Below are 57,671 nucleotides of genomic sequence, written 5' to 3' on the forward strand. Positions count from 1 at the left end.
AGATACAGCGTGGCGGTGCGCGTGCGCCCGTTGAGCAACAGGTACGCGTGCGCTGATTCGAGGCCACACAGGTAGTAGAAATCGTTCGACTGACGGAACACGCTGAAGCCGGGAACCCCGCTGGCCCCTTGCACGACGGCGATCCCCTGCGCGCCGATCGCGTCGTAGATCCGGGCGCGTCGGGCGGCGAACTCCGCGACGGTGAAGTCCGTCTGGTAGGCGTGCTTCTCCTGGGCCCGGCTCACCGATGGAACAGTGACCACGAGACAAGCGACCAGATACCACGAACGAGTAGAATGCATGAGGCGGCGGGTAGGCGTGGGTTACGAGAAGTGCGAACCAGGAGTCGAGGACTACTTCACCGACGCCACTTCCTCGCCTTTCGTGGCCTCGGTCCCAGTCGTCGGCACTGCGCTCGGCGTCGTTTCCGGCGTCATCGTACCGAGAAACGCCGGCAGCTCCACGCCGGCCACGGTGCGAAGCACATCCATCATCGGCGGCATGCTCTTCGCCATGTTCTGGATGAAGCCCGCGGTACCGCTCAAGCCGCCGTTCGCATTGTTGTTACCGCCTTCCCACACCACGACCTTGTCGAACTTGATGTTCGAGATGGCCTTGGCCGCCGACTCGGCGAGCAGTGGAATCTGATCGACCATGAGCAGCTGAAACGCCTCGCGCGCGCCTCCGGCTTTCTCCACGAGCTGGCCCAGTGCCTCGGCGCGCTTCGACAACACCTCATACTCACCGCGCGCCTGCGCATCGAGCTTCGCAAAAATCGCCGCCGCTTCTGCCGTGGCGTGAATGCGCTGCCGCTCGGCGTCGGCTTCCGCCTCGACGATCGTGCGCGCCTTCTCGGCCTTTGCCGGCGCTTCAAGCCGGGCGCGCTGCTCGGCTTCCACGCGCTCGGCATCAGCAAGCGCCGCACGCGTCTGCGCACGATTACCGGCTTCGACTACCGCCGCCTCTGCTTCGCGCTTCTTCGTCTCCACCATCTGATACGCTTCCGCCTGACGCACCGAGAGCTGCGCCTGCGTGGCGACGATCAGGGCCTGCGACTCCGCTTCACCGGCGATGGCGCGGGCGTCGGCATCGGCTACGGCGACACGCTTCTTCTGTTCGGCCTCCTTCACCATCGCATCGCGCTCGAAGATCGCCGTCTGCTCGCCGATTTTCTGTTCCTTGTCAAATTGCGCAATGCGGACGGCCTGCAGTCGCTGCGCGTCCTTCACCTGCGTGTCGCGCTCGAACACGGCCATCTGCTCGCCAACCTGGCGCTCCTTGTCCAGCTCCGCGAGCCGCACGGCGCGTTCGCGGTCGGCCAAGGCCAGTCCGATCTCCCGATCCTTTGATGCGTTGGCCACGAGCACCATCTTCTCGCGCTCGGCCTCGGCCACGCGCACTTCGCCCATGCGCTCCTGATCAGCCACGTCACCGCGTGCCTGCTGCACGGCGGTCGCGGCAGCCTTGCGGCCGATGGCTTCGATGTAGCCGCTCTCGTCGCGCAAGTCGTGAATGTTCACGTTGATGAGCACGAGACCGATCTTGCGCAACTCCGGCTCGAGGGAGAGCTGGATCTTGTGCAGAAATCCGTCACGATCGCGGTTGATCTGATCGATCGTCATCGACGCGATCACCTGACGCAACTGGCCGAAGATGATGTCCTGCGCGTCCTTCATGATCGCGTCTTGCAAGCGACCGAGCAGCCGCATCGCCGCGTTCTGTCGCACTTCGGCTTCCGAGCCGACGGCAACGGTAAACACACTGGGCACCGCGACGCGGATGTTCTCGAACGAGAGCGCATCCTTGAGCGGGATGTTGATCTGCATCGGCTCGAGCGACAGATACGCGAACTCCTGAATCACTGGCCACACGAACGCACCACCACCGGAGATGCATCGAGCGGCCTCATTGCCACCCACGCGGCCGGAGATCACCAGCACGCGATTCGCTGGACAGCGCTTGTAGCGCGTCACGAACAGCAGAACGAGGCTGACAAACAGGACGAGCGCGAAGGCTGCTCCCGCCAGCGCGATCGTCGTGCTGTTCAAGAGATCCACCGAGCTGGCCTGCAGCAGCGGGAGCGTGGCAAAGACGTGCATTTACGGAACTCCGTCGATTGAAGAGAGAAGAAGCACTTCGAGGGTGTCATCGTCACGGATTCCCACGACGATCACCGGAGCACCGGTGGGAAGCACGCTTCCCTCCAGTGTGACCGCCTGATACTCCACGGTGCGGCCCTGTACGGCAAGCGTCACCTTTCCGACTCCGCCCAGGGCACCAGGTACCGGCACATACACCGTGCCAACCTTGCCCATCGCGTTACGAATGTCGAGCGTCGCATCGCGCTGCAGACCGAGCATCGCCCGCATGCTGACGGCGACCCCAAACATCCCCATGGCGCCGAGTAACACCGCCGTGATGCACGTGAGCAGCGTTGCGGCGCCCAAGGAGCGCGCACCGAGTCCACCGATGCCGAAGAATGCGACGGCGGCGGTGAGCGCGCGTACGCTGAACAGCTGAAGTCCGTCGCCGATCGAACTCTCGTGCGTCGCCGTGTGGTGTTCGGCGCCGAGCGAACCGAAGACGAGCTGTGCGAGCAGCAGCACGCCGCCGACAAGCGCGCAGGTCAAGAAGAAGGTGGTCACTGAATTCGATACGAAGCATGGCGGAGGATGTTACACCACGGCTATCGTTCCCCGTCATGAGAATCCCATACGCTCTCTATCTCGCGTCGGTTACCGTGGGTATGCTACTGACGCGCCCGCTGCAGGCGCAAGACGCGCGCACCGTCGTGCTCCGCTTCCGGAAGGCCGGAGACACCGTGGCGATCCGCAACGCGCAGATCACCATCGATCACACCATCGACGCTGGTGTCACCGATTCGCTCGGCATCGTCCGTATCCCCGATCTCGAGGACGGCGGGCATATCGTCGAGGCCGTCGCGCGCGGCTACCAGGCGTTCTTCGACAAGTTCACGAGCGGTCCGGGCGTCGCCAGGCCCATCGATCTCGAAATTCTGGCCTTCGCACCTCCGACCAAGCCCAAGGGGCAGCCCACGGAGCTTCGCTCCTCCGGATTCGACCAGCGACGCACCGCAGGCCAGGGCAAGTTCTTCACCCTCGCGCAACTCAAGGCAGCCGACGGACGTCCGCTGGCGAATCTCCTGAAGGTCGATGCCGGTGCGTTCATCGCGACGGGACCGAACGGCGAGTCGTTCCTGGCGTCTAGGGCGAAGCCGGGCGCGACCGCCCCCTGTTATGCCGCCGTGGTCCGCGACGGGATCCGCATTTATCCGTTCGAGGGCAACAGTCCGCCAGATCTCGACAAGATCTTCACCGACGATCTGATGGGCGTCGAATTCTACGCGGCCACGGCGCCCGCCGAATTGCGCGACGCGGCCATGTGCGGTGCACTCGTGCTCTGGAACCGGTAACGCAGCGCATCACTTCCGCGTGGCCAGCTGGATGCCCGACAGCACCGCGATCAGCGCGAGCCATTGCCGCGTCGTGAACGGTTCGCCCAGTAACATCACGCCCAGCGCAATCGCGGTGATGGGATTGAGCGCCAGAAACACCGCCACGCGCGAGGGGGTGGAACGACGCAGGGCAAAGCCCCACAGCCCAAAGCCCACCGCCCCGCCCAGCGTGCCGAGAAACAGCACCGCCCCCCAGCCACTCGGGGTGATGGTGCGCGTGTGCATCAACAGACCCTGCGCCAGCGCCAGCGGTGCCAGCGCGAGTGTGCCCGCCATCATCGCGTGCCCCGTCACCACCGCCGACGGATACTTCAACAGCATCGGACGCGACCACACGTTGTAGACGGCACCACACAACACCGTCGTCGCCACCTCGGCGTAGCCGATCCACACGCCAGCATCTGCCGACGCACCAGAGCGCAGTCCGAGCGGAGGCAGCGCCAGCACGATGCCCGCCAAGGCCAGCAGCTGGCCCATGATCGCACGTGCCGACAACCGCTCCGTGCCGCGCAGCGCCGAGAGCGCCAGCGTGACCAATGGATTCGCGGCCACCACCAAGGCCACGGTGGCTGCCGGCAAATGCGTGAGCGAAGCACTGAAGCTCCATGGGAACACCCCGAAGAACAGCACACCAAGCAGCGCCACATGCCAGCGATCCCGCGTCTCCATGGGCAGGAACGCCGACCGGCGTAGCAGCACCAACATGCACACGGTGGCAATGACATAGCGCAGGAACGCCAGCACCACCGGCGTTGTTTGCGCCACCACGAACCGCGTGGCCACCACCGAGGCGCCGAAGCAGATGCAGGCTGCGGTGGCGGCAATGGCCGCACTGCGCGCATCGCGATGTGCCCGGCTGGATGTACCTAGCTCCATCGCTTCCTGCGGGCGGTGTATCATGCGGCAATAGTACGTGCAATGGACGTTGAGCGCCCATATGTGACTGCGCGTCGCCGAGGACTCCTCGACGACGCGCATGACACCGTGTTACATCCCGCTCACTTCGCGATTACTTCGACGCCGTCGCGAGGCGCCGGATCTCACCGGCCATCGTCTTCACCCGCGCGCCGTCCTTGGCGCCGGCCACGTCCTTGTCCACTTGCAATGCCAGCGCGTTGAGCGCCGTCGCGCGCGCCAACCCAGACTTCATCTCCGCCGCATCGAGCGCCGCGTAGATCGCCGCCGTACGATCGGACGCCAGTCCGTCGCCACGCACCAGCTGGTCGAGGTACGAGCGCACGACCACGAATGCCGGCGGCCACGTCATCTTCGGCTGGCTTTGCGGATTGTAATCCGTGAAGGTCACCAGCTTCGCCGCCGCGATCTCGTTCGCCGACAGCTGCGCACTTGGCGTCAGCTCGAGAATGTCCATGCCACGATCGAGTTCGGACGAGAAGATCAGGCCATTCCAGTAGTACGCGCCCCATGAGCCGCCGATCGTGTTGCTGCGCGGACGCGCACCAGGCGTCTGCGCCGCCGCGGCGGCGGCAGGTACGTCCACCGGCTGTGGCGGATCGATCGACCCGCGATCGAAGTAGCCGATTTCGAACGCTTTGTCGGGGTCGGTGAAGTCCATGATGTTGACGCCGCCCTGGTACCAGCCCTGCACGTACAGGTCGCGTCCCGGCACGGGGATGATGCCACCATTATGCGACACGCAATTCTCTTCAGCCGTCTGCGCTGACGGCAGCTTGAAGTAGGCGCGCTGATTCTGCTTCTTTTTCGCGTCGAGCGAGATCACCGTGTTGCCGCCGAGCTCGATCATGCTCGAGGCCTGACACATCGGGCCCGTGCCGCCGCCCCATTCGTCCGTCTGAATCAGCTTCTTGCCATCGTTGCTGAACGCCGCCGTGTGCCGACCCTGATAGTTGTTCGTGTCGGCGAGGGCACTGATTCGGAACGGCTTCTCGGGGTTCGAAATGTCCACGAGAATGGAGTGCGTCGAGCAGGACGCCGCGAGCAGATTCAACGCCGGATACGCCGTCACGTCATGGCAGTTGCGCGGTCCGGTGGGCATGGCCGGATCGGGCGCCGGTCGTGCCGGACGACCCGCCCCTGCTGCGGCACGACGTGCGTCCGCCGGTGCGCAGAAGCGCATGCACTCGCTCGCACCATCCAATCCGGTGAACACGCGCGCGCCGGGAATCACCTTGGCCTGCTCGGGGCGATCGAGCTGCACCTTGATGATGTCGAGCTGGAACAGCGAGTTCGTGGGGTCAGCCGGATCCGTGCCGTTCTTGCACCCGGCCAGCTCGGTCTCGGGCCGCGCCGCCTGTTGTCCTGACACGTAGATGTAAATCGTGCGAGGATCGGTCGGGCTGGGCACGATCGTGTGCGTGTGCGAGCCTTTGCAGGTCTGCACGTTCTTCACGAGCTTCGGTGCCTTCGGATTGGACACGTCGAAGATGCGCACGCCAGCCATGTGATCCTTCGGATCCTGCACGCCGCCGCTCCCGCAGTCGTTGCGATTCCCCGCGCCTTCAGCGGAGATAAACAGCAGGTTGCCGTAGATGGACGGGTCGCCCTGCGAAGTGATGCACTGGACGACCGCCGTCATCGTCGGCTTGGCGGGGTCCGTGATGTCCCAGATCGAGAAACCGGCGAAGTTCGCCTGGTAGACGTAGTGGGTGCCGAAGGCGAGGTCGGAGTTGACGAACGTCAGGCCGCGCACCGTGTCGAACTGCGCCGGCTTTGGCGTAAACGACAGGAGCTTCATGTTGCTCGCCGCGACGCCTGCGTCCAATCGACCCGGCTTCAGGTTGTTCCGGGGATCTGACTTGCTCGGGTACGTCTGTGCTGACGCGAGCGTCGGCACGACGGCAGTCGCGAACAGCAGGATCAAGCCACGCATGACGCGCATCGGTTCACACTCCGGTGGTGGGGATGGGTAGGACGGATCGCCAGCTGGCGCTGTCTGTCCGGGTTACTTCGGGGGGAGCTTGGCGAGCAGGCTGCGCATGATGCCGATCTCGGCGGTCTGCGCACTCACCACATCGTTGGCGAAGATGTTGGCGTCGACTTCCTGACCGGCGCCTTTCACCTTGAAGAGATCATCGACCATCTTGATCGCGCCCTCGTGGTGCTTGATCATGCCGATCAGGAAGGCCCGATCGAACGCGACACCCTTCGAGGTGTCGAGCTCCGCGATTTCCTCATCCGTCAGCATGCCGTCCATTCGCATGTTGTGCCAGGACGCGGTGTCCGGCGCGAGCTGCTCGTGTCGGCGGAGCCACTGCTGCATGATATCGATCTCGGGCACCTGCGACTGATCGATCTTCCGGGAAAGCTTGAGCACCTGCGGGTTGGCGCCGTTCTTTTCCGCCAGGCGCGACATCACGATCGCCTGCGCATGGTGGGCGATCATCCCCTGCATGAATTCCACGTCCGCCTTGGTGTAGATCGCACCCTTCGGGATAACGATCTCGGGGCCCATGCGGTGCATGCTGTGGTCCATGCCCGCCATACCGCTTTGCGCGGACGCAAGCGACGAGGCGCCGGTCAACAGGGCAATGACCGAAAGGGCGAGAATCGGACGGCGGGCCATCATGGCGTGTGTGCTCCGGAAAGGTGTCGACCCGGCGTGCGGGCTGGCGGACGGGAGAACCGTACGATGCGTACCCATTGGACGATACGGCGTGTGCTGCCCCCGCACTAGGCGCAACACGGGTGGATCGCGCACGCCGCTCCGTCAGGCGATCGCGCCCACCGCCGTGATGAGACTCGCCCGCAGCACGCTCGCGCGTACGCTCAGCTCCCGTTGACGGCGCTGATATTCGTCTCGCCCTGCCGATGTCTCGACTTGCACCGGATCGAAGCCGATAGCACGCAGATCATACGGTCCGGCCTGCATATCCAGTACCCTCAGCTCAACCGCGAGTTCGAAGCAGCGCCACAGCAGATCGCTGCCGATCCACGGCATCGCCGTGAAGGCCCAGCGGTACAGGTCCATGTTGGCGTGGATGCAGCCGGGCTGCTCCGCGTCATGACGCGTAGACCACTCCAGCCTGACGCGGTTCAGCGGCTTGGCGGTCGGCGCGAAAAAGCGGAAGGCGTCGAAATGGCTGCAGGCCACGGGACGGCTCTCCACAAACTCGTCCACTTGGGCCTGGGGAAGCCTGAGCGGTGCAATCTCGGCGTGCCGCACGTCGTGCCCGCCATACACCAGCGCCCACTCGTGCATGCCGTAGCATCCGAAGTTCGCCGGGCGATCCCGTGTTGAACGCAGCACGTGCAGCACCTGACTGAGCGTCGCACGCCCCGCAGAAGAGATGGCGCTCGCGTTCCGCCGGATCACGCCGTCGGCCGCCCCATACACCGGCCCGGTGAAGCGGTCGCGAGCCTCCGGGCTGTCGACCAGCGACTCGTCGGGACCGGGGTGCCAGGTTTCCAACCGCCCGGCGGGAAAGTGGTAGTACTGAAACAGGAAATCGTAGACTGGATGCACCTCTCCTCGCGAACGCCGCTCACGACGCGGTTGCGTCCACTGCTGCACGCGCTCCCGATGCGCCGCGGCGCGTGCCTGCCACAGTGCAGTGGTCAACGCGGGCGCCGAGGACGTCGAGGACGTCGAGGACGTCGAGGTTCGATACATGGGGGAGTCGAGCATGTCGAACGGTACCAGCACACGCCAGCGCTGTCATCCGACCGAATCGTCCGCCAGCTCAGCCGCCATTAGCTTTCCGGGAGCCCTATTCCACCTGACGCCACTATCGCCGCGTGACTCTTCTCTCCTGCTCCAATATCGGGATCTCCTTCGGAGCCACCGAACTCCTCAAAGACATCACCTTCACCGTCGCCGAGGGTGAGCGATGGGGGATCATCGGGCGCAATGGCGCCGGAAAGACATCGATCTTCGGCGTCATCACGGGTGACATCCAACCCACGGTCGGCGCCGTCGCCCGGAAGCCGGGGCTGCGTCATGCCCTGCTCGATCAGCATCGGGCCTTCGAAGGCGCCACCACGGTCTGGCAGGCCGGTGCCGCCGCCTGGCGCGAGGTCATTGCCCTCGAGCAGCGCATTGCCGACCAGGCGATGGCCCTCGGGGAGATGGGCGACAAGTGCACCGACGAGATGCTGGAGAAGTTCGGACACGATCAGGAGCGATTCGCCGACCTCGGCGGCTACATCTACCACGCGCGCGTGGACGCCGTGCTGCAAGGACTCGGCTTCGACGCTGAGGAGTCGAAGACGCGGCTCGTCTCGACGCTCTCAGGCGGCGAGCGGGGACGTGTAGGGCTGGCGGCGCAGCTTATCGCGCCGGCCGACCTGCTGATGCTCGACGAACCCACCAATCACCTCGACCTCGACACCACCACCTGGCTGCAGGAGTGGCTCAAGGAGTGCGACGAGACGGTACTTGTGGTATCGCACGATCGCGCGTTCATGGATGCCGTGTGCACGAACATCCTGCACATCGAGGCGAAGACGAGCGAAGCGTACAAGGGGAACTACAGCCAGTTTGTGCCACAGCGCGCCGAACGTCGGCTCACGCGCGAGCGTGAAGTCGAGAAGCAGCGCGCGTACGTGAAGAAGGAAGAGGAGTACATCCGGAGGAATCTCGCCGGCGTCAATTCGTTTCAGGCGAAGGGCAAGCGAAAGCGACTCGAACGCCTGCCGCGCCTCGCGCCGCCGGTGGGCGACCCGGCCGCGATGTCCCTCGAGTTCAAGATCGCCGAACGCGGTGGCGATCAGGTCGTCTCGATCTCGGAGCTGTGCGTGGCGGTGCCGGGCCGCGTGCTCGTGAACGACTTTACCGCCACGCTGCGACGCAACGACTTCATCGCGCTGGTTGGCCCCAACGGCGCGGGCAAGTCGACGTTCATTTCCACCATGCTGGGTGATCTCGAACCTGCGAGCGGCCAAGCGCGCGTAGGGAGTTCGATCACGCCAGCGTGGTTCCGCCAGGACTTGGCCGATCTGCCGCTGAAATTGTCGCTGTCGGACGCCATTCAGGCACAGCGGCCACTCTGGAGCCGCGGGAACATCCAGAATCATCTCGGCGCGTTCGGGTTCACTGGCGACGAAGTGTTCCGCGAAATCCGCACCCTCAGCGGTGGTGAGCGCGCCCGCATGGCGCTGGCGCTCATGACGCTCACCGGAGCGAACCTGCTGGTGCTCGACGAGCCCACCAACCACCTCGACGTCGAGAACATCGAAGTGCTCGAGGATGCGCTCGACGAATTCGACGGCACGGTGCTGCTGGTGAGCCACGACCGCGCCTTCCTGCGTCAGGTGGCCACGCGCGTGTGGTGGTTCAATGGTACGCGCCTGATGGACTTCGACGGACCGTTCGACGAGTGGGAGGCGGATCGCGCGCGTCGCGCGTGATGCGTTGCGACCTGATTCGAGGAAGCATATGATGAACCCGACGCGATTGACGAAGGATGTGGTGGTGATTGCGGCGACCGTGTGCGCTACCACGGTGCTCACCGCGAAGCCGAACACGCTCGACGCGCGCGCCCGGTGTACGCTCATGCCCGGCAGCACACGCGCGCTACTGCGCGTCGAGCAGGACACAACACTGCCATACGGGGGCACCGGCGCATCGGCCCTGTCCTACAGCGTGGCGCCGCGCAGTGTGGCTGACACCTTTCGCGCCGTCGCCGGAACTCCGATGCCGGCGGCGCGCGTGCGCTTGCTCGGGTTGGACTCGGCCACGCGCGCGTTGTTCGCCGCCAACGGCATCACCGACAGCCAGCCCACCGCCTTCATCCGCGCGGCGCCATACGGTGCCGACTGCGGAACCCTGCGGTGGACCGACACCATGCCCTTCGCGATTCGCGGTGAAGTGGGTACGTGCGCGCGACGCTTGCCTCGCGTGACCAGTGGATCGGAAACGCACCGGTGCTCATCATTCCCGATGTGTGGAGCTATCCGTATCCGCGCCGCGGTCGGCCGTATGGCGTCCCGACGTCAGAGCCGCTCGCGTCGGCCGAGGCGATGTTCGGATTTCAGAGTGTGTTCGACGAACCGTTGCGCAGCACACCAGGCACGCCGGATGCGCGCGACGCGTCGGACCGTGCACGGACCACGCGCGTGACGGCTTGGGCGCGCGCCCACATGGCCGACGCGGACTTGGAGCCACTGCGCTCCACGATCCGCAACGCCGTACTCAACACCGATTGGGAGCACGCACGGCGTTCGCCGAGCCGCCTGCGTGGTACCTACCGCGTGGACCTCGATGCGGATGGTGTGCCGCACAGCTGGTACTTCCGTACCCAGCCGCAGCTGGCGTATCGATGGCAAGCCGCCGAGCTGCGGCGCAGCACCGCGCAGATGCTCGAGTCGCCGCACATTACCGGCTATTCACTCGTGGGGAACGCCGCCGCGTCGTTAAGCAGGGTGAACGTGGACCGTGGTGATCGCATGGAGCAGCGCACGCTGGTCTGGCTCTACGCGGGCGATCGTCCAACCACCGCCGGCAACGATACGGTTCGCGTGCTGCACGGACAGCTCGAGTTCATCCTTGGAGGCACCCCCGAGGGCGCATGGTCCGCACTGGAACCGTTCGCAACGCCGCTCAGTGTGCCAGACAGCATGATGCTGGCGCGCCTGGGGCGCATTGGGCGCGGCGACAAACAGCCGAAACTGTCGCTGACGCTGCGTCTCGATGCACGCGGTGACATTCGCGCCGACACCACGTTCGTGCGCGATGGTCACCGGCTCCGGGTGCAGCTCGTGCGGGTCGATACCACCACGTCACGTCGCCTGTTCTGACCAGCGTTCCGGGCAGCCACCGCCGTCGCGCGTGATGCGTGCAGTCGCTCGCTACTTCAGCGTGGCCGCCCGCGCGTCGAACTGCTGGGCCAGCGCCGCCCGGTTCGTAGCCCGCAACATCACCGCGTAGTCGCGCAGCGTCTCAGCGAGGTCGGCCGACCCGTTGCCGATCTCGCGAATGGCCATCGCCCTCTTGTACAGGGCTTCTGCCTCGGCCTCGCGCTTGCCGTCGCGCAGCACACCAGCCAGGCCGTTCAGTGACACCGCGATCGACGCATGTTCGGGCGTATACAGCCGCTCCTTGGCTGCCAGCGCTTGCCGGAACAGCGGTTCGGCCTCCGCATAGCGCTTGAGCTTCCACAGTACCTCGGCCTGGTTGTTGATCACGCTCACGGTGAGCGGATGCTCTACCCCATACGCCCGTTCGAGGATGGGGCGGGCGCGGCCGTAGTACGCGTCTGCCTCGGCGTACTTGCCGTCGGAATACGCGATGGCGCCGATGTTGTTCAGCGTGCTGCCCACATCCGGATGCTCGCTTCCGAGCGACTGTTCCTGACGCTGCAGCGTGACCTTCCACAACGAGTCTGCCTGCGCATTTCGCTTCTGCGCACGATAGACCGCGGCCAGTCCGCGCATGTCGCGCAGCGTGCGTGCATCATCGGGCGCGCGCGCGACCGCGTCGATGGCCAACACCCGTTGATACAACGATTCCGCCTCCGCGAGACGCGTTTGCCGCATGCGCACGGCCGCCATCATCGAGAGCGTGGTGGCCAGATCCGCATGCAGCGGTCCAAGCGCGCGCTCGCGGATGCGCTGTGCGCGCGTGAGGTACGCGTCCGCGACCGCGAGCTCCCCCCGATCGCGAGTGAGTTCGCCGAGCGACGTGAGTGTTTCGCCGAGCAGCACATCGTCCGGGCCCAGCAGGCGCTCGCGCGTGCGTAACACGTCTTCGAGCAGCACGCGCGCCTCGACGTACTTGCCGAGCGATGTCTGTACGGTACCCATGGTTTGCATGAGCCGCGCCTGCAACAGGGGCTGCGACGCGAGGTCGGTGGAGACGCGACGGATGCCCTGTTCCAGCAGCGCCTGCGCCGTCATGTTCTGACGCCGCTGCACGTTGGGGTCGGACTGCCGGAACAGATTCACCATGAAGTCGGCCACTTCTTTCGCCGCTTCCGCTTCGCGCGCGGCCAGCTGTTCGGCGCGACGGGCGCGCACAAGGCCAACCGCCGCCATGACGCCGCTCGTGACCACCAACAGCGTGGCCACGCCCGCCGTGATGACGCCCACGCGATGCCGCCGCACGAATTTCCCCACGCGGTAGCGTGTGCTCGGCGGACGCGCGGTGACCGGCTCATTGGCCAGATGTCGACGGATATCGGCGGCCAATGCATTGGCCGTTTCGTAGCGCTGCGACCGGTCGGGCTGCATCGCCTTCATGACGATCCAATCAAGATCGCCGCGCAGCGCCCGCTTGAGATGCCGCGCGTCGGTACGACGCCGACCGGCGATACTCTCGCTGAGCGCCGCCGCCGTGGCAAGTCCAACACTCGGTGTCGGCGGGCTCGTGTCACCACTCACCAACCGCGCCAGGAACTGGTGCAATCCCACTTCCGCCGGGTCGATCGGCAGGTGCCCCACGAGCAACTCGTACAGCATGACGCCCAGCGAGTAGATGTCCGCTCGGGTGTCCACGTCCATCGATGCGTTGCTCGCCTGCTCCGGGCTCATGTAGGCCACGGTTCCCATGGCAAAACCCGCCATGGTCTTCGCCACCACCTCAGGGCCCTGTGGGCCGAGCGCTTTGGCGATCCCAAAGTCGATGATCTTCGGCTGCGGGTGACCTTCCTCGTCGGTGACAAGGATGTTGGACGGCTTGAGGTCGCGATGCACGACGCCCTTCTGGTGGGCATGCTGCACCGCTTCGCAGATCCCGATGAACAGTTGCAGCCGATCGCGCACATTCATCCGTCGCGCATCGCAGAACTCGGTGAGCGGCAAACCGCGCACGAGCTCCATGGCGAAGTACGGCTGCCCGGTCTCGCTGCTGCCCGCGTGGAGCACGCGCGCGATGCCGGGATGATTCATCACCGCAAGCGCACGCCGCTCCGCGTCGAAGCGCGCCAGGACATCGCGCGTGTCGTCGAGCATGGTGCGCACCAGCTTCTGCGCCACGCGGCGCCGAACTGGTTCGGTCTCTTCCGCTTCGTACACCACCCCCATGCCGCCTTCTCCGAGCAGCTGGATGATGTCGTACGGGCCGATGCGCGCGGGGTGCAGCGTCCTACTACCCATTAGGTACGCCTGAGCGACATCAGTTCACGATGATGTCGGGGTCGATGACGACCGTCTGCGGGTTCGTGCCACCGCACGTGATGCGTATGACGTAGCGGTACTTCTTGGCCGTGGCATTCCCTTTCACCTTGGACTTCGTACCGGCGCCGGAAGTCGGCGTGATGTTATTGGTGTTGTCGAATGGCCAGTCGTTCGGCTGGGCGATCTTCGGCTCGATCGTGACCGTCGCGTTGCCGCCGTTGTTGATCCAATCGATGTCCCCACCCTTATCGACGGACGCAACCCAGTTGTCGACATCGAGCGTGACCTGATTCGGTGCGACGCAGTCGGCTTTGATCTTGATCTTGTCGTTGGGTTTCAACGCGACCGCTTGTCTCGTGCCGCACGCGGCGACCAACGTCACTGAGGCGCCTCCCAGCGCCACCCACTTCATCGTGCTTCGCATCCAACCCTCCGTGGTCTCAATGATGGTTACATGCCTACGTCTTCGACTCACCACTCGCCTCAGTTGACAATCACGTCCGGATCAACCACGACTGAATCCGGCGGATTGTTCCCCGCCTGACAGACCAACTCGATGTCGTACTTGTAGCTGCCGCGTCCGTTGGGCCGCATACCGTTCGCGCGCGCCGGCTGTCCCTTGGTCGCATTGAACGGGCCACGCGACGCAAAGGGCCAGCCACTCGTCGCCTTCGGCCTGACCGTGATGTTGTCGCTGTTGGCGTTCGCCGCGATGATCCACTCAATTTCGTCGCCCTGCTGCACGCGCACGTTCCATGGACTGACGGTGATTTCCGTCGAGTTCGGGCCGGCGCATCGCGCGCTCACGGTCACCTGCACCGTGGCTCGTGACGGCCATGGCTTGGCCGCCAACACCAGAGCCGTTGCCAGCAGCAAAGCGCCTACTCCGGCCGTCCGTCGTGTCGTGCGCATAACGCTCCCAAGAGTTCAAAATGTGATGACCGGCAATTGCGAGGTAGCTTGCCCGACCACGTAGCGCGGCGCAAGTGTGACGCCGCCGGAGGTCGTTCTAACCTCCCGCGCGTTAGGCGCCGCCCCGCACGCCATCCGTCGCACGAGTCTGCCAGCCCGCCAGTTGCTTCCCCACCGGCAACTGCCGCACGCGTACACCCGTCGCCGCGAAGATCGCGTTCGCGATTGCCCCACCGGCCGGCGGCACACCCGGCTCCCCGATGCCACCAGGCAGCCCTTCGCTCGCCACCAGATGCACATCGACCACGTGCGGCGCCGCGCGCATGCGCGTCACGCCGTAGTCGCGGTAGTTCGACTGCACCACCTTGCCGCCCGCAAACGTGACTTCACTGGTGAGCAGGTTGCTCATCGCCATGATCAACGCGCCCTCCATTTGCGCGCGCGCACGATCGGGATTCGCGATGAAGCCCGCATCAACGGCTACCGTGGTCTTCGGCACCAGCACCGTCCCATCAGGCTGCACATCCACTTCCACCACCATCGCCACGTACGACAAGAAGCTGCGGTGGATCGCAATGCCGCGCCCCTTGCCGCGCGGTAACTTCGCGCCGCGCCACCCGCTCTTGTCGATAGCGAGTTCCACCACGCGACGGGCGCGAGCCGTATCGAGGGGGTGATCCGTCCAGGTCGCGCCGTAGTTGCTGGCCGGTGCCACCAGTCCTGCCTTCGACAGGTCGACCACGCGATCAGCGCCCAGCAGTCCGAGCAGGAAATCCGCCGGATCTTTCTTCGCCGCGTAGGCCAACTCGTCCACGAACGAGCCGATCGCAAATCCGTGGTGGATCGCGTTCACGCTGCGATACCAGCCGATGCGCGTGTGCGCGACCGCCGGACAGATCTCGACGCGCATGTTCGGAATGTCGAACGGAATATCACTGGCGCCGTTCGTCAGTTCATCCGGCTCGGCGCCCGGCACGTTCGGCGCAAACGTGGCGCCGATGGCGGGATAGGCCGAGCGATGCAACCACGCCGTCACCTTGCCGTTGGCGTCGATGCCTGCTTCCAAGCGATGCGCCGCCACCGAGTGCAGATACGAATTGCGGAGGTCATCCTCGCGCGTCCACTGCACGCGCACCGGCGCGCCGATGTCGCGCGACAGAAATGCCGCTTCACAGATGAAATCCGGCTTCGACTTCCGACCGAAGCCACCGCCCAACAGCGTCACGTGCACGGTCACGTTCGCGGCGTCGACCTTGAGGTACTGCGCCACGGTGTTGCGCGCATCTTGCGGTGACTGCGTGGGCGCCCAGATCTCGACCTTGCCGTTGGCCACGTGCGCCAAGGCCGCCACTGGCTCCATCTGCGCATGCGACAAGTGCGGCATGTAGTACTCCGCCGTCACGCGCTTCGTCGCCCCGGCCAGCGCCTTCGGCACGTCGCCGACGGCGCGCCCCGCCTTGCCCGGTGCGCGAACGGACGAGAGCAACGTCGCCTTGTACGACGTGCTGTCGTACGTCGCGTTGGCTCCGCTGTCCCACGTGATGCGCAGGGCCTCTCGACCGCGGATCGCCGCCCAAGTGTTCTTCGCGATCACCGCCACACCTCCCAGCGGGAAGAACGCGCTCGGCACCGGTGTTTCGGGAATACGCACCACCTTCTCCACGCCCGGCACCTTCAGCGCGAGACTGTCGTCGACACTCACCACCTTCCCCCCCCACACCGGTGGCCGACTGATCACCGCCACCTTCATTCCCGGCAGAGTTACGTCCGCACCGTACATCGCCGTGCCCGTCGTCATCGGAACCAGATCGACGGACGGCATCCGCTTGCCTTCCCAGCGTCGCTCACTCGGCGACTTGATACGCACGCGCTCCTTCGCCGGCATCGGGATCGAGCGCGCCGTAGTCACGAGCGACGCATACGACTTCGTGCGGCCACTCGCCGTGTGCACCACCGTGCCATTGCTCGCACGGACCTCGGTCGACGCGACGCCCCACTCCTTCGCGGCCGCGTCTTCGAGCAGCGCGCGCACCGTCGCCCCCGCCTCTCGATACGCGGGGAGAAAATCCCGGATGCTGGTGGAGCCGTCGGTGTTCTGGTTGCCGTACTTCTTGTCATCGCCAAGCGCCTGCTCCACACGGCACGTCGCCCAATCGGCCTCCATCTCATCGGCGATGATCATCGGCATCGTGGTGCGGATGCCCTGCCCCATCTCCGAGCGATGACACATGATCGTGATGATCCCGTCGTCACCGAGACGCACGTAGGCATGGGGCTCCCACGATTCTGCGTTCGGCGCGAAAAGTCCGTCTTCCGCCTCGAGCCGACGTACACCCAGCGTACTGGCCGCCACGAGCAATCCACCCATGCCGAGCAACTTCATGAAGTCGCGACGATGCGTGTCGAGCACGCCGGCCGAGGTCGTCTCCGCGTCCGTCGGTTCGGTCGGCGTTGTGTTCCACGGCAGTCTCTGCTTCGCATTCATCGCGTTGCCTCCGCCGCCGCCTTGATCGCCGCGCGAATGCGTGGATACGTCCCGCACCGGCAGATATGGCCGTTCATTGCCGCATCGATGTCGGCATCGGTCGGTTTCGCATTGCGTGAGAGCAGCGTGGCCGCCTGCATGATCTGACCGCTCTGACAGAACCCGCACTGTGGCACATCGATCTCGCGCCACGCCACTTGCAGCGGATGCGCGCCGGTCGGATGCAGCCCCTCGATCGTCGTCACCGTCGCATCCGCGAGCGACTGCATGCGTCGTTGACAGGCGCGTACCGGCGCCCCATTCACATGCACCGTGCAGGCACCGCATTGCGAGATGCCGCAGCCGTACTTGGTACCCGTGAGCGCGAGCGCATCGCGCAGATACCACAGCAATGGCATGGTCGGATCGCCGTCGAACGTGCGACGGGCGCCGTTGACGGTGAGAGAGATCGGGGCGGTGCTCACGTCGGCTCCACAGGAAAGGTCGGCAACACACGCGTACCGACAGATTCTGTCGACACATTGCCCGAAGCGTTAGGGGTCGTCGGGGATAGACCGAACTTCAGGCGGGACGTCGTGTATCCTGTGTCATGCGTATCTCGCCCCGCCGTCTTGCTATCGCCGCTGCCGTCGCCGCCCCGCTCGCGGCGGCCTGTCATGCCGGCCCGAGTGAAGCCGCGCCCATCGTGAACGGCGCATCACAGGCCGTTCGCTCAGGCCAGGAAGTGCACCCCACCGGCAGCGACGCGTTCGGCGTCGCACTCCTCTCGGTCGAGCAGGATTCCCGCTGTCCGCGCGCCGTGGTGTGCGTGTCGGCCGGAACGGCCGAGATCGTGATCGGCTATCGCTACGGCATGGGTCCCACGGTGCCGGTAACACTGCGCTGGGGCGCCGCGCCACGGGACACCCTGATCGGCACCGTGCGGGTCGTGTTCGATTCACTCACGCCATATCCCACGGTACCGGGCCCGCTGCTGGCGCAGGATCGCTATATCGCCTGGCTCTCCTTCAAGCGATAAGCCAGAATGACCCGCGCTCGTGGTGATGTCACCCGGCGCGGCGCCCGGCTTCGGCTATCCGGCCGATGCGGCCTGCTCAGTCCTTCACACCCACCGGAACCCCCTGTGCGCGAGCACGCTCCAGCCGCTCGAGGCGCCGCGAGGCCTGCGTCATGGCGTGCTCCACAAAGGGGGCGGGACTCAACCCAAACGGAACGGCGTGCGCCGGATACGCGGCAAACGCTTCCGTAATCACCGCGATGGCAGAATCCATCAGCTCGTTGATCGTCGCGGCGATCACATCCCATACGGGAGCGCCGTGCGCAATGCCGAGACGCGAGAGTAAATACAAGCCGTACGCGATGTGGCGGGACTCGTCAAGTTTGAGCAGGCCGGTCATCTGTTGCATGCCCGGTAGAATGCCACGTGTCGTGAGTATGTCGTGAAACACATGATATCCCGTTTCGGCCAGCACCCCTTCCACAATCATGTTGTAAGTGGCGGAGGCCCGTGCCTGTGCCATTGGCGACTGATCGTGGCGCAGCGCCTGCATGGCCCGCGGTAGCGCCTCGCTGAAGATCGCGTGATACGCCGGCGTGTGATACCGCGCGAGATTCGTATCGAGAGCGCCCACCGCGTGGAGAAACCGATGCATCCCTTCCACGTGCTTCGCTTCCTCCCACACGAATGAGGTGAGATACAGCTGTTCGTCGAGACGCCCCTCCTGCGACACCACATCGAGTAACGGCAGAATATCGATGACCACCGCCTCCTCACCGCCTTGGAAGAGCGTGGCGAGCCGTAACAGCAAGTCTCGCTCGTCGGCGGCCAAGGCACCCCAGTGCTCCCGGTCGATGCTGAAATTGATGTCCGCCGGATTCCAGATTCCATGGCGCTTCGCCTTTTCCCACAAACGGAGCGGCACCGAATGCTCGGCCCACGCGTCTGGATCGAGACTCCGGAACTCCAGCCGACGCGGAGCCACAGCCGCTGGAGCGTCGACGGATGGTTTCGGATGCGTCACACGTTCCGGCTCCGGTGGACTTATCGTGCGCACCACCTCAACCAGGGCGTTGGCGGCACCCACGTGCGGTAGCAACATTGGAAGCACTCCCTTGGCCAGTCGCAAATGTCCGCGCATCAGTGCGACCGTAGGAACCTCGTCGCCGCGTAATACCTTCAGCCACGCCGACAACGGGCCACTAATGACATAACGTGACTTTCGGCGGTCTGCCGCCGTCGCCAACCGGGCGGCGTGACAATGCCCGTGCGCCAGATCGAGAAAGACCGCGACCGACAGCGCGTCCTCACCAGGTTCGGCGGTGCGTTCGAGGCAAACCGCCCCTTCCCACCGGCGGGCCGCGTCGCGGTATGGCACACTCGCTTCGAGGGCGGCACCAAGCGCAGTTGCCCACTCGTCCGTAAAGAGATTGGTCATAGTTGTCGCGCCGGCCGCTCTGGCTCGGTCGCCGGCACCAGCGACACCGTCGCTCGCCGGATACGTACAATCCGCACCGGCGGCGAAAGCGCCTGCGCCGTCACGGGTGATCGCTGAATCGCCCGGACGACGTCCATGCCGCTGGTCACCACCCCGAAGGCGGCGAACCCCTGCCCGTCGAGATTGCGGTGACCGCCGAAATCCAGCGCGGGTTGATCGCCGATGCAGATGAAGAAGTCCGACGTGGCGCTCTCCGGACCGCCGCGGGCCATCGACAGCGTGCCGTCGCGATGCCGAAGTCCCGTATCACGCGTGCGCTCGAGGGGTATCGGCGCGAAGCGCGCGCCAAGCCGCGATGCGTTCGGCCCTCCCTGGATCACTTCGATCCGCACCGTGTCCGACGGTTGATTCTGCATCGTCACCGCGCGATGAAAGCGCCCGCCGTCGTACGCCAGCGAATCCACGTACCGGAGAAAGTTTGTCGCACTGATCGGCGCGCGGGCGCTATCGACCAGCGCCGTAATCGTTCCGCGCGTCGTCTCGATCACGACGGGAATACGTCCCGGCGCGCGAGGCCCCGACGCAGCCGCTCCCGAGCGCGGCGTTGTCACCCGTACGACCAACGCCCGCTTGGCATAGGCAGCGGGGGAAACCCGACGCACCGTCGTGGCCACGCGCGATCCGCGCACGAGTGCGGTGACCTCGACATCCACCGGCTTAATCGAGGTGAGACCGATGTGCACCGGCATGTCACTCTGCGCATCATAGCCGGAGCCCGCGTCGACCCATCGCGTGGCCAGCAACGCACGCGTGCCGGCCGCATACACACGCACTTCCGCACCGGCGAGTGTCGCCCGTCCGTTCGCATCGACCGCGCGTACCTGCAGCGATCGCCGCGCCACCGCCGCAGGCAACACTGTGCGGAGTACCGGATGCGACGCTTCGGGGCGCGAACCGGCCAGCGCCAGATCGAGCGCACCGTCGCCATCCACATCGGCCCACTGCACACCATGACTCGCCGTCAGCGCCAGCAGGTTGGCCGGCGTGATGTCCACATACGCGGTCGCCTTCGTCGTGGCCACGCGCACGAAGAGATAGTCGCGGAAGCTTTCCGTGGCCGACACCGTACCGTTCACGTACAGATCCAGCAGTCCGTCATGATCGACATCGGCGAACGCACAGGTATCGTATCGCCCGTCGATCGCCACGCCCCAGGTCGCGCTCACGTCGCGGAACGTCCCGTTGGCCGAGCCCAGAAAGAGTCCGTTGGGTCCGTAGTTGGCCGAGAAGATGTCCGCCACGCCATCGTTGTTCACATCGGCTACGCAGGGCCGCACCGTGCCTTGGGTGGCGACCTTTTCGCCGCGCCCTCCCCAGGCGAGGCCGACTGTCTCCGCGATATCGGTGAACGTGCCAGCGTCATTGCGGAAAAATCCGTTGGCGTCACCATCTTGATTGGCGACGTACAGATCGAGATCGCCATCCTGCTGATAGTCGAACCACACTGCGCCGACGCTCTTCCGGATATCGGCCAACCCGACGCTCGCCGCGACATCAGTGAACACGCCGCCGCTGTTGCGATACAACATGTTTGCGCGATCACGAAACGCGACGAACAGATCGAGATCCCCATCGCCGTCGACATCGATGAAGGCCGGTTGGCGCACTGCACCCGTCTCCACCGTGAGCCCGCTGGCGGCGGTGATGTCGGTGAAGTGCGCGCCATCGTTGCGGTACAGGCGCAGCACCGGCCCAGCGCCGGGCGTGAATCCGAGGAGCAGGTCGGGATCGCCGTCGGCATCGACGTCACTCCACGCCGCCGCACGCGTGGCTCGCGCGTCAGCCACGCCGGCCTCGGCCGCGATGTCGCGAAAGGTGCCACCGTTGTTCACGTAGAGACGGTTCGGCGTGCCGTTGAACCCCACGAAGAGATCGAGGTCGCCATCCTGATCGATGTCGGCGAAGGCGTTCGCGAGGGCCCCACCGGCCGCGAACAGCTCCGGTTGGATCGGCACGAATTGCGGCCTCGGTCCCTGTGCGCGCAGGCTGGCTGCGCCACTCGCGGCCAACGCCAACGCCAACGCCAAGGCGAGCCGCCGTCCTATCGTCGAGATACTCATTTCGCAGGGGAGAAAGGGGCCAGCGTCATGAAGATCCGCTCGGGTGCCTTCTCCAGAATCTTGCCGTCGGCTTCGCTCGCCTCGCGGACGGCGATCCAGGCCGGGTCCGCACTGAACGCTTTCCAACTGCGGTTGGCGGCCTCCTCGCTTTCGTGCGACAATAGGTAGATCATCGTCGTCTTCGCCTTCGTCGTGTCCGTCGGCGTGAAGTAGAGCTCGTTCCGCATGCCATGTTTTGCGAATAGTCCCAACGTATGCTCGGCGAAGCGTTTGTGCAGCGCTGGCAACCGACCGGGCAACGTGGTGTACGTGCGAAGCTCATAGACGCGAGTGTTTCGCTGTTGACCGACGGCCACACCCGCCACGAATCCCATTGAACCAACGGCCATCAGCACGACGGCCCCGATCGCGAGTACTGTTCGCTTCATCCTTTCGCGCTCCCGCTCACCAAGCTGCCATGCGCACCGAAGCGTGGGCGTGGCCGCTCAGACTACGGCAACAATAGGGCGACGGCCCCGTCGGGGCCAGAGAGCTTTCGGGCGGAACGCCTCTTACGTTTCATGAGCCGCATGCCATCGCACATCCTGCGCACCCTGATCGCCGCAGTCCTACTGACAGCCGGACCAGCCGCCGCACTCGCGCAGGCGGCTCCTCCGGTGGCGTCGGGTCTTCGCGTCTGCGATTCCGCACACACGGCCACCAACGCCAGGTTCCCGCTGCACCCGGTCAGCACACCGTGGTACCACGTGCGGGCGGTTGAACCATTCGTCTTCGCGATCATCGAGCCGTACCAGTTCCAAGAAGTGATCTCCTGGCTGATCGTCGGCTCGCAGCGCGCGCTGCTCTTTGACAGTGGGCTGGGCATGATGCCGATCAAACCGGTCGTGATGCAACTCACGTCGCTGCCGGTCACGGTGATCAACTCGCACACCCACTTCGATCATGTGGGTGGTAACGCCGACTTCGCCGACGTGCGCGCCATGTCCACACCGTTCACCACGGCGCGCATGGCCGGCGACGCACACGCCAGTGTGGCCAGTGAAGTGAGTCCCACCGCGCTCTGCGGCAACCGCCCGCCCGGACTCGACACTGCGACATTTCGCTCACGCCCGTGGAGCGCGGCTTCACGCATCGGCGACGGCACACGCTTCGACCTCGGCGGTCGCGTACTGGAGGTGCTCGCGACACCGGGACACACGCCCGATGCGATTGCGCTGCTGGATCGGACCAACGGCCTGCTCTGGACGGGGGACAGCTTTTACGCCGGGCCGATCTGGCTGTTCATGCCCGAGACGGACCTCGAAGCATATCAGCGCTCGATGGATCGACTGGCGGCGCTCGTACCGTCGCTGCGACGCGTGCTTCCCGCGCACAACGTCACCTCCGTGGCTCCCTCGGTGCTCGCGCGTGTTCCCAAGGCCATCCGTGACGTCCGCACCGGTCGCCTCCGTGGCAGCACCCCCGAACCAGGACAACGGCTCGTGCCGTTCAGGGGATTCTCGATTCTCGTGTCGGAGAAGGCCCTTCGCACCCCGCCTTCTGGCGCACGTGCCCGCCAGCGCGTACCCTAGGGGACTCCTGTCACCCCCACCTGGTACCGTGTCATGAAAGCTGTCGGCGAACTCCTCAAGAAGCACGACGGAACCCTCTGGCACGTGACGCCCCACGTCACCGTCTATGAAGCGGTCGAGAAGCTGGCGCACTATGGCGCTGGCGCGCTGCTCGTGATGGATGGTGACCGCCTGGTCGGAGTATTCTCGGAGCGCGACTACACGCGCAAGATCACGCTGCAGGGTCGCAACTCGAAAGAGACGCGTGTCGCCGAGATCATGACGGCTGACGTGTTCACCGTGTGCGCGACAACCCGCACGCGCGACTGCATGGCACTCATGAGCACCAAGAAGATCCGACACCTCCCTGTGCTTGACGGTGACAAGGTGCTCGGCATGATCTCCATTCGCGACCTCATGGACGACATTATCGCCGATCACGAGAGCACGATCGCCACACTGCATAGCTACATCCATTCGTAACCGCCGCCCGTCGTTGCGCATCATGACACTGACACGCGGCGCGTCCGCACGCGCGCTGGCCATCGCCTTCGCGCTATTGGTTGCCGCCCCGGCCAAGGCCCAGCGCGCCATTGAACTCGATGCGGCAACCATCATCGAGCTCAACGCCGCATTCGATGCGGGCACGCTGTCGTCGGTACAGTTGGTCACGCGCTATCTGGCCCGCATCGCGGCGTACGACCGACAGGGTCCGTCGATTCATGCCGTTCTCCGCTTGAACCCGAGAGCACTCGAGACCGCCCGCGCGCTCGATGCGGAACGCAAGGCCACGGGGAAGCGCTCACCGCTGCACGGCGTGCCGATCGTATTGAAGGACAACTTCGATACGCGGGAGCTTCCCACGACCGGCGGCTCGGTGCTGCTGGACGGGTACGTCCCATCGCGTGATGCGGTGCTCGTGCAGCGACTGCGCAATGCGGGCGCCATCGTGCTGGCGAAGGTGAACATGTCCGAGTTCGCGTCGTCGGGCGCGTACAGCTCACTTGGCGGCCAGTCGTTGAATCCGCATCACACCGACTTTTCGCCGGGCGGCTCATCGGGCGGCACCGGCGCCGCGATCGCCGCGGCATTCGCACAGTTCGGGCTTGGAACCGATACCGGCGGCAGCATTCGCGGGCCCGCCACCGTGAACGGCATCGTGGCGCTCAAACCCACGCACGGACTGCTCAGTCGGACCGGCATCATTCCCTTGGCGCTGTCGTTCGACACCGGTGGTCCCATGGCGCGTAGCGTGACCGACCTCGCGATCGCGCTCGGTGCCCTCACGGGCGTCGATGCCGCAGACACCGCCACCCGTCGCAGCGAGGGACACGCCGAGCGCGATTACACCAAGTACCTGCAGCCAAACGCGCTGAAGGGCGCACGCATCGGGATTGCCCGCGACTACATGGGGTTCGATACCGACGTTGACTGGGTGGTCGAGTCGTCACTCCACGCGATGCGCAACGCCGGCGCCACGATTGTCGACGTGCGCTTTCCGAAGTGGATGCTCGAGGCGAAGGATGCGTGGTACACGGCGATTCGTTTCCCGGAATTCGCACCGCAGATTGCCGAATATTTGCGGGATACGCCAGCCGGTTATCCGAAAACGCTGGCCGACATGCTCGAACGTACCCGCGAGATGTCCTCGATCAGCGCCAAAGGATCCGCTCCGAATGCCTCGCGCTGGGCGAAATTCGTGAATGAGCTCGCCAGCGGCAGCACAGACGACTACCGCTATCGTGCGGTACGCGATCATGCCCTACCGATGATGCGTGACGTGGTGAACGGGGTGATCGCGTCGCAACAGCTCGACGCGATCGTATACCCGACGCAATCGATGAAGCCCGAGCGCATCGAGCGGGAGGGGAGCAGTACCGCGCCCGATGCCATGAACATCGCCAACCTCACGGGGTTCCCCGACCTGATCGTACCCGCCGGTTTCAGCGACAACCGGATGCCGATCGGGATTTCCTTTCTCGGTGGCGCGTGGAGCGAGCCCAAACTCATTGCACTGGGTTTCAGCTTCGAACAGATCACCCGCGCTCGCCGGCGGCCGGTGACGACACCGGCACTACCGGGCGAGGCGGTCGTGCTCAAGTAGCGTGTGGTGCGCCACGCGCTCGTTACGCGTGGATGTACTTCTCGAAGATGGCGCTGAAGTCCTTGCGCGTATGATCGTCGCGCACCGCATCGTTCAAGGCCTCGAGCACGGCGCGGTAGTGGCTCACCACCGATGCGGGATCGGTGACGGTGTTGTTCAGCTTCATCATCGACCCCAGCACGGACGCGGCGGCCATGGCGTGGGCGCGCCCCACTTCGTCGCGCTTCTGCAGCTTCCCAATCGTATGCAGCGCTTTGTACATGTCCTTGAGCGCCTCAAGATGGCTCTTGCGCACATCGATGCTGAACAGCTTGTCACCGATGGTGAACTTGAGCTCGATATCGAGGTCCACCGTGCCGGCGGTCTCGATCGACACGTGGGCGATCGGATACTGCGCGTAGTCGTAGCGGCGGATCACTCGCTTGGCCGAGATGGCCGACTCACCGTCCACGTGAATGAGCGCCAGATTCGTGAAGCAGTACTCGTCCTTCCGCGACTTGATCAGGAAGTAGATCTTCTCGTGATCTTCGTGAAAGAGGTAATCGTCGGCATCGACCTTGTCGAAGTCCTTGGATTCGACGATGACACCGATGTCGCTGAGGCCGAGCGCCTCGGCGGCGAACTTCTTGAACATGTGAACTCCAGTTGGAAGGGGCCATCGACAGGCGTGACAAACCGAACACCCCGTACGCTACCGCACGCCCATCACGGCTGCCAGTCGCGCCACGAACTTCGCGCTGCGCAGCATTGATGGGACATCCGCGAACTCTCCAGGCTCGGCGCGCGCGCCGCCACGCTCGCCGCCCATGCCGATCGCCAGCGTTCCTCCGGCAATCGCCACGTTCAGGTTCGACGAGCCGGCATTGCCCAACTGCGGCGTTATGCCAAGCGCCTTCGCGATGGCGACTGAACTTGTCACGAGCTTTGAGGTGACCGCGCCCGCGATCTGACCACCGGCCGTCTGCTGCAACACGCGCAGGTCGAATCGCGTGCCCGTTTCGCGTGACACGCTGTCGAGCACCGCGCGCACGGCCGCTTCGTTGCGGGCAATCGCCGGCGCCTCGAGTGCGCGGATGTCCACCGAGAACCAGGCGCTATCCGGTTTGCGATTCACCACATCGCCCGAGCGGATCATCGAGATGTTGAGCACGGAACGCGTACTGGCCGGCGGCTGCGGAATCGCCAGGATGCGATCGACCGCTCGCGCGATTCCCTGGTTCACATTCGGCAGGCCGCCCGTGAGCGTGTGCCCGCCCTGGTGATAGGCCCACACCTTCCACCAATGAATGCCGATCGCTCCGTAGGTGAGCGAGCGTCCGTCGCCGAGCACATCCACGAACGCATCGGCGCGCGACTTCCATTCGCCATACAGCGCCTTCATGCCCAGCAGCCCGGTCTCCTCCTGAGCTACGGCCGCGAACACGAGATCATGCTCTGGTCGCACACCGGCCGCGATGAGCGCCCGCGCCGCGCCGAGGACCGCCGCCGTCGTGCTCGACGTGTTGCTGCCGGGGCCGATCACGCGGTCACCGTCCGCATACGGCGGGCGCGTGGCGTTCCGCTGATGCTGCGCCACCGGCGCGAGATCATCCAAGGTCGCCACGAACACGATCGCCCGCCGCGTCACGTCGGGAAGGGAGCCTCGAATACGTCCGGTCACGTTCGGCAGGCGATCCACCGTGACATCGGCCAGACCGATAGCCCGCATGCGTGCCGCGACGGCGTGCGCCCGCTCCGCTTCCTCGCCCGACGGCGAGCGAATCGCGGCGAGTCGCAGCAGATCGGCGGAGATGCTGTCGCGGTGGGCGTCCACCAGCTGATCGAGGCGCGCGGCGAGCGCAGCCGGCTGCGCCGAGAGCGGGGCGGCGTACGCCAGCGCGCAGGCACAGAGCGCACGAGCCGCAGTGGTCACAAACATCGGGAGTCCGGAGAGCGGGAGAATGGGCGGTCGACGACCGAACGTGACCAAACGCCGACCTCTCGGTCAAGTGGACACCGTGAGATCATAGCCGTACACGTGAGTGAGATCGGGCTCGATCGCTACGAATCCGGCTCCCGGTTGCTCGTCGGCGAACACCACGAGGGTCACGGAATCACCGACGCGTTGCGTCGACAATACGCAATGGCGATGCGTCATGTACGGAACCGCGTCGGGCGTGATGTGCGCCTCCCAGACCCGCCCCCGGAATTCATCGATGCAGCGATCGGCCGCGCCGTCGCGCAGGACGCGACCACGGGCTAGCAAGACGATCTGGGCGCATCGATCGCGAATCAGGTGAGCGTTTGAGGTCGCGAGAATGACGATACGGTGGTCGGCGGTGTGCTCCACGAGGTCCAGCAAGGCGAGAAACTCGGCGGCGTCGAGCTCGTGTGACGGCACGTCCAAGAGCAGAAGTTGCGGTGAATCCAGCAACGCGATGGCCACCATCAATCGCCATTGCATCGCGGGCGTGAGTTCACCAACTCGCAGCGAGCGCGCGTCCCACAAGTCGACAAGACGCAACTGCGCTTCGACGCGCGCCCGTCGGAGCCGTGGAATGAATGGCTCGTGCAAAGCGGCAAAGTGCTCGAGCGCAACCTGAACCGGCACCGGTGGAGGCACCCGTGAATCCGTCGGCACATAGGCGGCAAGCTTCCGCAGTAACGCGGGACTGACTGTCCCGTCGGTATCGCCGAAGCACACCGTACCCTGATCTGGACGCTCGCGCGCACCAATGATGTTCAGGAGCGTCGACTTCCCGGCGCCGGTCGGACCGAGTACGTAGGTCAGCCCGCGCACCAGCGACAGGGAAACGTCGTCCAGCGCGCGCGTCCCGTCGGCGTAGCCCTTCGTCACACGGTTCACGCACAACTGGTGTTTGCGCCGCTCATGGAATGCGTCGAGCGATATCGAGGCTCGCATTAACCGTTCGGTCGGAGCAGGCGTGCGCGTTCCGGTGCGCTGCCCGGAGTCGACAGCGACCGGTCTGCGCTCGCCCGGCGCAGCTCAGACACGATCGCGCTGGTGATATCGATCGCATCATCGGCGTCGATCTCAACGCCACCGGTCGCACGGTCGAGCGCTAGCTGGTAGCCCTGACGGACGCGCACCAAGCGGACCGCCTCGCGGATGCGACGCAGTAACGGGCCACGCAACGCCTCGAGACGCTGCTGAATGACGCCGTCAAGGTTTTCCAGCATCTGCTCCACCAGCAGTTCCCTGGCCCGCAGGTTCAGCTTGCCGGCTTCACGCTCACGCAGCGTGAGTCGCTCTTCGACCTTTACCAGTTCATCGAGCGCCAGTCGGAGCGAATCGGACGCTGCGGTAACCATCGTGCGCGCCTTCGCTTGCTCGAGGGCGAACTCCGATTCCACCGCACCCCGCTCCGGCATGGAATCGAAGACCACACGCGAGTCATAAACGGCGATGCGGGTGGCCGGCATACGTGGCGTGCGCGGAGCCTGCTGGGCAATCACCCAGTCCGGAATGCCCACGACGAGCACGGCAAGACAAAGCAGAGTGGCTCGCATCAGAACCTCGCTCCGATCACAAGTGGCATGAACGTGAGCCACTGCTCGCCGGTACGCGCCGGTGTGCGAACCGCATGCAGTCGGAGTTCAACGAAGAAGTCTCGACTGCCGAGCGCGATGATTTCACCGACGCCGACATTGATGCCCGGCGCCTGGCGCTCAGCAAAGGAATCCGTCGGCCCGTCGCGCCAGTACCAACCCGCCCCGGCCACGCCATACAGCTCGAGCTTGCGCTCGTGTCGGCGGGTGGTGACGTTGGCAATGACCGCACCGAGATGGGTACTCTCGGACGACATGTTGGGTCGCACGTCGCGAAACTGCGCGTACATGCCTTCGAGGGTCAACCCGACCGGCACGCGCGGCGCGCGCAGCCAGAGCGCCCCTTTGAGCGTCACGCTCTCCGCGACGTCACGGCCAAAGGCGCCCGCGGGGATCGCCGTACCAAGGGCGACCGACGGAGCAATGGACCACTGTCCCTGGGCCGGCCTGGCAACGAGGAGCGCTGACGAGAACAACAGCGGGTACACCAACAAACGGGTGAGACGCATACGACCGACTCCGGTGCAATGAGGATGGTACGTCGCGTGCGCAATCGTGGCACGCGACGGTGTCGCGAAGTTCGGGTGCCGCTACGGTGTGCCCGGCGGCAGCGGCGACAGCGGACGCTCAACGCGTCGCGCACCCGGCGTCGGGGCGGTCGGTGCGCTCAGCGACGCGGAACCACCAGATGGTGCCGCGCGCACCACGGACGCATCGTCGCCTGAGTCTGCGTTCAGCAGCATCGGCGTTTTCCCATCCGTCACGATCACCTTCGCGTTCGGACTCCGTGCCAGCTCGCGGAATGCCTCGATCGACTGATACGAAATGATGGACGGGGTCAGGCCCTGCGCGATGATTGCCCAGGCATCGCGAATGCCGGTGGCTTCGATCGTTCGACGCTCCGCTTCCTGTCGTTCGCGATCCAACACGAATCGCATCTGCTCCGAACGCTGCTCCGCTTCCAGCTTTTCCTCGATGGACCGCGCCAAATCGGCGGGTAGCCGAATGCTCTTGAGCAGCACGGTCTCCACTTCGAAGCCGCGAGCGTCGAGCACCGACATCATCTGGTCCTTGATGGCGCGTTCGATGCCGGAGCGCGTTCCGGAGTGCAGATCTTTTGCCATGTAGCGCGACGACACATCGGCGGCCGCCGAGCGGAAGACGGGAATGATGACGTCCTCTTCGTAGCGGAGACCACTCTTCTCCAGGATGCGTGCCACCTGTTCGGGGCGCGCGCGATACAGGATCGAAACCTCCGCCGACACATTCAGACCCTCACGCGTCGGCATTTCGAGGCGCACCTCGCGGTTGACGACGCGGGATGGCACACGCAGCACGGCATTGACGCCGGGAATCAGCAGCTGTGCGCCGGGCTGTAGCGGACCGCTGGCCACGCGCCCGAAGCGCGTCTTGACACCGATTTCGTCCTGGCGAATCGTGGCGCATGCTCCGAGCGGCAGGAGCAGCACGATCCCGAGGGCAGCGCGAAGGGACTGACGCGAGTGCACGCGTGGCGGGAGGGGTAGACGAATGGACATGAGCGACTCACGTCTGATGGTAGCGCGAAGCGCGAGCAGCTTCGCAATGCCACCGCACGAATGCGCGGTAGATGCGAAGGTCTCGCGCAGTCTGGTTGTCCGTACCGGACACCAGAGCCCAACCAATCCGTGCGCACTCGCGAGCGCAGTCTTGACGAATTGATCGCACGGGACACGGCCCGCGGTGCTACTCCCCTTCTCCCGAAAATCTATGTCGGTTCCGCGCCATGTCCAGCGCCCAACAGATCGTTTGTTCAAGTGATCGCCATTGAGCTACCCTACGCTCGCAACACGCATCGACAACGCAATATTTTCCACGATCTGGGCGAACCGCATACTCCGCGCTTCGGTCTCACCATGACCGACATGGGAGCGATTACCGCCTGGGCCTTTCAGCTTAGCTACGCGCTGTTCCAAGTGCCCGCCGGCATGTTCGGCGAGCGATTCGGTGCCCGCATCGCTCGCTTCGTCGCGCTGCTCGGCTGAGCCGTGTCGTCGCTGGCCACGGGCTTCATGCGTGAAGCAGCTGCCACCGCCACACTCATCGGCACGCGCATTCTCCTCGGCCTCGCACCGGCCGCGGTCTTCCCGGTCGCCGCGATGGCCGTCTCGCAGTACGTCGCGGCCGAGCACCGCGTGCGCGCCAATGCGTTCTACATCTCGGCCGCCTCGCTCGGTGCAGCGGTGGCTCCGCTCATGATGGCACCCGTCATGGAGCGATTCGGCTGGCGTGCCGTCTTTCTGCTCAGCGTAGCCGTCGGTGCCGCCACCGCCGCCATCTGGATGTCGCTCATGCCGCGCATACCAACCGCATCGGCCTCGAATCCCGCCCTGACGCTTGCGGCGCTTCGCCGCAGCACGCAGCGACTGGCTTCCGACCCCAGCCTGCAGCAACTCTCCATCGCGTATCTGCTGCACTCGGCCGTGTACTTCGTGTTCGTCTTCTGGTTTTTCCGCTACCTCACGGAGGGACGCGGTTTCACGGTACTCGACAGCGGCCTGTGGGGCAGTATCCCCAACATCGCCGGCTTCGTATTCGCCCCGATCATCGGTGCCATGGCCGACCGCCTCGGGCGCCGCATTGGAGATGGACGGGCGAGGCGGCGCGTCGCGATGGGATGACCGCTCAGCGCGGCCGCGCTGGCGCTCACGGGTGCCGTTGTCCCCGGCGCGCTGCTCACCATCGCTGCGCTCAGCCTGTCCTCGGCATGCCTCAATGGGGCGGAAGCGCCGTTCTTCACGACAGCGACCGTGATCGGCGCATCGAACCCCGGTGCCTCCGCCGGGCTGTTGAACCTGATGGGCAACCTCCGGCGGCGTACTCTCGATCTGGCTCGTGCCGATGATGTCCGACGCGTGGGGCTGGAATGGCACGACCCTATTCTGGGCGGCCGTGGCGGCCGTGGCGGCCCTGCCCTGGCTCAGCGTTGACGCCGAGGACGCCCCGCCGAGAGCGAGCCCGCACGGCGTGGAGACGGCGCGGACCGCATAGTGCCTCGCGTCGCACCGATCGCGGTGCCATACTAGCGCTTTACGGTTCCCTCATGAGGAGGCAGTGTGCGCGACCCGAACGTCCGACGATGGATCTCCCTCGTACCCATGCTGCTGGCGATCGCGCCACTAGGGTTCACGCCCACGACCGTCGCCCACGCCCAAGGCTCGTTGGCGCCGCCAAGCCCCAGCGGCCGGACCGTCACGCCGGTGTTCGAAGGGTGGTACCGTAACAAGGACGGCAGCTACAGCCTGTCCTTCGGCTACTACAATCGGAATACCGTTGAACAGATGGATGTGCCGATTGGCAGCGACAACTTTGTCGCGCCCGGTAGCCCGAATCAGGGACAGCCATCGACGTTTGCAGCGCGTCGGCATTGGGGCGTGTTCGCGGTCGTCGTGCCGGCCGACTTTGGTACGAAGCAGGTCGTGTGGACGGTGAAGGATCGCGGACAAGCTTTTGCCATTGCTGGCAGCCTGAAGCCCGATTGGGAGATCGACGCGATTGAGGGTGAGGCAAGCAGCAACAACACCCCGCCAGCGTTGCGCTTCGCTCCCACCGGCCCGGACGGTCGCGGGCCTCTCGGCGTCACGAGTCATGCACTGCGTACACGAGTCGGCATACCACTCGCCCTCAACGTGACGGTCACCGACGACGGGAACACCAAAGCACCCGTGGATCTGACCTGGTTCAAGCACCAGGGCCTTGGCGACGTGGCCTTCTCCGCACCAACCAACCGCCTCACGCCCACCGGCGGCACGGGCTCCACGACGGCGACGTTCGATCGACCCGGCGAGTATCTCATTCGCGTGCGCGCCAACGATCTCTCGGCGATGACGGCGGGCCACGCGCAGTGCTGCTGGACCAACGGATTTATTCCTGTGACGGTGACCCCATGAACACGCGCATCACGACGCTGGGCCTGCTCACCTTCGCGCTGTCCGGCGGAGCGCTCTCGGCACAAAACCCCTTTGCCGCGCGGCGCCCCCTCACCACGACAGCGGGTGCCTCCGTATCGAGAACGGGCACCCCGCGAGCGGTGACGTTCACGAAGGACGTGGCCCCCATTCTCCAGCAGAAATGTCAGTCGTGTCATCAGCCGGGATCGATCGCGCCGATGTCACTGCTGACCTACGCCGACGCCAAGAAATACTCGCGACGCATTCGCGACAAAGTCTCCGCGCGCCTGATGCCGCCGTGGCACATCGACCGCACGATCGGTGTGCAGCAGTTCAAGAACGACGGCGGTCTAAGCGACGAGCAGCTGGCGACCATCGTGGACTGGGTCGACACCGGCACGCCGATGGGCGATCCGAAAGACATGCCGCCGGCGATCAGCTTCCCCGATCCGAATCGTTGGCAGCTCGCCGAGCAGTTGGGTGTGAAGCCCGATCTGGTGATCCGCTCGAAGCCGTACACGTTGGCGCCGAAGACGCAGGACAAGTGGTTCCGCCCGGTGGTCGAGACCGGTCTCACCGAACCGCGCTGGGTGCGGGCCATCGAAGTCAAACCGGTACGCGCCAATGATCGGAAGATCGTGCATCATGTGCTCGCCTATCTCCTGCAACCCGAGCAGGGCGTCACGGGGCTCGCCAGTTCGGCGCACGATCACCAGATGAACGCCGGGCTGTTCATGGAGTGGGCCGTCGGCAAGACGGGGCAGATCTTTCCCGAGGATGCCGGCAAGTTGATGCTGCCCGGTTCGCAGATTCGTTGGGAAGTGCACATGCACGCCATCGGGGAAGAGATCAAAGACAGTCAGGTCGAGATGGCGGTGTACTTCTATCCCAAGGGTTTCGTGCCGGCCCATCGCACGGTACTCCGGATGTTCGATCTGTCGCGCGATCGTGATCTCGACATCCCCCCCAACGAGAAGACCGTCACACAGAATTTCTATGTAATGCCGGCGCCGGGGCGACTGGAGAACTTTCAGCCGCACATGCACATGCGCGGCAAGGCGATGTCACTCGAAGCGGTCTTCCCCGATGGCCGACGTGAAGTGATCAGCGCCGTCAACAACTTCCAGTGGAACTGGCACATCAACTACGTCTATGCCACCGAGGCCGCGCCGCTGTTGCCCAAGGGTACGACGCTGGTGTTCACCGCCTGGCACGACAATACGGCCGCCAACGTGAATAATCCCGACCCATCGCAGTGGGTGGGCTGGGGTGATCGCACGGTCGACGAGATGGCGCACAACTGGATCGATGTGACCTATCTCGAGCAGGGCGAGTTCGATTCACTCGTAGCGGCGCGCAAAGCGAAGGCCCTCAAGAAACCGGTACCGTAACCGCATGTTCTTTTCTCGATTCAGTACCGCCTGTCTCTGTCTGCTGGCGGCCGCACCGACGATGGCGTGTGCGCAGTCCGCGCGCACGGCGCCGTTCACGACCGCCAGCGGCGAGTGGCCCAGCCACACCGGTGATACGCGCGGCACGCGCTACTCACCGCTGGAGCAAATCACGGCGGCGAACTTCAGCACGCTCGAAGTCGCGTGGCGCTTCAAGACCGATCAGCTGGGTCCGCGACCTGAGTTCAAACTGGAAGGCACGCCGCTGATGGTCGGCAACGTGCTGTATACCACCGCAGGCACACGCCGCGCGGTCGTGGCCCTCGATGCCGTCACCGGTGAGCTGCTGTGGATGCACAGCGAGAACGAAGGCGCACGCGGTGCGGCCGCGCCGCGACCGCTCTCCGGGCGTGGCCTCGCCTATTGGACCGATGGCAAGAGCGCGCGCATCCTGTACGTCACGCCCGGTTACCGTCTTGTTGCGCTCGATGCGCGATCGGGCGCGCGTATCCGCAGCTTCGGCGACAGCGGGGCCGTCGATCTGAAACTGAACATGGATCAGCCGATTCTCCCCGATCTGGAGACGGGTGAGATCGGATACCAGGGCGCACCCACCGTGGCCCGCAATGTGGTCATCATCGGTGCCGCCTTTCGTGAAGGCGGCTCGCCCAAGTCGTATCGCAACAACAAGGGCGACATCCGCGGCTTCGATGTGCGCACCGGCAAGCGGCTGTGGACGTTTCACACCATTCCGCGAAAGGGAGAGTTCGGCTACGACACGTGGCTGTACGGCTCGGCGGAAAACGCCGGCAACACCGGGGTGTGGACGCAGATCACCGCTGACGAAGAACTCGGTCTCGTGTATCTGCCGATCGAATCGCCCACCGGCGATTACTACGGCGGTCATCGACCGGGCGACAACCTGTACGGCGAAAGCCTCGTGTGCGTCGATCTGCTTACCGGCGTGCGCAAGTGGCACTACCAGCTGGTGCGACATCCGATCTGGGATTTCGATCTTGCCGCCGCACCCATCCTCGCCGACATCACGGTGGGTGGGAAAGCGATCAAGAGCGTCGCGTTGCCCACCAAGCAAGGCATCCTGTACATGTTCGATCGGGTCACCGGCAAACCCATCTGGCCGTTCGAAGAGCGCGCGGTCGAGAAGGGCGAGGTGCCGGGCGAGTGGTACGCGCCCACACAGCCCATGCCCACCAAGCCCGCGGCGTACGCGCGCAACGGCGTGCTGACCAGCGATCTCATCGACTTCACGCCAGCGCTCAAGGAAGCGGGACTCGCCGCCGCGTCACGCTTCAAGCTCGGTCCGATTTTCACACCGCCCATTGTGAGCAAGACCGAAGGCCCGCTGGCCACGTTCTCCAATGGCCCCACGAACGGCGGTAGCAACTGGCCCGGTGGCTCGTACGATCCCGAGACACATATGCTCTATCTCTCGGCGACGAACGCGTCGCCGTCCGCCCTCGGACTCGTCGTGCCGGCCAAGGGCGTATCCGACATGGACTACATCCGCGGATTCGCTCCCGGCGCCAGTCGCGGCGGCTTCACCGTGCAGGGATTGCCGCTGCTGAAGCCGCCGTACGGTACGATCACCGCCATCGATCTCAACAAGGGCGACATCGTGTGGCAAGTGCCGCACGGCGAAACACCCGATGCCGTACGCAACCACGAGGCGCTCAAGGGCGTAACGATTCCGCGCACGGGCCAAGCAGGCTCGGTGGGCACGTTGGTCACCAAAACGCTGGTCATCGCCGGTGATCCCGAAGTCACCACGTTGGCGCCACGACCGCGCGGCGCGGTGCTCCGCGCCTACGACAAGGCCACCGGTAAGGAAGTCGGCGGCGTAAACCTGCCGGCCCCGCAGAGTGGATCGCCGATGACATACACCGTGGGCGGCAAGCAGTACATCGTCGTCGCCGTGAGCGGCGGTCCCTACTCCGGCGAGTACATCGCCTTCCGACTGCCTGCGGCAGGCGCACGGTAATGCAGTGGTCTGCGCGCGGTCGTCGTGCCGCTGGTCTGCTTGGCGCGCTCATCGTCATGCCGCTGTGGGCGGGCCTTGCGGCCACTCCCCTCGCCGGCACCGCGTCGCGTGCGCGGCGCACCGAACGGACCACGTGGGATAGTGTCTTCTCCGCCGCGCAGGCGGGCCGCGGCGAAACCACCTACAAACAACTGTGTGCGCGCTGCCATATGGAAACGCTCGCCGGCGGTGACGAGGCCGGCGAACTCACTGGCAGCGCGTTCATGAGCAGTTGGAACGGACAATCGCTCGCCGACCTGCACGAGCGCATTCGCACCACCATGCCCACCGACACCCCCGGCGTGTATACCAGTCAGCAGGTCACCGACGTGATTGCCTACATGCTGCGCTTCAACGGCTTTCCGCCGGGGTCGGTGGAGCTCACGCATACGAACGACGCCCTCAAGAACATTCGCTTCGTCACCGCGAAGCCCTGACATCCGCTATTTCGGTCGCTTCGCTTCCACGATCACCGTGAGCGGGATGTACCACCCCGGCTCGACCGACTTCACCTCGAGACGCCACACACCGGGCTGTGATGGCGTGAACTCGAAATCCGCCGTTTGCCCAGGGCCCATCTCGACATGCGCCGGTCGAACGGTCGCGGCGGCAACCGGCAGGTCAGCGCCGTCCTTCGCCATCGCCCGCCACTGCGCCACCGTGCTGTCGGTCTTGAGGGTGAACGCGATACGCCAATCGGGATGAATGCTCACAATGCGCAGCCGGTGACTCTCTCCGACCGTGAGGCGCAACGGAGCGGGGGACGTACGCCCGTTCACCAGCGCGAACGGGCTTTCGATATGCTTCTCGAGATCCGGCCCACCCCCACCGGCAACGATGAGATGATCGTGCGCGAGATCGCGCGGCCCATCACCCACGATGACCGCGCCGTACATGCCACGGCTGATCTGATGCCGATCGTTGAAATGTGAATGATACGGGTACGTGCCGGAGCGCGGCGGGGTAAACGCCGCGACGAACGTGTCGTTCGGCGCAATCTGCGTGTACACGCGTTGCCCCAAGCCACTCCAATTCGGGACGCCATCCGGAAAGCTTTCGATCTCCAAGCCGTGCCAATGAATCGAGGTGGGCTCGCTGAGGTTGTTCCGCACCACGATGCGCACCGGCTCACCCTTCTGTAGCTCCAAAACGGGACCGGGTAATACCACGGAGTCCTTGGCCGGCGCCACGGTGCCCGACTGCAGCGCAAATCCAAAGGCAGTCGCACCCGTCACCAGCCGCCGCGCCCGTTGTTGCACGAAGAGCCGCAACTCGCGCGCGTTCGCCGGTGACGGCTCCACATAGCCCGGCGCCGGCGTGACTTTGATGCCGACCACGAGCCCGCGCATCGAGTGCCCGGCGGCACTGCCCATCGCACTCCCGGCCCCGTGGCCATCATGCGATGCCGCGGCCGCAACACCCGCTCCGCCCGAATCAATCGGCGATCCAACGACCGACGCGTTCTCGTCGGCGTGAAACGCAAAGTGGCAGTGGAACAGCCAGTTCCCGGGCGTACTCGGCAAGAAGCTGAAGGTGACGGTACCCAACGGCTTGATCAGATCCGTATTGGAGAGATGCTGCGCCGCGCGCGGCACCGGCGTGTCGGTGCGTCCCGTCCCGTTCGCCTCGATTTGATAGAAGAAGCCGTGCAGGTGCAGGGGATGATGCAGCGCAGTCGCATTGATGACGCGAAAGCGTGTCGAGTCACCTTGGCGCAGCGTCATCGTCTCACTGTGAGGCCAGCCTTGTCCGTTGATCACCGACACGACCTCGAACGGTCTCCCATTGTCGTAGTCGAGAAACCATTCGCTGATCACCAGAATGTGATCAGGCATGGCGGCTCCGGGCTCGTCGACGACGATGGCACCGCTAAGCTGGCTATCCTTCCAGTACCGATCGGCCGCTGTGGTGCCGGCAAAGGCCCCCCAATACGCGTAGGTGCCGGCCACGTTGAGGGAATAGCGCACCTCACGCGTGGCACCCGGCGCGAGCTGCAGCGTATCGTCGCCGCCCACACCCGCGCGGAGATCACCGATCACCAGCGCCGAATCGGTGCGATTGCGCAGGGTGAGCAGCACGGTTGTACCGCGTGGCACGCGTACGAGCGGTCCCGGCACAAGCGGCGGCTTGCCACGCTCGGCAAAGGCGAGGATCGAGAGCGCCGGCGCCTCGGTACCCTCCGGAGCCCACGCGCTTTCCACGATCTCGAGATCGAGGCGTAGCGTCGTTCCCGTCATTCGTCCCGCCGACGCACGATTCTGATGGACGACGGCACGCATCGCTCCCGCGCTGGGCTTTGGGAGGGGCACCCGCGGCAGCGCGGCGAGCAGCTGGGCATTAAGCACAACGCCAACAACGGCGGAGATCACGAAGGTCATACGCGTACCTCGGTAAAGTGAGGACAGCGGGACGACACACACCGGACACAACCTATTCCGGTCGATACGGGGCCTTCAGCTTCATCGCGATGCCAACCGAGCCAGGCTTCGTCGCCTCGTCCGGAGAATCTACGTGATTCCCTGCGAACGTGGCGCTCGCCATCTTTCCAGCATGACGCCTTCGCCCTCGCTTCGCGTGTTCATGCTCGGCGCCACCGGCACGATCGGTCGGGCCACCGTGCGTGCGCTGGTGCGTCAGGGGCATGAGGTCGTCTGTTTCGGCCGGGCCAGTCGCGTCGGTCGTGCCTCCATCGCACCGTCCGCGCCCGAACCTGGCGTGACCGTGCGGGTGGGTGATGTCAGCGACGCCGCGTCGATCACACGCGATGGCTTCAAGGGCGAGCCGTTCGACGTCGTCGTCTCCTGCATGGCGTCCAGAACGGGAACGCCCCGGGATGCGTGGGCGATCGATCATCAGGCACACCTCAACGTGCTGCAGGCTGCCCAGACCGCCGGCGTGCCGCACATGGTGTTGCTCTCCGCCATCTGCGTACAGAAGCCGCTGCTGGCCTTCCAGGAGGCCAAGTTGGCCTTCGAACGGACCCTCATCGATTCAGGGCTCACCTGGTCGATCGTGCGTCCCACGGCGTTTTTCAAGTCACTGTCCGGCCAGGTGGAGCGCGTACAAAAGGGCAAGCCGTTCCTCGTTTTCGGCGACGGCACGCTCACGTCATGCAAGCCAATCAGCGACGACGATCTCGCCGAGTTTCTCGCCAGCTGTGTGACCGACACGACGCGACACAATCGCGTGCTGCCGATTGGTGGTCCCGGCAATGCCCAGACGCCGCGTCAGCAGGGCGAACAGCTGTTCGCGCTTCTCGGGCGCGAGCCCCGATTCAAGCAGATCCCCGTGGCGCTGCTCGATGTGATCATCGCGGTGCTCGGCGCGCTCGGGCGGGTGGTTCCGCCGCTCGCCGATAAGGCACAACTGGCGCGTATCGGCCGCTACTACGCCACCGAGTCGATGCTCGTCTGGGACGACGCGGCCCAGCGGTACGACGCGTCCGCGACGCCGTCGACGGGACAAGACACGCTGGTGGACTTCTTCGCCAAGCGACTGCGCGGCGACGCGACCGACGATCGTGGCGAGCACGCGGTGTTCCAGTGAGGGGCGCACCGACCACCACGCGCGTGAATACCGCCGAGTGGCGGATGTCGTTGCTCGACGTGATCATGCGCACGGGGCTGATCCTCGGTGTGGTGGTCTGCGTGCCGAGCGTGATCATGGCGATGCGCGCCGGGCTGACCGGCGTGATTGTGATCGACGTGCTCGCGATCGTCGTACTCGCCGCGTTGATCGTCTTGAAGCGACTGCCGTTCACCGTGCGCGCCGCGGTGTTTTGCCTGATTCTGTATGCGCTCGGCACCGGATTGCTCGTCTGGGTCGGACTGCGGAGTCAGATCTTCCTCCTCGGTTTTTCGATTCTCACGGCGCTGCTGCTGGGCACGAGGGCGGGGTTGGCCGCCGCCGTGCTCAGCACGGCTACGCTGTTCCTGGTCGGGCTCTGGGGATGGGCGGGGCCGGCGATGCTCATGCCCCCGCAGTCCACGGGCGTCGGCTTTTGGATCACGATCACCTTGAACTTCGCGCTGATCGCCACGCTGCTTATTCTGGCCATCGGCGTGGTGATCTCCGCCATGGAAGCTGCGCTGCGGCAGGAGATTCTCGCGCGTTCGTCGTTCGAACACCAACGCGCGGTGCTGCGCACGCTGATCGACGCAATGCCCGATGTCGTATTCACCAAAGATCTCAACGGTCGCTTTGTCCTCGCGAATCGCGCCGCCTGCGAGCAGTTCGGCAAAGAGCGTGAGGAGCAACTCGTCGGTCTTTCCGCCCGCGATATTTATCCTGCGGAGTTTGCCGCCCAGCGCGACGCAGAGGACGCGCGCGTCTTCGCCGGCGACCCGCACCTCAACATCGAGGCATTCCGCATTCGACCCGATGGTACCGTGCGTTGGTTCTTGGTGATCAAGGCGCCCTTGCGCAACGCGCAGGGGGAGCTCACGGGGCTAGTCGGCATCAGCCGCGACGTGACCGACCGTAAACTGGCCGAGGTACAGCGCGATCAGCTGCAGCAGGAATTGCTGCAGTCGCAGAAGATGGAGGCCGTCGGCCAGCTTGCCGGCGGCATCGCGCACGACTTCAATAATCTGCTCACGATCATCACCGGACACAGCGGACTGCTGCTGTCACTGCCGGAGATTTCGCCGGATGTGCAGGAGTCGGTCAAAGAGATCGCCGATGCCGCCGATCGCGCCGCTGCCCTCACGCGACAGCTGCTGGCGTTCAGCCGTCAGGCGATGACGCAGCCGGAAGTGCTCGACGTGAATGCGGTGGTCGTCGACACCTCGAAGCTGTTGCGGCGCCTCATCGGCGAAGACATATCGCTCAACACGACGCTGGATTCGCAGGTACACGCGGTTCGCGCCGATCCCAGCCAGCTGAATCAGATCCTCATGAACCTGGCGCTGAACGCGCGCGACGCCATGCCGACTGGGGGTACACTCAGCATAGAAACGGGCAACGTCGAGATCGACCACACCGTCACGTCGATGCATCTGAGCGTGGCGCCAGGGCCGTATGTCATGCTGCGCATGAGTGACAGTGGAACCGGGATGAATCCGGACGTATTGTCACGCATCTTCGAGCCGTTCTATACGACCAAGGGCGTGGGGAAAGGCACGGGCCTCGGCTTGTCGATGGTGTTCGGCATCGTCCAGCAGAGCGGCGGTGGCATTCATGTGCACAGCGCGCCGGGACAGGGATCCACGTTCCGGATCTACCTGCCAGCCGTGCCCATGCCGAAGTCCACGGTGATCGAAGATACGGGAAGCCGAACGCGCGGAGGCACCGAAACGATTCTGTTGGTGGAAGACGACCGCGGCGTTCGCGCGCTCGCCCTGCGCGCCTTGCAGGGGCTGGGATACGATGTGCTCACCGCGAATGACGGGCTCGACGCACTGCAGGTCGCGTCGTCCACCGACAAACGCATCGCGCTGCTCGTCACGGACGTCGTCATGCCGAATCTGAGCGGCCCCGCGTTGGCCGAACAGTTGCGCGAGCGTTTACCGCAGGTCGCGGTGTTGTACGTCAGCGGATACACCGACGACGCGGTCCTTCGGCACGGTCTGCTGCAGGCCGAGGTCGACTTCCTGCAGAAGCCCTTCACCGCGTCCGCGCTCGCGCGTAAGGTGCGCAGCGTACTCGACGAGCACGCATCGGACGGCATCGCGCGGTGAGCAACCGTTCAGCGCAGCCCGCGCACGAACTGTAGATACGCTGTCTTCTGCGCGGCGACGGCGGCGGCCGGTCCGAAGCACTGGACGAACAACGTGCCACGGGGGGTTTCGACGACGACGGCGATCAGCGTGTGCCCAGGGCGCGCCGCCTCGGCCGACGAGCCCGCACCCATACCGCGCGCATACGTGCCACTGTACTCAGCGATCGTCAGCGGGAACGCGCCGGTTGTTTCGTGTCGCACCGTTTCCGCCACTGGACCGCCCGCTGGATTGCTGAACTGGCTCTTCCAACGGTCCAGATTCGCCTGCGGCGGTCCCCCCTGCCCCGGGCCGAAGAAATACACGACGACCTCCACCGGAATCGCACCGCCGCTCGCCGGCACGCGATACTCAGCCAGCCGCATACTCGACGAGGGCGTCGCAGCAACCCAACCGGTTGGCACCGTCGTGCGGTAGTCGAGGAACGTGGCCTGCGCCTGACTCGACACGACAGGCGTGACCAGCATCAGCAGGCTGGCAGCGAAAGGGATAAGGCGCAATCCGTTCATCGGCGAGGGGGCGAGAGAGAAGGGCGACCGGTACAACGTACGCCGCGCTGTGGGGTGAAGCAAAAACGCGGCGGCCACGTAGTGTCCTGTATCGCCGCGCGCGACGCCCTCTCATTCCGAGCCATACCGTGACCCTGCTCCTCAACATCCTGTGGTTCATTTTTGGCGGCGGCCTCGTGGCCGGCATCGCCTGGATGCTCCTCGGACTGCTGCTGGCCATCACCGTAGTCGGCATTCCGTTCGCCATCGCGGCATTCCGCATCGCCGGCTTCGCCGCATGGCCCTTCGGGCGCACGCTCGTCGACGCGCGGACCGTGGGTGAGGAGCCGATCGTCGGCGCGGGCCTGGCGAATCTCCTGTGGATCGTTTTCGCCGGCATCTGGCTCTGGATCTCACACGTGCTGGCCGGCATCGCGTACTGCGTCACCATCATCGGCATTCCGTTCGGATTCGCGCACTTCCGGCTCGCCGCCATATCGTTCGCACCGCTCGGCAAGCGCGCGATCGACCTGCCGTAAGTCAGTTGCAGTCCGCCATGATCGTCGGGTAGCGGCTACCGGCGGGGACTTGCATCTTCCGCCGGTCCGACGCACCTGCCGGCCAGGAATCCCCGCGACCCACGCCATGTCGACCACGCGCCGCGAAGCCCTCGCGCAACTCAGCGCCATGCTGGCCATGCCGCTGGTTGGCTGGCCCGTGCGCGCCGATGATCCGCTCGCCGGCACCATCGCCCAGTATCAGGCCGGCCGCCTTCGCGGTGACTTCTCCGCCGTCGAGGTCACGACCGAAGCGCTGACACGGTGTCGCGCCTGGAACGGTGCGCTGCGCGCGATCGATCAACTCGCCACCACCGCACGCGATGAAGCCCGGGCCTCGGATGCGCGCGCAAAGCGCGGCGCCCTTATCGGGCCACTCGATGGTGTCCCCCTGTTCGCGAAATCGATCTACGACATGCAAGGCATGCCCACCACCGCGTCGAGCGCCGAGTGGGTGCGGCTGTTTCCAGAGGCGGTCACGCGCGACGCCCTCGAAGTGAAGCGATTGCGCGCGGCCGGTGCCGTCCTGCTCGGGAAGACCGCCGCCGACGACTTCGCCTATCGTGGCAACGGGACCAGCTCACTCACCGGACAGGTGCGCAATCCTCACGATCGCGGCGGCCTGCGTACGCCCGGTGGCTCGAGCGCCGGATCGGCCGTCGTCGTGGCCTGCGGGATGGCATTCGCCGCGCTCGGCACCGACGACGGTGGCTCCAATCGCATTCCGGCGCAGTTCACCGGCGTCGTCGGTATGAAGCCCTCGTTCGGTCTGGTACCGCGCACGGGCGTCATTCCCACCTGGCCGTATCTCGACACGCACGGGCCCCTCGCGCGATCGGTGCAGGACGCCGCACTCATGCTCGATGCGATCGCCGGCCCCGATACGTCGGATGGCCTCGTCGATCGCACCCTCTATGCGCGCGGACTGCTTGGCGCGCTCCGTGACGATGCACTGGTGGGCGCGCGATTGGGGCTCGTGGAGTTTCACGTACCGCGCGCGCAGATGACCGCCGAAGCGCTGGCCGTCTTCGACCGCGCCGTAGCCGACTGCGCAAGCGCGGGGGCGATCATCGAACCGTTCGTGCCGTCGGTGCACCGTGCCGATGTGCGCGAACAATTCGCCGCCGCTGCGAAGGCACGTGGTGACGTGGCGCCAAACCACAACGCGCCCGCGCCAACCGCCAACGCGCTGTGGCGCTACTTCGCCGGGCAAGGCGGGAACGCCACGCGAAACGCAGAGCTCTACGTGAAGCGCGGTCTCGCCGCCTTTCGCGCCTTCTACGATGTCCTCCCCGCGGAGTGGGACGCCATGCACGTGCTGATTACCCAGCCGTACGAGGCAGACGCCGCGAGTCAGTCGTTCGCCCGGTCGCGCGAAACGATCGTGACCGGGTTGGCCGCGTCGTTCCGTGCGAAGGGCATCGATGCCATGGTCTATCCCACGATGCCGTTCGGCGCGCCTGCCGCCACCGATCCGTGGCCGGATGTGCGCACCACCCTCGGCTACGGCAATTGGCTCGGACTGCCCGAGGTCTCCGTGCCAGCGGGATACGGCGCGAACGGCATGCCAGCGGGCAACCTGTCCTTCGTGGGCCTTCCCGGCAGCGATGCAAAACTGTTGGCGATGGCGCACGCCTACGAACAGCGTTCCCGTCGGTTCGTCGCACCGCCAATACCGCGTCGCGGTGGATAATCCACGGGCATTGTCCCATCGCCGCGTACCCAGCGTGCGCGCCACGCGCTCTCAATCTCACGCTCACTCCTCGACCCATGCCCGCACGTCTCACCCAGCTGTTTCTCGTACTTGCGCTTGGCGGATGCGCGACGGCCACGGCGAGATCGCCTGGCCCATCGACCGCCACGAGCGCGGCCGTCATGGCGGTGGTCGACTCGGCACTCCGGCACATCAACAGCGGCGACCTGATCGCCCTTTCCGACCTCATGATCCCCGAAGCGCAGGTCTTCCCCGCGCAGGATCGGGCCGGTCGCGGCGGCACCTACACCGTCCGTACCGTGGCAGCCCAGCGCGCCACCGGCAAACGGGCCCCCATTATCGAGCGCGGCTACGACCCCATCGTGCACGTCGCCGGCACCATCGCGTCGGTGTGGATGCCCTATGACTTGTGGGCCGAAGGCAAGTGGTCGCACTGCGGCATCGACCTGCTCACGCTGGTGCAGGTCAGTGCCACGTGGCGCATCGCGAATTTCACGTACACCATTGAGCAGCCGCCAGCCTGCCAGATGCATCCGGACGGACCGCCACCGGGCTACGCGCCACCGCCTCGTCGGTAATCGCCTCTGTGGTGCGCCCGTCGTCCCGCTTACTTCTCCATCCACCGCACCTTGAGCGCCGCGTACGCCGCCAGCCGCGTACGCGCCGCCTGTACCATCACCGCCGTCGCCGGCGCGTCGCTGTCCTGCAACGCGTCGATCACCGGTTGGTGCGACGTGGCCACGCCACCGAACGCATCCTGACCCGCAAGCGCCGTACGCCCGCCTGTGCGGGCCTCGGCGGCCAGCGTCTGCGCCTCGAGCATGGCGTCGTACAACGCCACTGACAGATCGTGCTGCTGCTTGAGCGCCGCCACGGGCGTCTTCACGCGAGGATCCATGCGCACCGTGAAGGTCTGTGACTGCACCGCGCCATCCACCGTGAGCCGCGCCGTATACACACCCGGCAGCACCCACGGCCCCTCGGGCTCACACTTCGTGTTATACGGTGTGCCCGAGATCGGCAGCGAGCACTCGGTGCTCGGCCGCGCGTAGTGCAGATCCCACGTGAAGCGCTGCAGTCCCTGTTTGACACTCGGCGCCACCGCAGGGCGGAACCAGTACCGCGGCCAGTTGCCGGCGTCGGCCGGCGCGGGCGTGGCGTCCGTGCTCGCTAACGTGCGCAACACGCGACCGGTCGCATTGAGAATCTCGAGCCTCACCGACTGCGCATCACGCGACAAGTAGTAGTCGATCATCGCACCATCAGGCGGATTCTCCGCCCGCGGTTCATCCGGCGGCACCGGCGTATCGGTATACATCGAGTAACGCACACGCGTAGCGACCGCCGGCTTGAACAACGTGGCTGGCGCACTCGCCACGGCGTCGCGCCACTGCCGCAGCGCCGTGGTGTTATCCAGAATCCAGAAGCCACGGCCGTGCGTGGCCACCGCGATATCGTCGTCCTTGATGACCAGATCGCGAATGGAAATCGCCGGCATGTTGCCGCGCAACGAATGCCAGTGATCGCCGTCGTCGAGCGAGAACCACACCTGCGTTTCGCTGCCCGCGTACAGCAGCCCGCGCCGCTTCGGATCTTCGCGCACCACATTGATCGGCGCGTCGGTCGCAATGCCGCTCACGATCTCCGTCCACGTGGCGCCCCCGTCGCGCGTGCGATAGATGTGCGGTCGTAAATCGTCAAGGCGCAGCGTGTTCACCGCGGCGTACGCGGTGGTCGCGCTGAAGTGCGAGGCGTCCATGATCGACACCTTCCACCAGGCCCCGATCTGCGGCGGCGTCACGTTGCGCCACGTCGTACCACCGTTGCGCGTCACGTGAATGAGGCCGTCGTCGGTTCCCGCCCACACGGTGTTCGAATCCACGTAGCTGGGTGCAATCGTGTACACCACGCCGCGTCGCGTCGGCTTGGCGGCCGGCGTGTTGACATACACGCCCACGCTGGCCGGCACCTCCCACGTTTCGCGGGACAGGTCCTCGCTGAGCCGCTTCCACGTAGTGCCACCGTTCACCGTGCTCCACACCACGTTTGTGCCGTAGTACAGCTTGCGCGGATTAATCGGCGAAAACAGAATCGGCATCGTGCGGATACCGCGGAAATAGTCAGGCCCGCTACCCGCCGCGCCTCGCGTGCGGCCGATGCTGGGACTCACGTTCTGCGTCTGTCCCGTGCGACGATCAAAGCGCGACACCGTGCCGCCATACACGATATCCGGGTTGAGCGGATCGGGTGCCACGTAGCTGTACTCGCTCGCCCCCACCGGACGCCAGTCGCGATACGTGATGCTGCCGTCGTCGCCGCGACTGCTCACGCAGGCCGAGCCGGATTCCTGCTGGCCACCACACACGCGGTACGGCCACGCATTGTCGGCCGTCACGTGATAGAACTGCGCCGTGCCCTGATTGTACCACGAGCTCCACGTCTCGCCGTCGTTCACCGTAATCACCGCGCCTTGGTCGGCGACCAACAACATCGTGCTTGGCACGAGCGGGTTGATCCACAGCCGCTGGTAGTCGTCACCGCCCGGTGCGCCGCGAAACGCGGTCCACGTGACGCCGGCGTCGGTGCTCTTCCATGCCACCACGTTCATCGAGTACAGCGTATTCGGATCACGCGGGTCGACCGTGACCGCCGCGAAGTCGTCGCCACGTCCGAAAATGCGGTTGTCGGTGGTGGTCCGCGTCCACGTCGCGCCGGCATCATCACTGCGAAAGAGCCCGCTCTTCGCGCCGGCTGTGGCCGTCACATAAATGCGCTGCGGGTCGCTGGGACTGATGCCGATACCCAATCGACCGAGTCCATCCGCGGTGGTGGGCAGTCCGCCGGCGAGTTGCGTCCACGTGGCGCCGCCGTCGGTGCTCTTGAACAGTCCCGAGTTCGGTCCACTCCACGCCGCGTTCTCCCACGGTCCCTGCCTCGCCTCCCAGAGCACCGCGTACACCGTGTTCGGATCGTTCGGCGACAGCACCACATCGGCCCCGCCCGTATTCTCGTCCTTGTACAGCACGCGCTCGAACGACTGCCCGCCGTTCACCGAGCGATAGATGCCGCGTTCGTCGTTCGGACCGTACGGATGCCCCAGCACTGCCACGAACAACCGCTCAGGGTTGGTCGGGTCGATCGCGATACGCGGAATCTGCTGCCCGTCACGGAGCCCCAGATGCGCCCAGGAGCGACCGGCATCGTTTGACCGATACATCCCATTGCCGGTGCTCAGATCGGGGCGCTGGAGGCCTTCGCCGCTCCCTACGTACACGATGCTGGGATTCGACGGCGCCACTTCAACCGCACCCACCGAGCCGGTGTTCTGCGCATCGAAGATCGGGTTCCACGTGCGACCGGCGTCGTTGGTCTTCCATACGCCGCCGTTGGTGGCCGCCATGTAGAACACATTCGGCTGCGATGGCACCCCCACGGCGCTCTTCGTGCGGCCGGCGCGGAAGGGGCCGATGTGGCGCCAGCGCGGCCCCTGCACCGCCCCGCTCGGGAATGTGCTCTGGGCGTCAACGCCGCGCGCGACGACCAGCATCGGGAGGGCGGAGGCGACCAAGGTCGCCGAAAGAATCAACCGACGGGAGCAACGCACGGGCATCTCGGGAAGGGAGCGGTGAGGGAACGTCGCAGCTGTTCTGCTACCGGACGCGCTGCGGCCGCGACGAATTGCGCATCATGAATCTGTGGGCCGGCATGGACGCCCCCACGGCGGCCTGATCGCCCTATTTGGCCGGGTGCGCGCGAAAAAACTCCTGCATTTTTGCGTGCACCAACGCCGATTGCTCCATGTGCGGCAGGTGGCCCGCGGAGTCCACGGGAAAGAACTCGAGCTGTGGCATGTTCGACCGCGCCACGTCCGACAGCGCGATCGGTACGGTCTGATCCTGCTTCCCCCACACCAGCAGCACGGGGACGCCGGTCTTCGCGGCACGGGCGAACAGCGCACCGAAATCGGTGCGGCTCATCGTCACGGCACTGCGCAGCAGCGCGCGTCCGAACCCGTCATAACGCATCTGCGGCCGGTACTGATCGGCCCACCCCGGAAATTGCTCCGGGTGCAGAAAATCCGACGCCTGCCCATCGGCCATGCCCGGCACCTGCGTGGTTTGCCACACCCACGGGCCAACGACCGGCCACGATAGCACCCCCGGAACCGCGGGCGACGAACTCGCCGGATCGATCATCGTGAAGGTGCGCACGCGTGCGGCGTGTTCCGCCACATAGTGCGACGTCACGAACCCGCCAAACGACAGTCCAACGAGGTCGATCGGCTGTGTGATGCGCAGCGAATCCAGCAACTCATCGAGCTGCGCGTCGTACATCGCCCCGTCGTAGGCCGCGTCGGGGCGGTCTGACCATCCGCGTCCGAACAGGTCGTAACGAATCACGCGATAGCCGGCCGCACTGAGCGCGGTGCTGGTGGAATCCCAGATGTACGACGGCACCGAGAAGCCGTGCACCAGCACGACCACCCGTCCGGTATCGGGGCCGGTGATGTCGTAGTGCGTCACCCCGCCAGAAAGCGCCACGAACTGGCCGGGCACGCCCGTCCGCGCCGCCGCATTCAGCGGTCCCTTCTCTGGGTTCTTCCAAGCGCCGTAGCCGGCCAGCGCCACCATCAACAGCACGAGCGCAAGCAGAGTGGAGCGAGCGAGACGACGCATGGCGGACAGGACTGAGAGGAGACGACGAGCGGATGCGGGAATATCGCGCCCGCTGGCGGCACGGTCCACTACGATGACAAGTTGGCAGATGCCGCAAACCCTCAAGTTGCGCGAGCGTCAGGTCTTGACGATGATGGCCGAAGGTCTGTCTGCCCCGGCCATCGCACAGCGCCTGTCGCTCTCGGCAGAGACGGTGCGCTGGTATATCAAGCAGCTCTATGCCGCCCTCGAGGTGTCATCGCGTGCCGAAGCCATTCGGGTGGCCATGACCCGAGGTCTGCTCGATGCGCCGGTTCAGCCGGCCGCGACGGCACCCGTGGCGCGATCAGAGATTCGCTACGCCAACAATGCCGGCGTTCATATTGCGTATCAAATCGTCGGCAGCGGTCCGGTCACGCTGCTGTTCATGCATGGCTTTGTGTCGCACCTCGATCTCGCTTGGGAGCAGCCGGAATACGCCGCCTTCTTCGAGCAGCTCGGGCGCGTAGCGCGCGTGATCCTGTTCGACAAGCGCGGGGTCGGTGTGTCCGATCGCCAAGACGGTCCAGCCACGATCGAACAAACCGTGGCCGATGCGCGATGCGTGCTCGATGCCGCCGGTGCATCGCATGCGTTCATCATGGGCACCTCGGAAGGCGGCGCCGCCGCCGTACTCCTCGCGTCGATGTATCCGGAGCGCGTGCACGGACTCATCTTGTTCGGTGTCTCGCCGTTCATTGGTGGTCACGGCACCGAGTTTCCATGGACCTCGAACGGCGACACGCAGTACCCGCTGCTCGCGCCGGTGCCGCAGCGCTGGGGCGAGACGTGGTCGCTCGACCGCTTCGCGCCGTCGCGCGCCGATCAGCTCGACTTCCGTGACTGGTGGTCTCGTCTGCTACGTGCCGCCACCAGTCCGTCCGTGATCGAAAAGGTATTGGCCAACGCCCGCGCGGTGGACATCCGCGCACTGCTGCCATCGATGACCACGCGCACACTCATCATCCATCGGATAGGTGATCGCCTCGTACCTCTGGCGGCGGGACGCTACTTCGCCGCACGGATGCCGCACGCGCGCATGGTCGAACTGCCGGGTGACGACCACGTGTACTTCATCGACAGTGACGCGCTCGCGCGCACGGTGACCGCCTACCTGCAGCAACCCGATGCCGCCACGGATGTGCGTACGTGGATCGCCATCATCCTGTGCATGACCGGCAGCGGCTCACGACTCGACGAGACCAAGCGCACGATGCTGTCGGCCCATGGGGCGCGCTTTGTGCGGCACTCGGACAGCACGTGGACGGCACTGTTTGACAGCCCCAGCACCGCGCTCCGCTGCGCGCGTGCGCTGCGCGCCCTTGGCGCTGGAAACGTCGGCGCGATGTCGCTGCACGTCGGCGCGTGCTCGGTCGCCGAGGGCGTGCCCGTGGGGGCCGCCTACAGCCGGGCGGTCGAGGCCGCGCTCGCGACAGGCCCCGGTCACATCGTCCTCACCGGCATGCTGCGCGACATCCTCGCCGGGGCGGATGTATCCGTGGCCGTGCACGCCCTGGCGTCCGGCGACCGTGACGCCCCGCCCTCTGCTATCTGGGCGCTGGTGGACTGACGGGGCACCCGCACCACCCGAAAGTCACCACCCATTCAGGTGGTGCGGACCACCCGGTCGGGTCGCGACGTTCTGGCGCACACGGCTCACCCGCGAGCCCTCACCGCGAGAACCCTATGCGATTCCCCACCTCAGTCCGAGCGTTCCTCATGATCAGTGCCACCAGCGCCGCCGTCGCCTGCAGCGACGACGCCACCGCCCCGGACCCGAGCGGCCCCGTCACCATTGCCATCGCGCAATCCCTTACGGGCCAAACCACGTCGGCCGGCGCGTTCACGATGACCGGTTCCCGCGCCGACAGCGGCAGCACCACCGAAGTCCTGACCTTCGGCGGGCCGCTCACCCAGTCGCCCGTGCCCCTGACGTACGTGCGCACCCTCACGGGCAAGCAAGGCTCACTCACCGTACGCGGCAGTGCGACGCTCACCTTCAGCAGCCAGACCGCCGCCACGCTCGCCGGCACCTGGACGGTCGAGAAGGGCACCGGCACCTACGCAAATACGACGGGAACGGGGACGATCACCGGCTCCGCCAACTTCGGTGCAACGCCGCCGACCGGCACGCTCACCTACACCGGACGACTCGACCGCTGAGTGACGCGACTTCCGCGCGAGCTACTTGCCGAGCTTCGCGCGGAAGAACGCAATCGTCTTGGGCCACGCAGCCACAGCGGCCGCGGCGTTCGGTGCATTCCCATCCTGTCCGCGCAGGAATCCGTGTCCGGCACCGTCGAAGATGTGCGACTCGTACGACTTACCGAGCGCCTTCATCGTGGAATCGGTGGCCGGGATCGTCGCGTTGATCCGCGCATCGTTGCCACCGTACAGGCCGAGTACCGGCGCCTTGATCGCGACCATCTGATCGGCCGGCGGCGGCGAGCCGTAGTACACCACCGACGCGCCGAGTCCCGGCGCGGTCGTGGCATGCAGGAACGACCGTCCGCCGCCCCAGCAGAAGCCCACGATCCCGTACTTCGGCAACGCCGCCGGCAACGACATGCCGTACTTCGCCACGGCATCCAGAATGCGCGTGCCGACTTCCGGCGTCACCTGCCCGATCGCCGCGCGCCCCTGATCGGGAGCCGGGTCGGCCTTCAAATCGCCCGTGCGGAACATCGTGGTGAGATCCGGTGCGATACCGATGAATCCGTCGGCAGCCAACTGGTCGGCCACCGAACGCGTCCACGTGTTGATGCCGGTGTTCTCGTGCAGCGCAATCACCACCGGCGCCTTGTCCTTGCGCTCGGGATACACGACCCACGCCATCACACTGTCGGTGGCGTTGACCTTGATCGCCACCCACTCGGCGTGACGCGGCGACGCCGCGAGGCGCGCGCCCGCCGTGCCGGCCGACGCGGGAATACCCCCGGCCTGCTGCGGCAATAGGCGCGACGTCGCCCTACCGTCGCGCACGGACGACAGATCGTGACTGGCGTGCTCGTCCGCAGCTCCCGTCGGCGCCGCGGACGTTGCCGCCGTGGCAGGGCGGGCCCGTCCGGCCACGAAGCCGGATCCGGCGAGAACGATAGCGGCCGTGAGGCCAAGAATCATGCGCATAGTGGCTCGAAGGGAAAGTGAGTCTGACCGCTTCGATCCCGGGCAGGATGCCGAAGCAAGGGCTGCGCCAAGCTACGAGACCGGACGTTGGCCGACCAGACCGATCGAGAGTAGGTTGCAGCCATGGTGCGAGAATCCGCACAACCAGTGAGCGTTGCGGCACCACGTTGGCGCTCACTCCCATGACCCTGAGGTGCACGATGCGCGCGCTCTCTCGCTCTGCACTGCTGCTGGTTGCCCTGACCGTGCCTGCCGTGGCGCGGGCCCAGGGCGTAACCGTGCAGAGTGTTGCCGACGTTCGCCTTTCGGGGGCGCTCGGCGTCGCGGCCAACATTGCCGCAAAGCTCGGTGGCGGCAGCATGCACGACATTGCCACCACCACCTACGTGTCGGGCCATCGCCTACGCACGGAGTCGGCGGCGAGCGCGTCGATCATCGATGCCGATGCCGGCCGGATCACGACGATCGACCACAAACAGAAGTCGTACACGTCGATGACCTTCGCCGAGATGTCGGCCGCCATGAAGGAAGCCGCGCAATCGGCCAAGGAGTCGTCGTCCAAGGAGAAGGCCAAGGGAAAGGCGAAGGATTCACCGTCGGACGATTCGGTCACATTCAAGTACAAGGTGGCGGTCGACCGCCCCGGTCAGCGGGAGAAGGTGTCCGGCTACGACGCGGAACGCGTGTTCATCACGGTGACCGTCGAAGCGCAGGTGGCATCGGAGGGTAAGCAGGATCAGTCGGTCGGCAACCTGGTGTTTTTACTCGACCAGTGGATCTCGAAGGACGCCCCGCAGATCGCCGCACTCCGCGAATTCCAGCGCGCCTATGCTCAGAAGATGGGGCAGGAATTCCGCGCTCAGGTGCAGGGACTGCAGAGTGTCTTTGCCAATGATCCGCGTATGAAGAACGGATTCGAGGCCGCGGCGAAAGAGTTGGCGAAGGTTCCCGGTATCGCCCTGAAGAGTGCGACATACGTGTCCCTGTTGCCGGTCGACATGGAGTACGATCGTTCGCTCACGCTCGGCGACGGCGCCACGGCGGCCAAGGAAAGTGCGGCGAAGAAAGACGAGAAGCCGTCGGGCGGCGGTTTCCGCGGCATGATGGGCGCGATGAAGGCCGCGGCCGAGAACGCCGCCAAGCAATCGGACAAGCAGAAGTCGGCACCGCCCAAGCAGTCGCTGCTCATGACGGTGACCGACGAGGTGAAGAGCATTACGCGCGGCGCGGTATCCGCCGAGATGTTTTCGCCGCCGGCCGATTACAAGGAAGTCAAGCGGCAGTAGGATGCTCCCCTAAGGCGCCCGCTTCTCCACGTCAGACAGGAACGCGCGCACGGCGGCGATGTATTCCACCGGTTTCTCACGCATCGCCGCGTGCGCAGCGCCCGGAATCACGACCAGCCGTGCGTCGCGCATGGTCTTCCTGAACTCTTCGAGCGTCGTCGGACGCGCTTCGTCGAATTCGCCGGCAATGAATAGCGACGGCGTGGTGATCTCATCCATGTCGGCGGCACGCGTCCACGCTCTGAGTGAGCCGGTCGAGAGAAACTCCGTCGGGCCCCACATCTGACGGTAGATCGTGTCGTTCGATGCCACCCCTTCGCAGCGGGCAATCGTTGGCGTCGGTAACCGGCGCACGTGACGCGCGTAGAACGAATCCGTCGCCGCCTTGTAGGCGGGCGAATCGAGCGTGCCGGCCTGCTCGTTGTCGTCGAGCACTTTTTGAATGGATGCCGGCAGCTGCTCACGCAAACTGTCGGCATCGGCGATCCACCGTGGCGTGGAGATGAGTGGGCTGCTGAAGATCACCGATTGCACGCCCGAGGGCTTCGCCACGATCATGTACTCGGCCGCCAGTGCGCCGCCCCACGAGTGTCCCAGCAGATGCACCGTGTCGAGCTTGAGCGCGCGGCGCACCGCTTCCACTTCCTGCACAAAGCGCGGGAAATTCCAGAGCGACGTATCGGTGGGATGCTCCGAGCGTCCCGAGCCCAGCTGATCGTAGAAGATCACGGGCCGTTCGTTGGCGAGCGGCGCGAGCACCTCGAAGCGGCACGACGTGCCTCCCGGGCCACCGTGCATCGCCAGCAGCGGCACGCCGGGGCCGTTACCGATCTTGCGATACCACACCTTGCCGCCGGGCACATCGATCATGCCTTCCTGCGAGGGGAAGGTATCTGTCGCCGCCGCGATGGTGCTGTCGGCGACGGTATCAGCGTTCGGTGAACAGGCGGCGACGGTGCACGTCGCGGCGATCGCAACGGCAGCGCTGACACGTGGCACGATTCGGGAGAGGATCATGCGTCAATCATGCGACGATGGCCGCCGCTTGTCGAGCAAGCGGCGGCCATCGTTGGCCATCGTTGTCCATCGGTGATGTCAGTTACATCGCCAGCGCACGCAGATCCTGCAGCGCCTTCTTCAGCAGGTCCACCTTGGGCTGATCACAGCTGCGGCTTCCTTCGACATCCGTGACGAGCTTGGCGAGCGCGCTGTTGCGCGCCGCTCCATTCGACTTCTCGGCGTTCGCGATCTGCGCGCGGATGTCGCCGATCTTCGCCGGCGCCACGCATCCCTTGCGCTCGAGCTGATCGGTGTACGCCTTCGCCAGCGCGAAGCTGGGCGGCCACGAGATCTTCGGCTGGCCCTGCGCGTTCAGATAATCCCACTTCACCGTGTTGGCCGCATCGATCTCGTTCTGCGAGATGAACTCGCTCGGCACCAGCTGCGCCACGTCCATGCCGCGCGCAATCTCCGAGCTCACGATGTTGCCGTTGTACCAGTATACCGACCACGAACCGCCCATTTCCATGCGCGTGCTGTCTACCGGACCACGGTCGAAGCTGGCGATTTCCTTCGGATGCGCCGCATCGGTCCAGTCGAACACCGAGATACCGCCCTGATACCACGACTGCACCATCACGTCGCGACCCGGAATCGGAATCAGCGAGCCGTTGTGCGCCACGCAGTTTTCGTTCTTGGTCTGGTACGTGGGGATCTTGTAGTAGCTCTGGAACACCAGCTTCTTGTTCACGATGTTGAAGATCGCGTTCGCACCCCATTCCGGCTTGTCGAGCGGACGGCACTTGGGCGAACCACCACCGCCCCACTCGTCGCTGAACAGCATCTTCGTGCCATCGTTGTTGAACGTAGCCGAGTGCCAGTAGGCGAAGTTCGAGTCGGCCACCGCATCGAGGCGCACCGGCGACACTGGGTTGCTGATGTCAAGCAGGATGCCGTGTCCTTCGCAGGCGCCGCCGGCCAGACCGAGCGCCGGATACACCGTGATGTCGTGGCACTGTGAGCCTTCGCTCACCGCCGTGGCCGCCGCGGGCGGCTTGTCCATGCCCTGCGCCGACAGAATGCGCATCACGTTCGTGTTCACGATCGGCCGCGCGGCCGCCGTATCGGCCGCCGTCGCGACCGTCGCACCGCGCGCCTTTACGATGCTGTCGATCACCGGCTTGATGAACTGATTCGGCAGAATCACTTCCTCGTTCATCGCCGGAATCATGATCGTGAACGCGCCCTTGGCCTTGGCGGCATCCATCTCGGCCTTGTCGGCCGCCGAGGCGCCATGGCTCTTGGCGGCGCCGAGGCCGGCGAAGATGTTCGCGCGTCCGACCACCGCTGCAGCCGCGGGGTTCGCGAGGGGCACCTTGATGATCTCGATGCGCAACCGCGAGGAGTTCGCTTCACCGCTCGGCGCCGCGACGCACTCAGCCAGCTCACCCGCCGGGCGGATGCCCGACGAACCCGACACGTAGATGTACACGTTGTTTTTGTCCTTCGGATCCTCGAGCACCGTGTGCGTGTGCGAACCACGGCACGTCTGCACGTTCGCGACCAGCTTCGGCTCACGGATGTTCGTGATGTCGAAGATGCGCACGCCGCGCACGCGTTCCTTGCTCACCACGTCCTTCACGCCGCCGGGCTTGCAGTCCACGCGGCCATTCATCGCTTCGGCCGACATGAACATCAGGTTCTTGTACACGCTGACGTCGTTCTGCGAGGCGGGGCACTCGTAGGCCACCACGAGCTTCGGGGCCGACGGATTGCTGATGTCCCAGATCACCGGGCCATTGTAGTTGCCCTGAATGACGTAGTTGCCCGTGAACGCCAAGTCGGAGTTGGTCTCGCCGAGGAAGCCCTTCGGCGACACGGCCTTGGCTACGACCTTCAGGTTGGACGTGTACTCGGCGGCGTCGAAGAGACCGGCCTTGAGGTTGTTGCGGGGGTCACTGGCGGGGGACGGCGCAGTGACCGGCTTTCGAGGGGCGCAGGCGGCGAAGGCGGTCGCGGCGGCAACGGCCAGCAGAGCGCGTATGGGAAGAGCGGACATTCGGATTTGCGGGTGACGGGAGGAAAGAGCATACGGCGCGGCGATAGAGGGAGTCTATCGCCCGTCGCTGGGTTCGGCAGGGCTATAAGGACCGTACGGCGTGGTGGGGCGGATCGTTTCGAGACGCTTCGGTCAGGGACGGCACCACCCGCCGGTCATTCCAGCCGATCCCGCGTCGCTACCAGCTGCTCGATCGCATCGGCCACATGCCCTGCGTCGATGTGATGATCGCCCCGGGCGATGCGCAATCGATACGCCGCCATCAGCACGTCGGCGTCTCGAAATCCAGTGGGTGTCTCGAACTTGTAGCAGGCGAGCTCGACCTTCAGTCCGTTCGGATCGCGCACATAGATCGAATCCATGAAACCGCGATCGCGCTGAATGAACGAGATGCCACGCGCCTCGAGTCGCGCCGGCGCCTGCTGAAACGTGGCCCGCGACACATTGAATGCGATGTGCTCCACGCACCCGACCTCGCGCGGCGCCGCACGACCGGCATCGGCATGCGCTTCGTTGGTGAATACCGTGAGAAGACGTCCGTCACCCGGATCGAAGTACAGGTGATTCTCCGCCTCGAGCCCCAGGTTGGGCTGCTCGAAAATGAACGGCATTCCGAGCACGCCCTGCCAGAAGTCGATGGCCGACTGTCGTGTGGAGCCCACGAGGGTGATGTGGTGGACACCCTGCACTTGTATGCGCTGCATGCTCACTCCATCGGAAAGACAACATCGCGCCGTGATTCAGCAGGCGTTGAAAACATGAAGCGGCGGAGCGTGTCGTGCAACAATGCCTACCCCTCACCCCACCGACGTGAACAGGGGAGCACCTCCCGTGAGACGCGCTCACCATGAATCTGGACGACACCCAGTAGCGGAATCGACATGACACCCTCGATGCGAAGGGGACCCGTCGCGGCTTGCACGACGCGCAGCGGGCGAGCCACCGAGAAAAGCAGCGAATCATTCGCCGCCTTCGCCGCTAGACGTCGACGCTCGCCCAAACGATCGCGCT

General features: G+C 65.4%; 53 protein-coding genes (2 of these 53 running past the window's edge). 22 read left to right on the forward strand and 31 right to left on the reverse strand.

The genetic code is table 11. The features are described 5' to 3' along the window. From RMP10_RS13170 to RMP10_RS13180, 3 genes are all read right to left on the reverse strand, one after another. A protein-coding gene (locus tag RMP10_RS13170) for a Xaa-Pro peptidase family protein (RefSeq protein ID WP_310570694.1) crosses the window boundary here: on the reverse strand, positions 1 to 263 show its 5' end (the start). The gene continues 1,129 nt to the left of window position 1, outside the view; only the first 263 of its 1,392 coding nucleotides appear in the window; the start codon lies at positions 261 to 263; its stop codon lies off the left edge, out of view. A gap of 90 nt (positions 264 to 353) precedes the next feature. Beyond that, on the reverse strand, positions 354 to 2,099 hold the full coding sequence (locus RMP10_RS13175) for an SPFH domain-containing protein (protein WP_310570695.1): 1,746 nt from the start codon (positions 2,097 to 2,099) through the stop codon (positions 354 to 356). Beyond that, complete coding sequence (locus RMP10_RS13180; protein ID WP_310570696.1) at positions 2,100 to 2,645, reverse strand: hypothetical protein; 546 nt, start codon at positions 2,643 to 2,645, stop codon at positions 2,100 to 2,102. 56 nt (positions 2,646 to 2,701) lie between these two features. Here RMP10_RS13180 and RMP10_RS13185 point away from each other — a divergent pair, with 56 nt between their 5' ends. Continuing rightward, positions 2,702 to 3,433, forward strand: coding sequence for a hypothetical protein (locus RMP10_RS13185; protein WP_310570697.1), 732 nt, complete (start codon positions 2,702 to 2,704; stop codon positions 3,431 to 3,433). Between the two features lie 9 nt (positions 3,434 to 3,442). Here the strand turns inward: RMP10_RS13185 and RMP10_RS13190 are convergent, their stop codons facing one another. The 4 genes from RMP10_RS13190 to RMP10_RS13205 all read right to left on the reverse strand — a co-directional run bounded on the left by RMP10_RS13190 (position 3,443) and on the right by RMP10_RS13205 (position 8,015). Beyond that, complete coding sequence (locus RMP10_RS13190; RefSeq protein WP_310570698.1) at positions 3,443 to 4,375, reverse strand: EamA family transporter; 933 nt, start codon at positions 4,373 to 4,375, stop codon at positions 3,443 to 3,445. Between the two features lie 109 nt (positions 4,376 to 4,484). Continuing rightward, complete coding sequence (locus RMP10_RS13195; RefSeq protein ID WP_310570699.1) at positions 4,485 to 6,335, reverse strand: hypothetical protein; 1,851 nt, start codon at positions 6,333 to 6,335, stop codon at positions 4,485 to 4,487. Between the two features lie 63 nt (positions 6,336 to 6,398). Next, on the reverse strand, positions 6,399 to 7,022 hold the full coding sequence (locus RMP10_RS13200) for a DUF305 domain-containing protein (protein ID WP_310570700.1): 624 nt from the start codon (positions 7,020 to 7,022) through the stop codon (positions 6,399 to 6,401). Between the two features lie 141 nt (positions 7,023 to 7,163). After that, positions 7,164 to 8,015, reverse strand: a complete 852-nt coding sequence (locus RMP10_RS13205) for a hypothetical protein (RefSeq protein WP_310570701.1) — start codon at positions 8,013 to 8,015, stop codon at positions 7,164 to 7,166. A 176-nt stretch (positions 8,016 to 8,191) separates the two neighbouring features. Between RMP10_RS13205 and RMP10_RS13210 the strand changes: the two genes are divergently transcribed. Further along, positions 8,192 to 9,802: an ABC-F family ATP-binding cassette domain-containing protein gene (locus RMP10_RS13210; RefSeq protein ID WP_310570702.1), complete on the forward strand. Its 1,611-nt coding sequence runs from the start codon at positions 8,192 to 8,194 to the stop codon at positions 9,800 to 9,802. Positions 9,803 to 10,030: 228 nt separating this feature from the next. Here RMP10_RS13210 and RMP10_RS13215 read toward each other — a convergent pair whose 3' ends face one another. Further along, positions 10,031 to 10,240 carry a hypothetical protein gene (locus tag RMP10_RS13215; RefSeq protein ID WP_310570703.1) on the reverse strand — a complete coding sequence of 70 codons (210 nt, stop codon included), beginning with the start codon at positions 10,238 to 10,240 and terminating at the stop codon, positions 10,031 to 10,033. A gap of 30 nt (positions 10,241 to 10,270) precedes the next feature. On the opposite strand from RMP10_RS13215, the gene RMP10_RS13220 reads away from it, so the two are divergent. After that, on the forward strand, positions 10,271 to 11,191 hold the full coding sequence (locus RMP10_RS13220; RefSeq protein ID WP_310570704.1) for a hypothetical protein: 921 nt from the start codon (positions 10,271 to 10,273) through the stop codon (positions 11,189 to 11,191). A gap of 51 nt (positions 11,192 to 11,242) precedes the next feature. Here RMP10_RS13220 and RMP10_RS13225 read toward each other — a convergent pair whose 3' ends face one another. The 5 genes from RMP10_RS13225 to RMP10_RS13245 all read right to left on the reverse strand — a co-directional run bounded on the left by RMP10_RS13225 (position 11,243) and on the right by RMP10_RS13245 (position 17,368). Beyond that, complete coding sequence (locus RMP10_RS13225; RefSeq protein WP_310570705.1) at positions 11,243 to 13,486, reverse strand: serine/threonine-protein kinase; 2,244 nt, start codon at positions 13,484 to 13,486, stop codon at positions 11,243 to 11,245. Positions 13,487 to 13,505: 19 nt separating this feature from the next. Further along, on the reverse strand, positions 13,506 to 13,931 hold the full coding sequence (locus tag RMP10_RS13230; protein ID WP_310570706.1) for a hypothetical protein: 426 nt from the start codon (positions 13,929 to 13,931) through the stop codon (positions 13,506 to 13,508). 59 nt (positions 13,932 to 13,990) lie between these two features. Further along, positions 13,991 to 14,383, reverse strand: coding sequence for a hypothetical protein (locus RMP10_RS13235; protein ID WP_310570707.1), 393 nt, complete (start codon positions 14,381 to 14,383; stop codon positions 13,991 to 13,993). 148 nt (positions 14,384 to 14,531) lie between these two features. Further along, on the reverse strand, positions 14,532 to 16,904 hold the full coding sequence (locus RMP10_RS13240) for a molybdopterin cofactor-binding domain-containing protein (protein WP_310570708.1): 2,373 nt from the start codon (positions 16,902 to 16,904) through the stop codon (positions 14,532 to 14,534). Next, positions 16,901 to 17,368: a 2Fe-2S iron-sulfur cluster-binding protein gene (locus RMP10_RS13245; RefSeq protein ID WP_310570709.1), complete on the reverse strand. Its 468-nt coding sequence runs from the start codon at positions 17,366 to 17,368 to the stop codon at positions 16,901 to 16,903. The genes RMP10_RS13240 and RMP10_RS13245 overlap by 4 nt, the downstream gene beginning before the upstream one ends. Before the next feature lie 125 nt (positions 17,369 to 17,493). Between RMP10_RS13245 and RMP10_RS13250 the strand changes: the two genes are divergently transcribed. Beyond that, positions 17,494 to 17,922, forward strand: a complete 429-nt coding sequence (locus RMP10_RS13250) for a hypothetical protein (protein WP_310570710.1) — start codon at positions 17,494 to 17,496, stop codon at positions 17,920 to 17,922. Between the two features lie 76 nt (positions 17,923 to 17,998). Here the strand turns inward: RMP10_RS13250 and RMP10_RS13255 are convergent, their stop codons facing one another. The 3 genes from RMP10_RS13255 to RMP10_RS13265 are packed head-to-tail and all read right to left on the reverse strand — an operon-like array spanning position 17,999 to position 21,887. Continuing rightward, the gene (locus RMP10_RS13255; protein WP_310570711.1) at positions 17,999 to 19,339 is read right to left on the reverse strand and encodes a R2-like ligand-binding oxidase; all 1,341 of its coding nucleotides are present in this window, start codon (positions 19,337 to 19,339) and stop codon (positions 17,999 to 18,001) included. Then, positions 19,336 to 21,459 carry an FG-GAP-like repeat-containing protein gene (locus RMP10_RS13260; RefSeq protein WP_310570712.1) on the reverse strand — a complete coding sequence of 708 codons (2,124 nt, stop codon included), beginning with the start codon at positions 21,457 to 21,459 and terminating at the stop codon, positions 19,336 to 19,338. The genes RMP10_RS13255 and RMP10_RS13260 overlap by 4 nt, the downstream gene beginning before the upstream one ends. Further along, the gene (locus RMP10_RS13265; RefSeq protein WP_309670246.1) at positions 21,456 to 21,887 is read right to left on the reverse strand and encodes an NIPSNAP family protein; all 432 of its coding nucleotides are present in this window, start codon (positions 21,885 to 21,887) and stop codon (positions 21,456 to 21,458) included. The genes RMP10_RS13260 and RMP10_RS13265 overlap by 4 nt, the downstream gene beginning before the upstream one ends. Before the next feature lie 132 nt (positions 21,888 to 22,019). Between RMP10_RS13265 and RMP10_RS13270 the strand changes: the two genes are divergently transcribed. From RMP10_RS13270 to RMP10_RS13280, 3 genes are read left to right on the forward strand one after another with little or no spacing between them, the layout of a single operon-like run. Then, positions 22,020 to 23,030: an MBL fold metallo-hydrolase gene (locus tag RMP10_RS13270; protein ID WP_309670245.1), complete on the forward strand. Its 1,011-nt coding sequence runs from the start codon at positions 22,020 to 22,022 to the stop codon at positions 23,028 to 23,030. A gap of 33 nt (positions 23,031 to 23,063) precedes the next feature. Continuing rightward, positions 23,064 to 23,492 (forward strand): CBS domain-containing protein, encoded by a 429-nt coding sequence (locus RMP10_RS13275; RefSeq protein ID WP_310570713.1) that lies wholly within the window; start codon positions 23,064 to 23,066, stop codon positions 23,490 to 23,492. Between the two features lie 22 nt (positions 23,493 to 23,514). Next, positions 23,515 to 25,113, forward strand: coding sequence for an amidase family protein (locus RMP10_RS13280; RefSeq protein ID WP_310570714.1), 1,599 nt, complete (start codon positions 23,515 to 23,517; stop codon positions 25,111 to 25,113). Positions 25,114 to 25,135: 22 nt separating this feature from the next. Here RMP10_RS13280 and RMP10_RS13285 read toward each other — a convergent pair whose 3' ends face one another. The 6 genes from RMP10_RS13285 to RMP10_RS13310 form a co-directional block, all read right to left on the reverse strand. After that, a complete protein-coding gene (locus RMP10_RS13285) occupies positions 25,136 to 25,747 on the reverse strand; it encodes a PH domain-containing protein (protein WP_309670242.1) in 612 nt (203 codons plus the stop codon). Between the two features lie 57 nt (positions 25,748 to 25,804). Beyond that, positions 25,805 to 27,031 (reverse strand): M20/M25/M40 family metallo-hydrolase, encoded by a 1,227-nt coding sequence (locus RMP10_RS13290; RefSeq protein WP_310570715.1) that lies wholly within the window; start codon positions 27,029 to 27,031, stop codon positions 25,805 to 25,807. A 66-nt stretch (positions 27,032 to 27,097) separates the two neighbouring features. Further along, entirely contained in the window at positions 27,098 to 27,958 is an 861-nt protein-coding gene (locus RMP10_RS13295; protein WP_310570716.1) for an ATP-binding cassette domain-containing protein, read from the reverse strand. A gap of 56 nt (positions 27,959 to 28,014) precedes the next feature. Next, positions 28,015 to 28,623: an OmpH family outer membrane protein gene (locus RMP10_RS13300; RefSeq protein ID WP_310570717.1), complete on the reverse strand. Its 609-nt coding sequence runs from the start codon at positions 28,621 to 28,623 to the stop codon at positions 28,015 to 28,017. Then, positions 28,623 to 29,171, reverse strand: a complete 549-nt coding sequence (locus tag RMP10_RS13305; RefSeq protein ID WP_310570718.1) for a hypothetical protein — start codon at positions 29,169 to 29,171, stop codon at positions 28,623 to 28,625. Before RMP10_RS13305 ends, RMP10_RS13300 begins: the two co-directional genes overlap by 1 nt. A gap of 81 nt (positions 29,172 to 29,252) precedes the next feature. Then, positions 29,253 to 30,200 (reverse strand): prohibitin family protein, encoded by a 948-nt coding sequence (locus tag RMP10_RS13310; protein ID WP_310570719.1) that lies wholly within the window; start codon positions 30,198 to 30,200, stop codon positions 29,253 to 29,255. Positions 30,201 to 30,458: 258 nt separating this feature from the next. On the opposite strand from RMP10_RS13310, the gene RMP10_RS13315 reads away from it, so the two are divergent. The 7 genes from RMP10_RS13315 to RMP10_RS13345 all read left to right on the forward strand — a co-directional run bounded on the left by RMP10_RS13315 (position 30,459) and on the right by RMP10_RS13345 (position 36,457). Beyond that, positions 30,459 to 30,686 (forward strand): hypothetical protein, encoded by a 228-nt coding sequence (locus RMP10_RS13315; RefSeq protein WP_310570720.1) that lies wholly within the window; start codon positions 30,459 to 30,461, stop codon positions 30,684 to 30,686. A gap of 3 nt (positions 30,687 to 30,689) precedes the next feature. After that, the gene (locus RMP10_RS13320) at positions 30,690 to 31,322 is read left to right on the forward strand and encodes an MFS transporter (protein ID WP_310570721.1); all 633 of its coding nucleotides are present in this window, start codon (positions 30,690 to 30,692) and stop codon (positions 31,320 to 31,322) included. Positions 31,323 to 31,536: 214 nt separating this feature from the next. Beyond that, a complete protein-coding gene (locus RMP10_RS13325) occupies positions 31,537 to 31,692 on the forward strand; it encodes a hypothetical protein (protein ID WP_310570722.1) in 156 nt (51 codons plus the stop codon). Between the two features lie 65 nt (positions 31,693 to 31,757). Next, positions 31,758 to 32,591 carry a hypothetical protein gene (locus RMP10_RS13330; protein WP_310570723.1) on the forward strand — a complete coding sequence of 278 codons (834 nt, stop codon included), beginning with the start codon at positions 31,758 to 31,760 and terminating at the stop codon, positions 32,589 to 32,591. After that, positions 32,588 to 33,982, forward strand: coding sequence for a cytochrome c (locus RMP10_RS13335; protein WP_309670239.1), 1,395 nt, complete (start codon positions 32,588 to 32,590; stop codon positions 33,980 to 33,982). The genes RMP10_RS13330 and RMP10_RS13335 overlap by 4 nt, the downstream gene beginning before the upstream one ends. Before the next feature lie 4 nt (positions 33,983 to 33,986). Beyond that, complete coding sequence (locus tag RMP10_RS13340) at positions 33,987 to 35,981, forward strand: PQQ-binding-like beta-propeller repeat protein (protein WP_310570724.1); 1,995 nt, start codon at positions 33,987 to 33,989, stop codon at positions 35,979 to 35,981. Then, positions 35,981 to 36,457: a cytochrome c gene (locus RMP10_RS13345; protein WP_310570725.1), complete on the forward strand. Its 477-nt coding sequence runs from the start codon at positions 35,981 to 35,983 to the stop codon at positions 36,455 to 36,457. The genes RMP10_RS13340 and RMP10_RS13345 overlap by 1 nt, the downstream gene beginning before the upstream one ends. Positions 36,458 to 36,463: 6 nt before the next feature. Here the strand turns inward: RMP10_RS13345 and RMP10_RS13350 are convergent, their stop codons facing one another. After that, on the reverse strand, positions 36,464 to 38,398 hold the full coding sequence (locus tag RMP10_RS13350) for a multicopper oxidase domain-containing protein (protein WP_310570726.1): 1,935 nt from the start codon (positions 38,396 to 38,398) through the stop codon (positions 36,464 to 36,466). A 172-nt stretch (positions 38,399 to 38,570) separates the two neighbouring features. On the opposite strand from RMP10_RS13350, the gene RMP10_RS13355 reads away from it, so the two are divergent. Beyond that, positions 38,571 to 39,566 carry an NAD(P)H-binding protein gene (locus RMP10_RS13355; protein WP_310570727.1) on the forward strand — a complete coding sequence of 332 codons (996 nt, stop codon included), beginning with the start codon at positions 38,571 to 38,573 and terminating at the stop codon, positions 39,564 to 39,566. Next, complete coding sequence (locus RMP10_RS13360) at positions 39,563 to 41,698, forward strand: ATP-binding protein (protein ID WP_310570728.1); 2,136 nt, start codon at positions 39,563 to 39,565, stop codon at positions 41,696 to 41,698. The genes RMP10_RS13355 and RMP10_RS13360 overlap by 4 nt, the downstream gene beginning before the upstream one ends. Positions 41,699 to 41,706: 8 nt before the next feature. Here RMP10_RS13360 and RMP10_RS13365 read toward each other — a convergent pair whose 3' ends face one another. Then, the gene (locus RMP10_RS13365) at positions 41,707 to 42,204 is read right to left on the reverse strand and encodes a hypothetical protein (RefSeq protein ID WP_310570729.1); all 498 of its coding nucleotides are present in this window, start codon (positions 42,202 to 42,204) and stop codon (positions 41,707 to 41,709) included. Between the two features lie 170 nt (positions 42,205 to 42,374). Here RMP10_RS13365 and RMP10_RS13370 point away from each other — a divergent pair, with 170 nt between their 5' ends. The 3 genes from RMP10_RS13370 to RMP10_RS13380 all read left to right on the forward strand — a co-directional run bounded on the left by RMP10_RS13370 (position 42,375) and on the right by RMP10_RS13380 (position 45,074). Next, positions 42,375 to 42,764: a YccF domain-containing protein gene (locus tag RMP10_RS13370; RefSeq protein WP_309670232.1), complete on the forward strand. Its 390-nt coding sequence runs from the start codon at positions 42,375 to 42,377 to the stop codon at positions 42,762 to 42,764. 106 nt (positions 42,765 to 42,870) lie between these two features. Next, positions 42,871 to 44,475, forward strand: coding sequence for an amidase (locus RMP10_RS13375; protein WP_310570730.1), 1,605 nt, complete (start codon positions 42,871 to 42,873; stop codon positions 44,473 to 44,475). 77 nt (positions 44,476 to 44,552) lie between these two features. Beyond that, positions 44,553 to 45,074, forward strand: a complete 522-nt coding sequence (locus RMP10_RS13380; RefSeq protein ID WP_310570731.1) for a hypothetical protein — start codon at positions 44,553 to 44,555, stop codon at positions 45,072 to 45,074. 29 nt (positions 45,075 to 45,103) lie between these two features. Here the strand turns inward: RMP10_RS13380 and RMP10_RS13385 are convergent, their stop codons facing one another. Both RMP10_RS13385 and RMP10_RS13390 read right to left on the reverse strand, forming a co-directional pair. Beyond that, positions 45,104 to 48,106 carry a hypothetical protein gene (locus RMP10_RS13385; protein ID WP_310570732.1) on the reverse strand — a complete coding sequence of 1,001 codons (3,003 nt, stop codon included), beginning with the start codon at positions 48,104 to 48,106 and terminating at the stop codon, positions 45,104 to 45,106. A gap of 124 nt (positions 48,107 to 48,230) precedes the next feature. Next, positions 48,231 to 49,172, reverse strand: coding sequence for an alpha/beta hydrolase (locus tag RMP10_RS13390; RefSeq protein ID WP_310570733.1), 942 nt, complete (start codon positions 49,170 to 49,172; stop codon positions 48,231 to 48,233). Between the two features lie 88 nt (positions 49,173 to 49,260). On the opposite strand from RMP10_RS13390, the gene RMP10_RS13395 reads away from it, so the two are divergent. After that, positions 49,261 to 50,760, forward strand: coding sequence for an alpha/beta fold hydrolase (locus RMP10_RS13395; RefSeq protein WP_310570734.1), 1,500 nt, complete (start codon positions 49,261 to 49,263; stop codon positions 50,758 to 50,760). A 116-nt stretch (positions 50,761 to 50,876) separates the two neighbouring features. Further along, complete coding sequence (locus tag RMP10_RS13400) at positions 50,877 to 51,353, forward strand: hypothetical protein (RefSeq protein WP_310570735.1); 477 nt, start codon at positions 50,877 to 50,879, stop codon at positions 51,351 to 51,353. 21 nt (positions 51,354 to 51,374) lie between these two features. Here RMP10_RS13400 and RMP10_RS13405 read toward each other — a convergent pair whose 3' ends face one another. Beyond that, complete coding sequence (locus RMP10_RS13405) at positions 51,375 to 52,316, reverse strand: dienelactone hydrolase family protein (protein WP_310570736.1); 942 nt, start codon at positions 52,314 to 52,316, stop codon at positions 51,375 to 51,377. Positions 52,317 to 52,516: 200 nt separating this feature from the next. On the opposite strand from RMP10_RS13405, the gene RMP10_RS13410 reads away from it, so the two are divergent. Next, on the forward strand, positions 52,517 to 53,602 hold the full coding sequence (locus RMP10_RS13410) for a hypothetical protein (protein ID WP_310570737.1): 1,086 nt from the start codon (positions 52,517 to 52,519) through the stop codon (positions 53,600 to 53,602). 9 nt (positions 53,603 to 53,611) lie between these two features. On the opposite strand, the gene RMP10_RS13415 is transcribed toward RMP10_RS13410, so the two are convergent. The 4 genes from RMP10_RS13415 to RMP10_RS13430 form a co-directional block, all read right to left on the reverse strand. Continuing rightward, a complete protein-coding gene (locus RMP10_RS13415; protein WP_310570738.1) occupies positions 53,612 to 54,619 on the reverse strand; it encodes a proline iminopeptidase-family hydrolase in 1,008 nt (335 codons plus the stop codon). An 82-nt stretch (positions 54,620 to 54,701) separates the two neighbouring features. Beyond that, a complete protein-coding gene (locus tag RMP10_RS13420; protein ID WP_310570739.1) occupies positions 54,702 to 56,660 on the reverse strand; it encodes a hypothetical protein in 1,959 nt (652 codons plus the stop codon). Between the two features lie 155 nt (positions 56,661 to 56,815). Next, entirely contained in the window at positions 56,816 to 57,364 is a 549-nt protein-coding gene (locus RMP10_RS13425; protein WP_310570740.1) for a VOC family protein, read from the reverse strand. Between the two features lie 86 nt (positions 57,365 to 57,450). Beyond that, positions 57,451 to 57,671: the final stretch of a hypothetical protein gene (locus RMP10_RS13430; RefSeq protein WP_310570741.1), read on the reverse strand. 373 nt of this gene lie beyond the right edge of the window; the window shows 221 of its 594 coding nt (coding positions 374–594); its start codon lies beyond the right edge, outside the window; its stop codon occupies positions 57,451 to 57,453.

The sequence above is a fragment of the Gemmatimonas sp. genome (assembly GCF_031426495.1).
Taxonomy (GTDB): Bacteria; Gemmatimonadota; Gemmatimonadetes; order Gemmatimonadales; family Gemmatimonadaceae; genus Gemmatimonas.

Coding starts and splice junctions, on each gene's coding strand:
- RMP10_RS13175 (WP_310570695.1), bottom strand. CDS start 2,099: ATGCACGTCTTTGCCACGCTCCCGCTGCTGCAGGCCAGCTCGGTGGAT.
- RMP10_RS13185 (WP_310570697.1), top strand. CDS start 2,702: ATGAGAATCCCATACGCTCTCTATCTCGCGTCGGTTACCGTGGGTATG.
- RMP10_RS13190 (WP_310570698.1), bottom strand. CDS start 4,375: ATGATACACCGCCCGCAGGAAGCGATGGAGCTAGGTACATCCAGCCGG.
- RMP10_RS13195 (WP_310570699.1), bottom strand. CDS start 6,335: ATGCGCGTCATGCGTGGCTTGATCCTGCTGTTCGCGACTGCCGTCGTG.
- RMP10_RS13200 (WP_310570700.1), bottom strand. CDS start 7,022: ATGATGGCCCGCCGTCCGATTCTCGCCCTTTCGGTCATTGCCCTGTTG.
- RMP10_RS13215 (WP_310570703.1), bottom strand. CDS start 10,240: ATGGTGTCGGTCCACCGCAGGGTTCCGCAGTCGGCACCGTATGGCGCC.
- RMP10_RS13225 (WP_310570705.1), bottom strand. CDS start 13,486: ATGGGTAGTAGGACGCTGCACCCCGCGCGCATCGGCCCGTACGACATC.
- RMP10_RS13230 (WP_310570706.1), bottom strand. CDS start 13,931: ATGCGAAGCACGATGAAGTGGGTGGCGCTGGGAGGCGCCTCAGTGACG.
- RMP10_RS13240 (WP_310570708.1), bottom strand. CDS start 16,904: ATGAATGCGAAGCAGAGACTGCCGTGGAACACAACGCCGACCGAACCG.
- RMP10_RS13250 (WP_310570710.1), top strand. CDS start 17,494: ATGCGTATCTCGCCCCGCCGTCTTGCTATCGCCGCTGCCGTCGCCGCC.
- RMP10_RS13255 (WP_310570711.1), bottom strand. CDS start 19,339: ATGACCAATCTCTTTACGGACGAGTGGGCAACTGCGCTTGGTGCCGCC.
- RMP10_RS13260 (WP_310570712.1), bottom strand. CDS start 21,459: ATGAGTATCTCGACGATAGGACGGCGGCTCGCCTTGGCGTTGGCGTTG.
- RMP10_RS13265 (WP_309670246.1), bottom strand. CDS start 21,887: ATGAAGCGAACAGTACTCGCGATCGGGGCCGTCGTGCTGATGGCCGTT.
- RMP10_RS13270 (WP_309670245.1), top strand. CDS start 22,020: ATGAGCCGCATGCCATCGCACATCCTGCGCACCCTGATCGCCGCAGTC.
- RMP10_RS13275 (WP_310570713.1), top strand. CDS start 23,064: ATGAAAGCTGTCGGCGAACTCCTCAAGAAGCACGACGGAACCCTCTGG.
- RMP10_RS13280 (WP_310570714.1), top strand. CDS start 23,515: ATGACACTGACACGCGGCGCGTCCGCACGCGCGCTGGCCATCGCCTTC.
- RMP10_RS13285 (WP_309670242.1), bottom strand. CDS start 25,747: ATGTTCAAGAAGTTCGCCGCCGAGGCGCTCGGCCTCAGCGACATCGGT.
- RMP10_RS13290 (WP_310570715.1), bottom strand. CDS start 27,031: ATGTTTGTGACCACTGCGGCTCGTGCGCTCTGTGCCTGCGCGCTGGCG.
- RMP10_RS13300 (WP_310570717.1), bottom strand. CDS start 28,623: ATGCGAGCCACTCTGCTTTGTCTTGCCGTGCTCGTCGTGGGCATTCCG.
- RMP10_RS13305 (WP_310570718.1), bottom strand. CDS start 29,171: ATGCGTCTCACCCGTTTGTTGGTGTACCCGCTGTTGTTCTCGTCAGCG.
- RMP10_RS13310 (WP_310570719.1), bottom strand. CDS start 30,200: ATGTCCATTCGTCTACCCCTCCCGCCACGCGTGCACTCGCGTCAGTCC.
- RMP10_RS13335 (WP_309670239.1), top strand. CDS start 32,588: ATGAACACGCGCATCACGACGCTGGGCCTGCTCACCTTCGCGCTGTCC.
- RMP10_RS13340 (WP_310570724.1), top strand. CDS start 33,987: ATGTTCTTTTCTCGATTCAGTACCGCCTGTCTCTGTCTGCTGGCGGCC.
- RMP10_RS13345 (WP_310570725.1), top strand. CDS start 35,981: ATGCAGTGGTCTGCGCGCGGTCGTCGTGCCGCTGGTCTGCTTGGCGCG.
- RMP10_RS13350 (WP_310570726.1), bottom strand. CDS start 38,398: ATGACCTTCGTGATCTCCGCCGTTGTTGGCGTTGTGCTTAATGCCCAG.
- RMP10_RS13355 (WP_310570727.1), top strand. CDS start 38,571: ATGACGCCTTCGCCCTCGCTTCGCGTGTTCATGCTCGGCGCCACCGGC.
- RMP10_RS13365 (WP_310570729.1), bottom strand. CDS start 42,204: ATGCTGGTCACGCCTGTCGTGTCGAGTCAGGCGCAGGCCACGTTCCTC.
- RMP10_RS13375 (WP_310570730.1), top strand. CDS start 42,871: ATGTCGACCACGCGCCGCGAAGCCCTCGCGCAACTCAGCGCCATGCTG.
- RMP10_RS13380 (WP_310570731.1), top strand. CDS start 44,553: ATGCCCGCACGTCTCACCCAGCTGTTTCTCGTACTTGCGCTTGGCGGA.
- RMP10_RS13385 (WP_310570732.1), bottom strand. CDS start 48,106: ATGCCCGTGCGTTGCTCCCGTCGGTTGATTCTTTCGGCGACCTTGGTC.
- RMP10_RS13390 (WP_310570733.1), bottom strand. CDS start 49,172: ATGCGTCGTCTCGCTCGCTCCACTCTGCTTGCGCTCGTGCTGTTGATG.
- RMP10_RS13395 (WP_310570734.1), top strand. CDS start 49,261: ATGCCGCAAACCCTCAAGTTGCGCGAGCGTCAGGTCTTGACGATGATG.
- RMP10_RS13400 (WP_310570735.1), top strand. CDS start 50,877: ATGCGATTCCCCACCTCAGTCCGAGCGTTCCTCATGATCAGTGCCACC.
- RMP10_RS13405 (WP_310570736.1), bottom strand. CDS start 52,316: ATGCGCATGATTCTTGGCCTCACGGCCGCTATCGTTCTCGCCGGATCC.
- RMP10_RS13410 (WP_310570737.1), top strand. CDS start 52,517: ATGCGCGCGCTCTCTCGCTCTGCACTGCTGCTGGTTGCCCTGACCGTG.
- RMP10_RS13415 (WP_310570738.1), bottom strand. CDS start 54,619: ATGATCCTCTCCCGAATCGTGCCACGTGTCAGCGCTGCCGTTGCGATC.
- RMP10_RS13420 (WP_310570739.1), bottom strand. CDS start 56,660: ATGTCCGCTCTTCCCATACGCGCTCTGCTGGCCGTTGCCGCCGCGACC.
- RMP10_RS13425 (WP_310570740.1), bottom strand. CDS start 57,364: ATGCAGCGCATACAAGTGCAGGGTGTCCACCACATCACCCTCGTGGGC.